This window comes from Thalassospira sp. UBA848 (assembly GCF_002295455.1).
GTDB lineage: Bacteria > Pseudomonadota > Alphaproteobacteria > Rhodospirillales > Thalassospiraceae > Thalassospira.
The window spans coordinates 1-57,671 of record NZ_DBGS01000089.1 but is presented as its reverse complement, the minus strand read 5'-3'; the positions used below and the strand labels follow the sequence as shown (position 1 = coordinate 57,671).

49 protein-coding genes (1 of these 49 running past the window's edge) are annotated in these 57,671 nt (G+C 55.6%); 27 read left to right on the top strand and 22 right to left on the bottom strand.

Going from position 1 to position 57,671, the window contains the following annotated elements:
- The 3 genes from B2R48_RS12560 to B2R48_RS12550 all read right to left on the bottom strand — a co-directional run.
- Positions 1-313, bottom strand: partial view of an ABC transporter substrate-binding protein gene (locus tag B2R48_RS12560; protein ID WP_297000884.1) — the 5' portion only. The gene continues 1,055 nt to the left of window position 1, outside the view; only the first 313 of its 1,368 coding nucleotides appear in the window; its start codon is at positions 311-313; the stop codon falls past the left edge of the window.
- A gap of 214 nt (positions 314-527) precedes the next feature.
- On the bottom strand, positions 528-1,898 hold the full coding sequence (locus B2R48_RS12555) for a sigma-54-dependent transcriptional regulator (RefSeq protein WP_062955838.1): 1,371 nt from the start codon (positions 1,896-1,898) through the stop codon (positions 528-530).
- Complete coding sequence (locus tag B2R48_RS12550; RefSeq protein WP_297000880.1) at positions 1,864-3,621, bottom strand: sensor histidine kinase; 1,758 nt, start codon at positions 3,619-3,621, stop codon at positions 1,864-1,866. The genes B2R48_RS12555 and B2R48_RS12550 overlap by 35 nt, the downstream gene beginning before the upstream one ends.
- 727 nt (positions 3,622-4,348) lie before the next feature.
- Between B2R48_RS12550 and B2R48_RS12545 the strand changes: the two genes are divergently transcribed.
- The 9 genes from B2R48_RS12545 to B2R48_RS12505 all read left to right on the top strand — a co-directional run bounded on the left by B2R48_RS12545 (position 4,349) and on the right by B2R48_RS12505 (position 15,937).
- Positions 4,349-5,386 (top strand): substrate-binding domain-containing protein, encoded by a 1,038-nt coding sequence (locus B2R48_RS12545; RefSeq protein WP_062955863.1) that lies wholly within the window; start codon positions 4,349-4,351, stop codon positions 5,384-5,386.
- 120 nt (positions 5,387-5,506) lie between these two features.
- Entirely contained in the window at positions 5,507-7,039 is a 1,533-nt protein-coding gene (locus tag B2R48_RS12540; protein WP_297000872.1) for a sugar ABC transporter ATP-binding protein, read from the top strand.
- Positions 7,036-8,091 (top strand): ABC transporter permease, encoded by a 1,056-nt coding sequence (locus tag B2R48_RS12535; protein WP_232310636.1) that lies wholly within the window; start codon positions 7,036-7,038, stop codon positions 8,089-8,091. Before B2R48_RS12540 ends, B2R48_RS12535 begins: the two co-directional genes overlap by 4 nt.
- Positions 8,092-8,110: 19 nt before the next feature.
- The gene (locus B2R48_RS12530; protein WP_062955861.1) at positions 8,111-9,073 is read left to right on the top strand and encodes a sugar-binding transcriptional regulator; all 963 of its coding nucleotides are present in this window, start codon (positions 8,111-8,113) and stop codon (positions 9,071-9,073) included.
- Complete coding sequence (locus tag B2R48_RS12525; RefSeq protein WP_297000866.1) at positions 9,073-10,068, top strand: aldo/keto reductase; 996 nt, start codon at positions 9,073-9,075, stop codon at positions 10,066-10,068. Before B2R48_RS12530 ends, B2R48_RS12525 begins: the two co-directional genes overlap by 1 nt.
- A gap of 11 nt (positions 10,069-10,079) precedes the next feature.
- Positions 10,080-11,774: a glycerol-3-phosphate dehydrogenase/oxidase gene (locus tag B2R48_RS12520; protein ID WP_297000862.1), complete on the top strand. Its 1,695-nt coding sequence runs from the start codon at positions 10,080-10,082 to the stop codon at positions 11,772-11,774.
- 37 nt (positions 11,775-11,811) lie between these two features.
- Positions 11,812-12,660, top strand: coding sequence for a class I fructose-bisphosphate aldolase (locus B2R48_RS12515; RefSeq protein WP_297000858.1), 849 nt, complete (start codon positions 11,812-11,814; stop codon positions 12,658-12,660).
- A 5-nt stretch (positions 12,661-12,665) separates the two neighbouring features.
- Entirely contained in the window at positions 12,666-14,183 is a 1,518-nt protein-coding gene (locus B2R48_RS12510; protein ID WP_297000854.1) for an FGGY-family carbohydrate kinase, read from the top strand.
- A 140-nt stretch (positions 14,184-14,323) separates the two neighbouring features.
- Positions 14,324-15,937: a GMC family oxidoreductase gene (locus tag B2R48_RS12505; protein ID WP_297000851.1), complete on the top strand. Its 1,614-nt coding sequence runs from the start codon at positions 14,324-14,326 to the stop codon at positions 15,935-15,937.
- A gap of 83 nt (positions 15,938-16,020) precedes the next feature.
- Here the strand turns inward: B2R48_RS12505 and B2R48_RS12500 are convergent, their stop codons facing one another.
- The 8 genes from B2R48_RS12500 to B2R48_RS12465 all read right to left on the bottom strand — a co-directional run bounded on the left by B2R48_RS12500 (position 16,021) and on the right by B2R48_RS12465 (position 23,307).
- Positions 16,021-17,652 carry an acyl-CoA dehydrogenase family protein gene (locus tag B2R48_RS12500; RefSeq protein ID WP_297000849.1) on the bottom strand — a complete coding sequence of 544 codons (1,632 nt, stop codon included), beginning with the start codon at positions 17,650-17,652 and terminating at the stop codon, positions 16,021-16,023.
- 11 nt (positions 17,653-17,663) lie between these two features.
- Positions 17,664-18,125 (bottom strand): acyl-CoA thioesterase, encoded by a 462-nt coding sequence (locus B2R48_RS12495; RefSeq protein ID WP_297000847.1) that lies wholly within the window; start codon positions 18,123-18,125, stop codon positions 17,664-17,666.
- Positions 18,126-18,146: 21 nt separating this feature from the next.
- Positions 18,147-18,626 (bottom strand): MarR family winged helix-turn-helix transcriptional regulator, encoded by a 480-nt coding sequence (locus tag B2R48_RS12490; RefSeq protein WP_198157161.1) that lies wholly within the window; start codon positions 18,624-18,626, stop codon positions 18,147-18,149.
- A gap of 24 nt (positions 18,627-18,650) precedes the next feature.
- A complete protein-coding gene (locus tag B2R48_RS12485; RefSeq protein ID WP_213474108.1) occupies positions 18,651-19,973 on the bottom strand; it encodes a TRAP transporter large permease in 1,323 nt (440 codons plus the stop codon).
- Positions 19,970-20,533 (bottom strand): TRAP transporter small permease, encoded by a 564-nt coding sequence (locus B2R48_RS12480; RefSeq protein WP_297000840.1) that lies wholly within the window; start codon positions 20,531-20,533, stop codon positions 19,970-19,972. Before B2R48_RS12480 ends, B2R48_RS12485 begins: the two co-directional genes overlap by 4 nt.
- A 1-nt stretch (position 20,534) precedes the next feature.
- Positions 20,535-21,587, bottom strand: a complete 1,053-nt coding sequence (locus B2R48_RS12475) for a TRAP transporter substrate-binding protein (RefSeq protein WP_213474106.1) — start codon at positions 21,585-21,587, stop codon at positions 20,535-20,537.
- A 141-nt stretch (positions 21,588-21,728) separates the two neighbouring features.
- Complete coding sequence (locus B2R48_RS12470) at positions 21,729-22,508, bottom strand: crotonase/enoyl-CoA hydratase family protein (RefSeq protein ID WP_213474105.1); 780 nt, start codon at positions 22,506-22,508, stop codon at positions 21,729-21,731.
- A 34-nt stretch (positions 22,509-22,542) separates the two neighbouring features.
- On the bottom strand, positions 22,543-23,307 hold the full coding sequence (locus tag B2R48_RS12465) for an SDR family NAD(P)-dependent oxidoreductase (RefSeq protein ID WP_062955849.1): 765 nt from the start codon (positions 23,305-23,307) through the stop codon (positions 22,543-22,545).
- 244 nt (positions 23,308-23,551) lie between these two features.
- Between B2R48_RS12465 and B2R48_RS12460 the strand changes: the two genes are divergently transcribed.
- The 6 genes from B2R48_RS12460 to B2R48_RS12435 all read left to right on the top strand — a co-directional run bounded on the left by B2R48_RS12460 (position 23,552) and on the right by B2R48_RS12435 (position 30,311).
- A complete protein-coding gene (locus B2R48_RS12460) occupies positions 23,552-25,417 on the top strand; it encodes a feruloyl-CoA synthase (RefSeq protein WP_249742093.1) in 1,866 nt (621 codons plus the stop codon).
- 1 nt (position 25,418) lies between these two features.
- Positions 25,419-26,669: a thiolase family protein gene (locus B2R48_RS12455; RefSeq protein WP_297000832.1), complete on the top strand. Its 1,251-nt coding sequence runs from the start codon at positions 25,419-25,421 to the stop codon at positions 26,667-26,669.
- Positions 26,670-26,875: 206 nt separating this feature from the next.
- Entirely contained in the window at positions 26,876-27,904 is a 1,029-nt protein-coding gene (locus B2R48_RS12450; RefSeq protein ID WP_062955847.1) for a TRAP transporter substrate-binding protein, read from the top strand.
- Positions 27,905-27,969: 65 nt separating this feature from the next.
- Positions 27,970-28,557: a TRAP transporter small permease gene (locus tag B2R48_RS12445; protein WP_297000828.1), complete on the top strand. Its 588-nt coding sequence runs from the start codon at positions 27,970-27,972 to the stop codon at positions 28,555-28,557.
- Positions 28,550-29,845 (top strand): TRAP transporter large permease, encoded by a 1,296-nt coding sequence (locus tag B2R48_RS12440; RefSeq protein ID WP_297000825.1) that lies wholly within the window; start codon positions 28,550-28,552, stop codon positions 29,843-29,845. Before B2R48_RS12445 ends, B2R48_RS12440 begins: the two co-directional genes overlap by 8 nt.
- Before the next feature lie 10 nt (positions 29,846-29,855).
- Positions 29,856-30,311 carry a DUF3237 domain-containing protein gene (locus B2R48_RS12435; RefSeq protein ID WP_063089091.1) on the top strand — a complete coding sequence of 152 codons (456 nt, stop codon included), beginning with the start codon at positions 29,856-29,858 and terminating at the stop codon, positions 30,309-30,311.
- Between the two features lie 74 nt (positions 30,312-30,385).
- Here the strand turns inward: B2R48_RS12435 and B2R48_RS12430 are convergent, their stop codons facing one another.
- From B2R48_RS12430 to hutI, 7 genes are all read right to left on the bottom strand, one after another.
- Positions 30,386-31,933: a TRAP transporter large permease gene (locus B2R48_RS12430; RefSeq protein ID WP_213474100.1), complete on the bottom strand. Its 1,548-nt coding sequence runs from the start codon at positions 31,931-31,933 to the stop codon at positions 30,386-30,388.
- The gene (locus B2R48_RS12425) at positions 31,933-32,454 is read right to left on the bottom strand and encodes a TRAP transporter small permease subunit (protein WP_213474099.1); all 522 of its coding nucleotides are present in this window, start codon (positions 32,452-32,454) and stop codon (positions 31,933-31,935) included. The genes B2R48_RS12430 and B2R48_RS12425 overlap by 1 nt, the downstream gene beginning before the upstream one ends.
- Before the next feature lie 75 nt (positions 32,455-32,529).
- On the bottom strand, positions 32,530-33,624 hold the full coding sequence (locus B2R48_RS12420; RefSeq protein WP_213474098.1) for a TRAP transporter substrate-binding protein: 1,095 nt from the start codon (positions 33,622-33,624) through the stop codon (positions 32,530-32,532).
- Between the two features lie 77 nt (positions 33,625-33,701).
- Positions 33,702-35,378, bottom strand: coding sequence for a urocanate hydratase (gene hutU, locus B2R48_RS12415; protein WP_213474097.1), 1,677 nt, complete (start codon positions 35,376-35,378; stop codon positions 33,702-33,704).
- Positions 35,375-36,178, bottom strand: coding sequence for an N-formylglutamate deformylase (gene hutG / locus B2R48_RS12410; RefSeq protein WP_297000818.1), 804 nt, complete (start codon positions 36,176-36,178; stop codon positions 35,375-35,377). The genes hutU and hutG overlap by 4 nt, the downstream gene beginning before the upstream one ends.
- Positions 36,179-36,180: 2 nt before the next feature.
- On the bottom strand, positions 36,181-37,722 hold the full coding sequence (gene hutH / locus B2R48_RS12405; protein ID WP_297000815.1) for a histidine ammonia-lyase: 1,542 nt from the start codon (positions 37,720-37,722) through the stop codon (positions 36,181-36,183).
- A 50-nt stretch (positions 37,723-37,772) separates the two neighbouring features.
- Positions 37,773-38,975 (bottom strand): imidazolonepropionase, encoded by a 1,203-nt coding sequence (gene hutI, locus B2R48_RS12400; RefSeq protein ID WP_297000812.1) that lies wholly within the window; start codon positions 38,973-38,975, stop codon positions 37,773-37,775.
- 82 nt (positions 38,976-39,057) lie between these two features.
- Between hutI and B2R48_RS12395 the strand changes: the two genes are divergently transcribed.
- Positions 39,058-40,431, top strand: a complete 1,374-nt coding sequence (locus tag B2R48_RS12395; RefSeq protein ID WP_297000809.1) for a formimidoylglutamate deiminase — start codon at positions 39,058-39,060, stop codon at positions 40,429-40,431.
- The gene (locus B2R48_RS12390) at positions 40,428-41,129 is read left to right on the top strand and encodes a GntR family transcriptional regulator (protein WP_008889957.1); all 702 of its coding nucleotides are present in this window, start codon (positions 40,428-40,430) and stop codon (positions 41,127-41,129) included. Before B2R48_RS12395 ends, B2R48_RS12390 begins: the two co-directional genes overlap by 4 nt.
- A 78-nt stretch (positions 41,130-41,207) precedes the next feature.
- Here the strand turns inward: B2R48_RS12390 and B2R48_RS12385 are convergent, their stop codons facing one another.
- On the bottom strand, positions 41,208-42,230 hold the full coding sequence (locus tag B2R48_RS12385) for a LacI family DNA-binding transcriptional regulator (protein ID WP_297000806.1): 1,023 nt from the start codon (positions 42,228-42,230) through the stop codon (positions 41,208-41,210).
- A 187-nt stretch (positions 42,231-42,417) separates the two neighbouring features.
- On the opposite strand from B2R48_RS12385, the gene B2R48_RS12380 reads away from it, so the two are divergent.
- The 7 genes from B2R48_RS12380 (at position 42,418) to B2R48_RS12350 (ending at position 49,655) form a co-directional block, all read left to right on the top strand.
- The gene (locus B2R48_RS12380; RefSeq protein WP_213474091.1) at positions 42,418-43,740 is read left to right on the top strand and encodes an ABC transporter substrate-binding protein; all 1,323 of its coding nucleotides are present in this window, start codon (positions 42,418-42,420) and stop codon (positions 43,738-43,740) included.
- A gap of 121 nt (positions 43,741-43,861) precedes the next feature.
- Complete coding sequence (locus B2R48_RS12375; RefSeq protein WP_213474090.1) at positions 43,862-44,809, top strand: carbohydrate ABC transporter permease; 948 nt, start codon at positions 43,862-43,864, stop codon at positions 44,807-44,809.
- Complete coding sequence (locus B2R48_RS12370; protein ID WP_062955824.1) at positions 44,806-45,744, top strand: carbohydrate ABC transporter permease; 939 nt, start codon at positions 44,806-44,808, stop codon at positions 45,742-45,744. The genes B2R48_RS12375 and B2R48_RS12370 overlap by 4 nt, the downstream gene beginning before the upstream one ends.
- Positions 45,741-45,929: a hypothetical protein gene (locus B2R48_RS12365; RefSeq protein ID WP_062955823.1), complete on the top strand. Its 189-nt coding sequence runs from the start codon at positions 45,741-45,743 to the stop codon at positions 45,927-45,929. Before B2R48_RS12370 ends, B2R48_RS12365 begins: the two co-directional genes overlap by 4 nt.
- Before the next feature lie 3 nt (positions 45,930-45,932).
- Positions 45,933-47,030, top strand: a complete 1,098-nt coding sequence (locus B2R48_RS12360; RefSeq protein WP_062955822.1) for an ABC transporter ATP-binding protein — start codon at positions 45,933-45,935, stop codon at positions 47,028-47,030.
- On the top strand, positions 47,023-48,018 hold the full coding sequence (locus B2R48_RS12355; protein ID WP_213474087.1) for an ABC transporter ATP-binding protein: 996 nt from the start codon (positions 47,023-47,025) through the stop codon (positions 48,016-48,018). The genes B2R48_RS12360 and B2R48_RS12355 overlap by 8 nt, the downstream gene beginning before the upstream one ends.
- Before the next feature lie 11 nt (positions 48,019-48,029).
- Positions 48,030-49,655, top strand: a complete 1,626-nt coding sequence (locus B2R48_RS12350; RefSeq protein WP_297000792.1) for a dihydroxyacetone kinase subunit DhaK — start codon at positions 48,030-48,032, stop codon at positions 49,653-49,655.
- Between the two features lie 161 nt (positions 49,656-49,816).
- On the opposite strand, the gene B2R48_RS12345 is transcribed toward B2R48_RS12350, so the two are convergent.
- Positions 49,817-50,473, bottom strand: coding sequence for a dienelactone hydrolase family protein (locus B2R48_RS12345; protein WP_297000790.1), 657 nt, complete (start codon positions 50,471-50,473; stop codon positions 49,817-49,819).
- A gap of 230 nt (positions 50,474-50,703) precedes the next feature.
- On the opposite strand from B2R48_RS12345, the gene B2R48_RS12340 reads away from it, so the two are divergent.
- A complete protein-coding gene (locus tag B2R48_RS12340) occupies positions 50,704-51,546 on the top strand; it encodes a fumarylacetoacetate hydrolase family protein (protein ID WP_297000788.1) in 843 nt (280 codons plus the stop codon).
- 312 nt (positions 51,547-51,858) lie between these two features.
- Positions 51,859-52,302, top strand: a complete 444-nt coding sequence (locus tag B2R48_RS12335) for a DUF2218 domain-containing protein (RefSeq protein ID WP_297000787.1) — start codon at positions 51,859-51,861, stop codon at positions 52,300-52,302.
- A 186-nt stretch (positions 52,303-52,488) separates the two neighbouring features.
- Here B2R48_RS12335 and B2R48_RS12330 read toward each other — a convergent pair whose 3' ends face one another.
- Positions 52,489-53,376 carry a LysR family transcriptional regulator gene (locus B2R48_RS12330; protein ID WP_062955817.1) on the bottom strand — a complete coding sequence of 296 codons (888 nt, stop codon included), beginning with the start codon at positions 53,374-53,376 and terminating at the stop codon, positions 52,489-52,491.
- Positions 53,377-53,552: 176 nt separating this feature from the next.
- Here B2R48_RS12330 and B2R48_RS12325 point away from each other — a divergent pair, with 176 nt between their 5' ends.
- A complete protein-coding gene (locus tag B2R48_RS12325; RefSeq protein WP_213474081.1) occupies positions 53,553-55,052 on the top strand; it encodes a CoA-acylating methylmalonate-semialdehyde dehydrogenase in 1,500 nt (499 codons plus the stop codon).
- Between the two features lie 96 nt (positions 55,053-55,148).
- Here the strand turns inward: B2R48_RS12325 and B2R48_RS12320 are convergent.
- The coding region (locus tag B2R48_RS12320) for an ATP-binding protein (RefSeq protein ID WP_297000781.1) at positions 55,149-57,671 on the bottom strand (2,523 nt) is incomplete at its 5' end.

Genomic DNA, 57,671 nt, shown 5'->3' with positions numbered 1-57,671 from the left:
ATCGCGGGTCATCGGCGATGACGCGCAGATTGGGCACATCCAGGCCGGACTTTGCTTCGGCTTCGAGGTCCTGAAGGGCGATCTTGATGCCGGAAATACTGTCGCGGCCATAGGTGGCCGACCGTCCGGTCATCGGGTACAAACAGCCGATGACAGCATCTGCGTTCTGTGCAGATGCGCCCAACTCAAAACGTTCTGCCTGTGCGGTATTGGCCGCAAACAGTGCGAACGTGGCTACAATAATGGTGATGCACCCGGAAACCGGGTGTTTGAGCATCTCCATGACTTTCCTCCCTGCGAATGGTTGTTCCATCCGCGTTTGTACCTTTGTCTCGCTATTCCGCAAAGGCTGTGCCAGTTGCGAAATTTCGGCGCAAAGTCAGGAAAGCCGCGCGATTGACTGTTTTGGGCCAAAATCATGGAGCGGTCTTGAGCGCGAATTTGAGCGTTAGGCGCTCAAACAGCAAAACACCCTTGAGCGGAAACCGCTCAAGGGTGCATCGGAAATGCTTCGGGCTGGGGATAAGTTATTGCAGGCCCAGCCTTTGTAGTCGGCGTTTCAGGGCATGACGTGAAATACCAAGTATTTCTGCCGCACGGCCTTTGTGACCGTCGGCCTGATCAAGCGCATCTTGCACCAGATGACGCTCGGTGTTGTCCATACGGTCCTGCAATTGCGCATTACCATCCGAAACTCCGCCATGCAGATCATCCGGGTTATCATCCGTGACGTGGAATTCAGCCGGCAGCAGGTCCGGCGAAATCTGTTTGGACGGATAAAGAATGGTCAGACGCTCAATCAGGTTTTTAAGTTCGCGCACATTGCCGCGCCAGCGATGGTGGCGCAGCAGATCAAGGGTTGCATCGTCAAAATGGATCGGATGGCATCCTTCGGCCTTGGCCTGATGATCGGCGAAATGGTCGACCAGTTTGATAATATCCTCGCCGCGGTGGCGCAGGGCGGGGATATCAATGGTGATGACGTTCAGGCGGTAAAACAGGTCTTCACGGAAATTGCCCAACCGGACTTCCTCGGCAAGGTCGCGGTTGGTCGCGGCAATCACGCGGACATCGGCTGATGCGGAATGTTCGCTCCCGACCGGGCGATAGTCGCCGTTTTCAAGGAAGTGCAAGAACTTCGCCTGCAGCGCCAGCGGCAATTCGCCGATTTCATCCAGAAACAGACTGCCACCATCGGCAAGACGGACAAGGCCGGTGCGTTTCTGATGCGCGCCGGTGTAGGAGCCCTTTTCGGCGCCAAACAGTTCGCTTTCAATCAGCTGTTCTGGCAGGGCGGCACAGTTGACTTCGATAAAGGCGTTTGAAGCACGCGGGCTTTGGCCGTGAATGGCACGCGCAACCAGCGCCTTGCCGGTCCCGGACTCCCCTTGCAGCAGGATGCGGCTGGCACTGCTTTGTGCGACACGGTCGATTGTTGTGCGCAATTCGCGCATCGGTGCGCATTCGCCAATCAGACCGTTGGTCGGGACATTGCGCTTGCGGTGGTAATCAAGCTCAAGTGCGGTGCGGTTCTGATCAAGGGTGGTGTTGATCGTGTGGATCAGCTCATCAAGTTCGAACGGCTTGCTAAGGTAATCGGCTGCACCGAGTTTGACGGCCTTCACCGCCGCACGGGTATCGCCATGGGCCGAAATCATGATGACGGGCACGTCGATATCAAGTTTGCGGATGCTATCAAGGACCTCCATGCCATCGGCACCGGGCAGGCGCAGATCAAGCAGGATGATATCGAACTTGTTTTCACGGACTTGCAAAAACGCATCTTCACCGGAATGGACGCCGGTGACATCCATGCCTTCGGTACGAAGCGCAAAGCTTAGCGATCGGACGAATGATTCCTCATCATCGACGATCAGAATCCTGATCTGGCGGGGCATTTTTCGATGTTTCCTCCTTTGAAGTTTCCGATTTCGTTGCCGGGAACTTCAATGTGATTGTTGTGCCCTCTTGTGGGGCACTTTCAATATTGATTGAACCGTTATTTGACTCGACCAGTTGTTGGCTGATTGTCAGGCCAAGTCCGGTTCCTTTGCTTTTCATGGTAAAAAATGGCTGCACGACGTCAAGCAAATGCTCTTTGGGGATGCCCGAACCATCATCGGTGACGCGGATCTCGACCTGATCCTGGTGGCGCTCTGCGCGCAGGCTCACTGTGCCGCCGGGCTGACAGGCCTGAATGGCATTGATCCCGATATTCAGCAGGATCTGCAGCACCTGATCCGGGTCGACAAAGATCGTCAGGCGGGAATCGCCGCTGGTGTAAAACCGCACCTGGGCCTCTTCGGCGACCGGGGTCAGGACGCGCGACGACTGTCGGAACAGATCCCGTATTTCGGTTTCCTGCGGGCAGGCTTCACCCGGTCGGCCATAAGCCAGAAGATCATTCACCACGCGTGACAGACGATCAATCTGGTGGCCCATATCATCCAAAAGTGTTTTGCGCTCACCATCGGGTTCCTTGCGCACAAGGGCCTGAACGGTGGTTTTCATCGTCGCCAGCGGATTGCGGACCTCATGCGCGACACCGGTGGCAAACTGGCCCAGAACGGCAAGCTTTTCGGCGCGCACTGTCCGATCAATCAGGTCTTTAAGTTGCCAGGCCATGGTGTTGAAGGCCTTGGCAACCGTGCTGATTTCATCGCGACGGCGACCTTCGGGCAGGCGGTAATACAGATCGCCCGACGCAATACTGTGTGCCCCCTGAACAAGTGTATCGACCCGTCGCCGCAGGCTGCGCGACAGGGCAAAAAAGATCGCCAGAATAACCACAATGATGACGGCGGCTGTCACCGTCAGCCAAAAGCGCGTTTCATCAATCGGTTGCAGGATGGTGCCCGGTCGAACACTCATCACAAGGTTCCATCCCGGAAGGATGCTGGGGCCTTCGATCAGTTCACCAGTGACCTCGGTCGGGCGCCCGGTGGCATCAAGAACAATGCCGCCCGGCGTGCGCAAAAGCGGATCAATCACGCCCGACACCCCGGCACTCGCCAGAAGCTCGGTCAGGGATGCCAGACGCACATGCAGGGCCACAGACGTGTTCTGCCCCAAACCGGTATCGCGGATGTGGGCCCGCATCAAGATCCAGCCGGAATTGCCATTTTCGGGCAATTTGGGGCCGATAAACTCAATGCCTTCGTGCTCTACGCGCGGCAGGCCGGAAATATCCCAGCCGTTTTTCGACCAATAAGGCGGGCCGGATGCGGCTTGGCCTGCGACCAGACGATCAAGATTGTCGTACCAGTCAAAAAACAGCACACCATAAAGGTCGGGCGAATCTGCCTCCACCCGAAGCAGGGTCAGGGCCTCTTCAGCCTGTGGGGAGTTCGGCGCCTCAATAAAGGCCGGCAGGGCCGGGTGGTTTGACAGGGTGACCAGCTGATAGATGCGCGCATCAAGAAAGGCCGAAAGCTTGTTTGACGTTGCCGCGACCTGCGCGCTGAGCCGTTCGCCTGTCAGACGGTCAATCAGTTCATTGGAAAAGCGCTGATAAAAGAAGCTGAGTGCCAGAAGCGCGCACACGACAACACCGACCGATAACAAGGTATATCGGCCCACAAGGCTTAGTCGTTGGTTTCGGGACCAATGAAATCCGGTCACCGGGTGCCTCCCCTAGATGGGAACTTTCAAGACAATTCTAACCGCGGCTTGGCTCTTGTGAAAGCGCCGCTGCTTGTTAAGTTCCAGCTTCTTGTTGTGTAGAATTGCCGCAAAAATAGCAAGCTATCAAATAGGCGTCGCCAAGACGTGCAACATTGAAATACGCTCGGGGCAGCAACACAAACAGACTGAGAAGTTTTCAGTCTGTTTATTGATACTATTGGAATTTTCACGCTCATATCGTGTTTGGCCGCGTGGGTGGGAGTTTTATGTTCAGGCGGGGTATTTGCTTTTCTCACCCCAGCCAGTTCAAGGGTGGGGTCGGTCGTAGCAGACTGATTATCTTTCCGGACCTAAATCAAGTCGCGGCAAAGCGCCTTTTGCCCCTATCGATAATGTCGAGAGTTTTGCTCTGAGGTTTGCAAAGCGCTGTGACTTTAGATGTTGTTACGCGATCGACAGGCAAGGACTCCGCCCGACTCCTTCAGGCGAAAATGCGGCGGAACATAATCAGCAAAATTTTCTTTTCCGGCGATAACCTTTGGTTTTGAACGCTTTGCGCGAAAACCAAATGGTTGAAATATATTTCATGTTGACTCCCAAAATGGGATCAACCCAAATGAATGGTAGATATTTCGATCAATGAAATATCTACCATAAATAACATCGTGCGAACCAAGCCGTGTCGTGGAAAGCCCGGAAATGGTTACGCATTAGGGAGGATAACATGAAAATCAAATCAATGCTGCTGGGAACAGCAGCAGCTGCCTTTCTGACTTTCACGGCGTCTTCGGCTATGGCGCAAGAAGCTAAACAAAGTGCATTCCAGTGTGAACCCGGCGAGCTTTACGCGATGAACGTCATGGTCAGCGGCGTTGAATACTGGTTCCCGGTCTACGAAATGTTCAAGCAGGCCGCACAACAGATGGGCTGTGATACCGTCTATACCGGTACCCCGGAATATGACGTGAACAAGCAAATCGCGACCTTTGAGCAGGTTCTGGCACGTCAGCCAGCCGGCATCATGGTTCACCCGATGAACTCTGATCCGTTTATCGCGCCAATCAACCGTGCGGTTGAACAGGGTATTGCAGTTGTGACCTTTGCTGCAGATTCACCAAACTCCAAGCGTGCGGCCTACATCACCTCAAACAATGATCGCGAAGGTGCCGCTGCTGCGGACGCAATCGCCGAGGCAATGGGCGGAAAAGGCGAATATGCTGTTCTCGAAAACCCGGGTCAGGATAACCATGACCGTCGCGTTGCGGCCTTTATCGACCGGATGGAAGAAAAATACCCGGACATGAAGCTGGTTGCACGTGCAGCATCAAACCAGGATCCGACCAAGGCCTATAACGCGGTTCTGACCATGCATCAGGCCAATCCGAATTTGGGTGCAGTGTTTATGCCAGAGGCCAACAGTGCCCTTGGTGCCGCGCAGGCGGCAATTGAGACCAAAGCCGACATCAAGGTCATGACGGCAGACGTGAATGCCAAAATTCTTGATATGATCAAGGCTGGCGAAGTCTTTGGTTCAATCAACCCGAACCAGGGTATTCAGGGTTACATGGGCTTCATTTCCCTGTTCCTGGCGGCTCATCCAGAACTGATCGACCCGATGAACGACTACAAGCGTACGGGCAGCAACCCGATGCTGGTTCCCTATATCGATAATGGATATGCCGTCGTAACAGCCGAGAATGCTGACGATTTCTATTGGGAAGCATATCTCAAGCGTCGCGGTACCAAAGGTATCGAAGAATAAGGATATCCGCATCCGGTCGTTATCCCATAACGACCGGACGACCCTTCCTTTCGGTCCTCCCATTGTTTTCGGTTCGAAAGGAAGGGATGTCCTTCTTTCCATCGCAAGGCATCTGGTTCCATGCAGCCCATTCTAGAAGTTCACGATATCCATAAGTCATTCGGCCCCGTACAGGCACTGCGCGGTGTGAACCTGTCGTTGATACCTGGCGAAGTACATGCCCTGATGGGGGAAAACGGTGCGGGAAAGTCGACCCTGATGAATATCCTGAGTGGTGTATTCTCGCCTGATCAGGGACGTATTCATTTCAAGGGCCAAGACATCATTCTGCCCAATCCGGCCACAGCACAGGCGCACGGTATCGGCTTGGTGCATCAGGAAATTGCACTGTGTCCCGATATCTCGGTTGCCGAAAACATCCTGATGGCGGCGACCAATGCGCGGAGGTCGTTCTTGATGAATGACCGTGAACTGCGCGAACGTGCGACCAAGATCTTGTCGGATCTGGTGTCGATCCCGGTCGATGAAAAGGTCGGAAACCTGCCCATCGCAAGTCAGCAGATCGTCGAAATCGCCAAGGCATTGACCCTTGATTGCGATGTCTTGATCTTTGATGAACCAACCGCGGCCCTGACCGACAAGGAAGCGGATGCGCTGTTTCGCATCATTGCCGATCTGAAGGCACGCAATATCGGCATCATCTATATCAGCCATCGCATGGCGGAAATCTTTGCCATCTCCGACCGCATTACCGTCTTCCGTGATGGAACATTCATTGAAACACTCATGACCGCCGACACCACGCCAGATGCCGTGGCGACCAAAATGGTCGGGCGCGAAATCCTTAATCAGTTTCCCGCCAAGAACGACAACCGGGGCGACGATATCCAGCCCCTGATGTCGGTGCGTGACCTGTCAGATGACGGTTTCCTGCGCGATATCAGTTTTGATCTGCGCAAAGGCGAGGTTCTCGGCCTTGGTGGTTTGATTGGTGCGGGGCGCAGCGAGCTTGCCCATGCAATTTGTGGCTTTGGCAAAAAAACAGCTGGGCACATCACCATGCATGGTGCCGATTTTGCACCGAAAGATTATTCCGACAGCATCAAGAACGGCCTGGTTTATCTGTCAGAAGATCGCAAGGGATCGGGCGTGTTTCTTGATCTTTCGATATCGGCCAACATTTCCGCCCTCGATCTTGCGCATGTCAGTGCGCGTGGCTTTGTGCGTCAGCGCGTGGAACAAAACCGTGCCGAGGAACTTGGAAAATTGATGTCACTGCGCTGTGCGCATGTATCACAACCTGTGTCGTCACTCAGCGGTGGTAACCAGCAAAAGGTCGCCATTGCCAAGATGCTATCCGTGCAGCCGGACATCATCATTTTTGACGAGCCAACGCGCGGCGTTGATGTCGGTGCAAAAAGCGAAATTTACAGCATTCTTCGAAACCTGGCGGCAGATGGGGTCGGGGTTCTGGTGATCTCATCGGAAATGCCCGAACTGATTGGCCTGTGTGACCGCATCCTCGTGCTGCACGAAGGGTCCATTGCCGGCGAAGTCGAAGGCGAAACCATGACCGAAGAAGAGATCATGAAACTGGCTTCGGGGCTGGGGGGCCAAAATGGAAGTCCGGCAAAGAGGGGGGTGGCGTCATGACGATGGTCAAGGCACTGAAATCAGGAACCAAATCAAAAACTGAAACGACAAAACCGGAGACAACCACATTGGAAAACGGTGTGCACAACCGGATGCTTGGCATCTTCAAGGCCCGCGAAGCAGGGCTTGTGGCCATCATTCTGATCATCTGCATCGCAATGAGCTTTGCCTCGCCCTATTTCCTGACCTGGCAGAACTTCCGCGCGATGTTGCTGTCCTTCTCGATTGAGGGGATTGTCGTTGTCGGCATGACAATCCTGCTGATTGTCGGGGGCATTGATTTGTCGGTCGGGTCGGTTGTGTGCCTTTCAATGGTGATTGGCGGGAAGCTGTTCCTGATGGGGGTGGATCCCTGGTCTGCCAGTGTGATCGCGATCCTTGCGTGCGGTTTTATCGGTTTCCTGATGGGGCAATGTGTCACGCGAATAGGACTCCATTTCTTTATCGTGTCACTTGCCTTCATGGTGATCGCGCGCGGGTTGTCGCTTCTGATCACCAAGGGCACGCCGCAGTCGCTGTTCTCGCTGCCGCCAAGCTTCAAGTTTGTCGGACAGGGAGATATCGCAGGCATGCCGTTTGTGATCATTCTGTTCTTTGGACTGGTTATCTTTTTCGATCTGCTGCTGCGTCATTCGACGATCTTTCGCAAGGTCTATTACACCGGCAGTAACGAAAAGGCCGCGCTGTTCTCGGGCATTAAAACCAAGAACATCAAGATCTTCTGTTCGACCCTTTGCGGTCTGCTGTCGGGTGTCGCCGGTGTCGTCTATATGGCCCGTTTTGGCGCCGCGACACCGCAATTTGGCATCGGTATGGAATTGAGTGTGATTGCCGCGGCCGTCATTGGGGGCGCAAGCCTGAATGGTGGGGTAGGCACCATCTTTGGCGCAGTTTTGGGTGCTGCACTTCTGTCACTTGTGACCAGTTCGCTGATCCTTCTTGATGTGCCGGTTTATTGGCAGGACATCATCCGCGGTCTGATTCTTCTGGTTGCGGTTTCTGCAGATCACTTGCTGAACCGTCGCAAACGCAACACGTCGGCCCAATCGTAATCCAGGCGAGATAATAACAATGACGAACAGTACAGAATTCGAACGTCTGCGCCGTCTGCACAAAGTGCTGGTGATGTTCTATGAACAGAACATCTCCCAGGCCAAAATCGCAGAAATGACGGGCATTTCCCATACCACCGTCAACCGGTTGGTCAAGGAAGGTCAGGAACGTGGACTGGTCGAAATTACGGTCAAATCACCGTTTGGCAACATGACCGACCTTGGTGCAGTGATCGCGGAACTTGGGCGCATCGATAACGCGATTGTCGTGCCCGAAGTGTCGACCGATCCAAATATTACAATCAAATCAACGGCCGATGCTGCGGCAGCGGCCCTGTTTGAAAAGCTTGAAGACGGCATGACAATTGCCATTTCCGGCGGGGTCGGTGTCAGTGCGATTGTCGAGGCGATGAAACCCAAACGCAGCTACGACGTGACCGTCGTGCCGGCAACCGGTGGCGTTCAGGGCAAATATTACACCGACGTCAACCAGGTATCGATGGCGATGGCCGAAAAGCTTGGCGGGCGTGCCCTCCAGCTTCATGCCCCGATCATTGCAGGGTCGCGGGAAGCCCGCGATACGCTGCTCGATGTTCGCTCCATCCGTGACGTTTTTGATGTCGCGCGCAAGGCGGATATCGCGGTGATGGGCATTGGTTCGGTCCGTGCCAGCACATCGACCTATCTGTCACTTGACGAAGATATCGACCGGGAGGAAGTCCTGGCGTCCGGGGCATGCGGCGAATTGTTGGCACATGTGATCAACAAGGACGGTGCGCCTTCTGATTATTCGGGCAACGACCGTGTGGTTGCCCTTTCGCTTGATGAACTGCGTCAGATCCCGCACCGCTTTGCAATTGCCAGTGGACAACACAAGGCAGAACCGATTGCGGCCGTCCTGCGCGGTGATTTCCTGACGACTTTGGCCATGGACGAGCAAACCGCCTATGCGGTCAACGACATACTAAAAGGAGATGCCTGATGGCACAGCTTATTCGTGAAATTGGAAAATCCGGTGTTTCGGCATCTGCAATCGGGCTAGGTACCTGGGCCATGGGGGGCTGGATGTGGGGCGGTCACGACGACGTCAATTCCATCAAGGCCATTCAGGCATCGGTTGATGCCGGTGTGACCCTGATTGATACAGCACCGGCATATGGGCTTGGTCGTGCAGAAGAACTGGTTGGCAAGGCCATTGAGGGTCGTCGTGATCAGGTCGTGATTGCCACCAAATGCGGCATGGTCTGGGACACGGACAAGGGGAACTATTTTGTCGACGAGCATGACAAGAAAATCCACCGCTATCTCGGTGCGGAATCTGTTCGCAGCGAGCTTGAAACAAGCCTGAAGCGTCTGCACACCGATTATGTCGACCTTTACATTACCCACTGGCAGGACCCGACGACGCCGATTTCCGAAACCATGGGGGCCCTTCTTGATCTGAAAAAAGAAGGCAAGATCCGCTCGATCGGGATCAGCAACGTGAACGCCGATGAAATGAAGCAGTATCTGGCGGCCGGTCAACTCGACTGCATTCAGGAATGTTACAACATGCTCGACCGCCAGCTTGAAGATGAGCTGATCCCGCTATGTGTCGAAAATAACGTGGCGATACTGAGCTATTCATCGATGGCGCTTGGTCTGCTTTCGGGCAAAATCGGCCCGGACCGCGTGTTCGAAGGCGACGATCTTCGTCGTGAAAACCCGAAATTCTCGGTCGAGAACCGCAAACGTGTGGCCGACTTCATGAAGGTCCTTGATCCGATTGCGCGGGCTCACAATGTCGAACCGGGCCAGATCGTGATTGCATGGACCATCGCTCAGAAGGGGATCACGTTTTCACTTTGCGGGGCGCGTAATGCGACGCAGGCAATCGAAAATGCCCGCGCGGGTGAGGTGACGCTCAGCACGGATGAACTTGCCATCATTGACCAGGCAATAGCGGCCCATCTTGGCCCAGTTGCACGGGCTGCCTGATTGATTTTGTGATGACACAGAATTCACAGGAGACAGCAATCCCGCAACGGGCCACGGTTGTGGTCGTTGGGGGCGGGATCAACGGGATCAGTGTGTTCCGTGATCTTGCCCTGCAGGGGGTGGATGTAGTGTTGCTTGAACAGAGTGATTTCTGTTCCGGGGCCAGTGCCGCGTTGTCGCGGATGGTGCATGGCGGTTTGCGTTACCTTGAAAACGGCGAGTTTCGTCTGGTGCGCCAGTCCTTGCAGGAACGTGATTTTCTGCTGCGCAATGCCCCGCATTACGTCTTTCCGTTGCCAACGCTTGTGCCGATCTTTGATACGTTTCAAGGGTCGCTTGCATCGCTGAAACGTTTCATTGGCTTGGGCAGCGGTCCGTCACGTCGATCTGCCGTCATGATCAAGATCGGTTTGACGCTTTATGACTGGCTATCACGCAAAAGCCGCACGATGCCAGCCCATGAATTCGTCTCGCGCCGAAAGCTGCGAGATATGGCACCGGCACTTTCACCCAACGCCAAATTTGGGGCGATCTATTACGACGCCTGGGTGAAATATCCCGAGCGCCTTGGTGTCGAGATGATTCTTGATACTCAGCAAAGCTGTCCGAATGCGCGGGCCTATTCATATGTTGCAGTGGAAGACGTCAACGGTGCCGACATCCATTGGCGGGATCGCCTGACAGGCGAAACCGGGACAATCACGCCTGATCTTGTGGTAAATGCCACCGGCGCGTGGGTTGATTTCACCAACCTGGCTTTGGCCGGTGGTCAGGAAAACGACACGCCGCGTTTTGTGCGCGGGACCAAGGGATCGCATTTGATGATCCGCAATGACCAGCTGGCAAAGGCACTGGGCGATCAGATGGTCTATTACGAAAATGCCGATGGCCGGATTTGCATCGCATTTAACTATCTTGGTGTGTCGCTGGTCGGGTCGACCGACATCCTGATTGACGATCCGGAACTGGCACGCTGCGAAGCTACTGAAAAGGACTATATGCTCAGCGCCCTGCGCTTTGTGTTCCCGGACATCAAGGTTGCCGAGAAAGACATTGTTCATGTCTTCACCGGTGTCAGGCCGTTGCCCGTCAGTGATGCAGATGCGACGGGCAGAATAAGTCGGGATCATTCGCATCGGGAACAGGAAGCCAATGAAAAGCGGAACTTCCCGGTCATCAGCCTGATCGGCGGAAAGTGGACAACATTCCGCGTATTCGGCGAAGAAATTGCCGATGTCGTTTTGAAACGTCTGGGACGCAAACGCAATTGCAGCACAGTGAATATCAAGATTGGCGGCGGACGTGATTTCCCGATGTCCGAAAGTGACCTGGATGACTGGATCAGTGCAGAGCTGCTTGATCTGGAAATTGATCGTCCAACATTGGAACGTTTTGCCGAACGCTACGGCAGTCGGGCACGGGATGTTGCGCGCTTTTGCCAGTCGGGGGCGGACAAGCCGCTTGCGGCTGCACAAACCTATAGCCAGCGCGAAATTGAATTTCTTGTTCGCAACGAAAAGGCCCGCAGTCTTTCCGACATTCTGTTGCGCCGGACCGCAATCGGTCTTGAGGGCGGGATCACGCAAAACCTGATCGAAGAAATTGGCAAGTTGATGTCGGACATTCTGGGCTGGTCGGCATCGGAACTTGATCACCACAAACAATTGCTGCGCGACGAGCTCGGCAAAAAACACAGCATTGTCTGAATAACAATCCCGGGCCACCGGGGATAGAGGAGGTATTATGTACGTAACCAAGAAAGTTCGTTTGAACCGTTTGATGAAAAACGGCCGTTGCCTTGATGTCGCGATTGATCACGGCGTGTGTAATGAACCAAGCTTCATGGTCGGTCTTGAAGACGTTGAGGCCGTCGTCAGGTCGCTGGTGGATGCGGGCCCGGATGCCATTCAGATGAACTACGGGCAGTCCGATGTGTTGCAGACCTTGCCGGGCGAAAACCGTCCGGCATTGGTGATGCGTGTTGATATGGGGAACCCCTATAACAAGGAACGCCATCGTGCGATGTGGGCTGTCATGCAAAATGAAACAGATCCGATCCTGCCGGCCCTGCGGATGGATGCGGCTTGTGTCGTGGTCAATCTGTTCATGCTGCCCGATGAGCCGGACCTGTTCCGTCAATGCGTCCAGAACATCTCAAAGCTTGGCAATGACTGCGAAAAATACGGTATGCCGCTTATGATTGAGCCACTGGTCATGCAACCCAACAGCGCACGTGGCGGGTATCTTGTTGATGGTGATACCGAAAAGGTCACCACACTTGTCCGTCTTGCCCGTGAACTGGGTGCCGACATCATCAAGGCGGATCCGACCGACGATCCCAACGATTTCCATCATGTGGTTCAGGCGGCCCGCTGTCCTGTTCTCGTGCGTGGCGGTGGCAAGGCCGAATTGCGCACCGTGTTTGATAACTCGGCAGCCCTGATGGCGCAGGGCGCACACGGGATGGTCTATGGGCGCAATATCTATCAACATGACAATCCCAAGGCCGTTGTTGCGGCCTTGATGGCAATGATTCACGAAGGGGCAGATGGTGCTGCTGCGTGGGACATTTACAGCGGGTTTGAAGGTTAACGCAGATGGGACGTTATTTTCTTGGAATTGATGCGGGCAACACGGTCGTAAAGTCCGTGTTGTTTGACGCCGCGGGATCCGAAATTGCCCATGCCTGCCGCGAGGCGGTTTCACATTGTCCGCATCCGGGGTTTGTCGAGCGCGATATTGACCAGCTTCGTCATGACTTGATGGCCGTGGTGACAGAAGTCGTCCAGAAAGCCGGTGTCGAGACCAGCGACATTGCCGCAATTGGCAGTGCCGGGCATGGCAATGGCCTGTACCTTTTGGGTGCAGGTGGCAAGGCGCTTTTGGGAATTCAGTCGCTTGATACGCGGGCCAACGCACTGGTCGATACCCTGACATCGGAGGGCGTCGGGGACGTTAGCTATCCAATTTCCGGTCAACGGCCCTGGGTGTCACAAACGCCGACCTTGTTGGCATGGATCAAGCGCGAACGCCCTGAAATCTATGCCAAAACGCAGACTGTCTTGCTGTGCAAGGATATCGTGACCCATGCCCTGACCGGCGAGCTTGTCAGCGACATTTCGGATATGGGGGGATGCGGCATGTTGCGTATGCCCGAAAATGTCTATGACGATGGCTTGCTTGATGCGTTTGGCATTGGTGATGCGCGTAGCAAGCTTCCGCGCCTTGCAAAGCCAAGCGAAATCGTTGGTCACGTAACCGAAGCAGTCGCGCGTGAAACCGGCCTGTGTGCCGGGACGCCTGTGGTTGCGGGCTTCTTTGATGTGATTGCAAGTGCGCTCGGCTCAGGTGTTGCACGACCGGGCCAGGCTTCCATGATCATTGGCACCTGGAGCATCAATCAGATTATTGTCGAGAACATTGATTTCACCAACGAGAACGAGATTTTTATGTCATCGGGCTATGCCGATGACCGGTTCATGTCGATCGAAAGCTCGGCGACATCGGCCGTCAATCTTGAATGGCTGGTGCGAGAATACCTTGAACATGACGCCGAGGTTGCCGCCGGGAAATCGCCCTTTGAACTGGCCAATGAACTGGTCAGCCAAAGTGCATTTCGTGAAGACGGGCCGTATTATCATCCGTATCTGTACGGGGCGCCGGGCAATGGTACTGCGCGCGCCGGGTTCTTCGGGGTTGGTGGTTGGCATGGGCGTGGCGACATGTTGCGCGCAATCTATGAAGGCGTGACCTTTGCCCACCTTAACCACATGGACAAGCTGCGTGCCACGGGGGTCACCTTTGACAAGATCATCTTGTCAGGCGGTGGGGCACGCAGCAACATCTGGCCACAGATCATCTCAGACATTCTTGAACTGCCCCTGACTGTGGCGAAATGTCAGGAAACCGGGGCGTTGGGCGCTGCCATGGCAGCATCCGTTGGCGTCGAGATGTATCATGATTACGCGCAAGCCGCTGACAAGATGGTTCAGGCGGACCGTCATTACAGTCCAAATGCCGATGCCAGTGAAATTTATCGCAAACGGTTTGCCACCTGGCGCGAACTGGAACAGGCCATGCTGCCATTCTGGTCGCGCTTTGCCGCCGCCTGTTAGCGCGTGGCTGACGATTGCGTCGTCCTTGACCCTGTCAGAGCCAGCGGCCTGACAGGGTCCCGTTTCTTGATCTTCTGACGATACCGCCCTGCGGTGTGGGGCTGGGTTTGTGTGCCGTTCGGGCATCGCGGAGAAAACAGATGTCGTTCGACAATGCATCCTTTGACTACATTATTATTGGTGCCGGATCCGCCGGGTGCGTTCTGGCCAATCGGCTAAGTGCGGATCCACGCAACAGTGTTTTGCTTATCGAAGCCGGGGGCAAGGACAGCTATCCGTGGATCCATATTCCGGTCGGCTATCTGTTTTGCATCGGCAATCCCAAAACCGACTGGCTTTATAAAACGGCTGCCGAAAAAGGTTTGGGTGGACGCTCCATTGCCTATCCGCGCGGGAAGGTGCTGGGCGGGTGTTCCTCGATCAATGGCATGATCTATATGCGCGGACAGGCCGCTGATTATGATCGCTGGCAATCACAAGGCGCGACTGGCTGGGGCTGGAATGATGTTTTGCCCTATTTTGTGAAATCCGAAAATTATCACGAACTGGCAAACGGTCATGGCAACCACGGTGAACTGCGTGTCGAAAGACAACGCCTGCGCTGGGATATTCTTGATGCGGTCCGCGATGCGGCCGAAGAAATCGGCATTCCCAAAACCGATGATTTCAACGCCGGGAACAATGAGGGATCGGGCTATTTCGATGTGACGCAAAAACGCGGCGTTCGCTGGAGTGCCGCGCGTGCCTTCCTGAAGCCTGTCTTGTCGCGACCCAATCTGTCGGTGATGACAAAGGCCACAGTGGTGGGCCTCGAAACTGAAGGCGCGATTGCACGGGGCGTGACCTATCAACGCGGTGGCAAGACCAAAACAGTACGGGCCAACCGCGAGGTCATTTTGTCCGCGGGTGCAATCGGAACGCCGCAAATCCTCAAACTGTCTGGAATTGGGCCAGGGGCAGAGCTTTGCGATCACGGCATTACGGTGAAACATGACTTGCCCGGTGTTGGCGAAAACCTTCAGGACCATCTGCAAATTCGAACAGCCTTTCGCGTCCAGGGGGCGAGGACACTGAACGAGATGCAGTCAACCGCACTCGGCAAAGTTAAGATTGCGCTAGACTATGCCTTGCGGCGGCGTGGGCCGATGGCGATGGCACCTAGCCAGTTGGGCATCTTCACAAAGTCTGATCCGGCTTTTGAAACACCCAATATCGAATATCACGTTCAACCGTTGTCACTTGATAAGTTCGGGGATCCCTTGCACGATTTTCCAGCAATCACGGTTTCGGTTTGCAACTTGCGTCCGACCAGCACCGGACGTGTCACACTGACATCGCGGGACCCGAATGCTGCGCCACATATTGCGCCAAATTACCTCAGTACAGACCAAGACCGGCAGGTTTCCGTGCAGTCAATTCGCCATGCCAGAAGGTTGATGGCGACCAATCGTATGGCGCAATTCTGTCCGGTTGAATTTGCACCAGGCGCGGAAATCACATCAGATGAAGCCCTGGCCGAGGCGGCCGGAAAGGTCGCAACGACAATCTTTCATCCGGTCGGAACCGCCAGGATCGCGCACAGGGATGACCCGATGGGTGTCGTTGATCATCGCCTGCTTGTTCGCGGCTTCAGCAACTTGCGGGTCGTCGATGCGTCGGTAATGCCGTCAATTGTTTCGGGCAACACACATGCCCCGGTTGTCATGATTGCAGAAAAGGCAAGTCAGGCAATACTCGAAGACCAAAAAGGCTAGGTCTGCGGTAAGTTGATTTGTGCGGGGGAGCTTCATTCACCCCATCGACATCACCGCTTGCCCCCAACATTCCTGCCAACTTTTCAGTTGGGGCTGGTAAATGCGTTGCGGGCTTTGCTGGTGGCCAGTGCAACTGCACCCCATTCCCTTGCCTGATCAAGGCAAGCCTGATAGCGCGTGCTCTGGGATGCGGAAAGGCGGCCCGCCAGCTCGCTCCAAATCGCAACCCCATAGGTCGCGGCACTGATTTGCATATAGTCGTGGGCGAACTTTTCCGGGGTGTCGCTGGTGGTGATTTCCGAGGTCATCTGACGCCAGTGTTCGAGAAGTTCCGTCGCCAGAGTGATGTCGCTGTCGGACGCGGCAAGCAATTCGCCAATCCATGCGTCAAAGGCCTTGGCACTCGCGCCATCCTTGTGGCGTGTCAGTCGGCCGGCAAGCGTCAGCGCATGGATGCCGTTCGTGCCCTCATAAATCTGGCAGATGCGGGCATCACGCAGTGTTTGTTCGACCCGGTATTCACGTAAATATCCATACCCGCCAAGAACCTGTATGCCGATATGGGCTGCCTCAACCCCGGCATCGGTGCAGAACGATTTGCAAATCGGGGTCAGGAATTCGACAAGGTCGGAATGTGTGTCTGTCTCCATCAGGGCAAAGGTCTTGTAGGCCATCAGGCGACCTGTCATGGCCAGTATGTCCTGACGGGCAAGCTGGCGCGCAATATCGCGATGCTGATCGATTGCAATCGGTTGCCCACTGGCGCGATCCCGGCCCTGTTTGCGCTCTGCGGCGTAGCTTTGGGCAATTTGATGGGCGCGCGCCGCATGGGCCACCCCCTGTAAGGCGACATCAAGGCGCGCATGGTTCATCATGGTGAACATGCACATCAAGCCCTTGCCAATCGGTCCAATCGGCGTTGCGGTTGCCTCGTCAAACGCCAGTTGGCAGGTGGGGGAGGCATGCAAACCCATCTTTTCTTCGATCCGGGTGACCGTAACAGCGTTGCGGTCGGTCTCGCTCGAATGTGACGGACAAAGAAAAAGCGTCAGGCCCCGCACGCCGTCTTCACGGGTGCCGGTCCGGGCCAAAACCAGATGCAGGATTTCATCGCTCAGGTTCTGATCCCCGCCGGAAATAAAGATTTTCTCCCCGCTCAGTACCCAACTTCCGTCCTCTTGTTGGGTTGCAATCGTGCGGATATCCGAAAGATCGGACCCTGCTTGCGGTTCGGTCAGGCACATGGTGGCAAGGTGGCTGCCCGATGCCAGCTTTGGCAACCAGGCATGGCGTTGTTCATCCGTGCCAAATTTGGCAATCAGTCTGGCCGCACCCGGCACAAGTCCGGTGACCATCTGAAAGGAATGGCAGGCCCCTGCCAGTATCTCGCTGATCGCGCCACAGACGGTGGCGGGGGCACCCTGACCATCAAATTCCTCGGCCAGTGATATCGCCTGCCAACCCTGTTCGACATAGGCCTGATAGGCATCGCTGAAACCCGATGGCATCCGGACCCGTCCATTTTCGATCCGGCAACCTTCCTGATCGCCCGGTTCGTCAATCGGGGCGATCACGTCTTCGGCAAAGCGGGCAAAATGATCCAGAATCTCACGGGTGATTTCCGCATCAAACCCGTGTTCTGCGGCTCTGCTTTCATCGCCGGTTACAGACAGGGCAAACAGAATATCTTCAGTTGGGGCTTTGAAGGGGATCACGATGGCGTCTCTCAGACTTGTGTTTCCTGGCGAAGGGTCAGGCGGATAACCTTGTCTTCAGACAAGGCGGCCTTGACCGCGTCCGGCACAGGAACTGCTGCCAGACTTGCCGGGTTGTCCGGGCTTGCGCGCCCCCAAACACGGGTTTGCGATCCTTCAAGCAAGGTTGTTTCGCCCAGCGTGAACCGATGGGAAAGATCAAATGATTTCCCACCCCAGCGTGACACTTCGACATGATGCTCAATCAGGTCCCCGACCCGTGCGGGTGCCATGAAGCTGGCGTCACCGCGCACCAATGGCGTGCCGCGAAAATCGGGATCGTTTGCAATCATGGTCGCAAGATCGAACCCGGCCACCGACAGCAAGGCCAGAAGGCCACCTTCCATCCAGTCATAAAAGTTGGGGTTGTAGACAATCCGGGCCGGATCGCAGTGACCCCATTCAACACGGATTTCTCGGGATAGTCGCAGCATGGGCGTAACCTGATCTGAAAGTTATTTAACCTGTTGAATCCGGATCAGCATCCGGACCAGAAGATCACGTTCTTCTGGGCTGAAATCTTCAAGAAGCTTTTCCTCGTGCCTTTGAACGGCCAGACTTGCCTCGTAAAACAGGCTGACGCCTTTGGTGGTTGTTCTAAGGGCATAGACCCGACGATCCGTCGGGACCTTGTTGCGTACGATCAACCCCCGTGATTGCAATTCATCGACCATCACCACAATGTTGGATCGCTCCATCGAAAGGGCGCGTGCAAGATCGGTTTGGCTGATGTCCGGGTTCTCGTTGATGATAGCAAGCGCACTGAAGGTCGTTGGTTTAAGGTCAAGATGCGTCAGGCTGGCGACGAAATCGCTGTGCAACGACATATAAGCGCGTTTGAGGTTGTATCCGACAAACCCGCGCAACGGGCTGTCTGTTGACAAGTCCGTAAGCTGCGTATCCTGATCTGCAGTCTTTTTCTTGTTTGCGTGCAAGGGTTTCTCCATTTGTTGGCCAGGCTAACCTGTAACAATATCAACAAGCCAGAATGTCAGGGCAGGAAACGCAACAATCACCGCGATGCGCAGGCATTCAACGATCAGGAATGGCACAGCCCCGCGAAAGATCTTGCGTGTCGGAATGTCTGGTGCCATTGCCGATATCATGAACAGGTTCAAGCCTACAGGTGGTGTAATCATACCCAATTCAACAACGATTAGGGAAATGATACCGAACCAGATCGCCTGGTGCGTCGGATCCATGCCAAAGTCCATCGCCATAAAGGCGGGGAAAAATACCGGAACCGTCAACAGGATCATCGACAGGCTGTCCATAATGCAGCCCATAATGATGTAAAACAGAATGACGGCCAGCAACACAGTCATCGGCGCGATACCTGCCGTTCCGACCCACTCGGCGGCCATTGTCGGAACACGCGTCAGGGCAAGCGCCACGTTGAAAAGGTCCGCGCCAAAGATGATCGCAAAAATCATGGCAGTGGACCCGGCTGTTTCAATCACACATTCAAACAAACCCTTGGCCGTCAGACTGCGCATCAGAAAACCGGTTAGGGCAATCAATACAACACCGACTGACGCCCCCTCGGCCGGGGTAAAGACACCGCCATAAATGCCGCCAAGAACGGCAATGAACACCAGTGCAATATGCCAGATTCCGCCAAGCGATTTGATCCGTTCGCGCATGGGAACACCGGGATGGGCGGGGCCTTCTTCGGGGAACAGGCGCACATACACCCCGATCGCCAGAATGAAACCCAGTACTGCAAGAATGCCGGGAACCGTCGCAGCCAGAAACAGTTTTACGATGTTCTGTTCAGTCAGCAGGGCATAAATGATCAAGACAACCGACGGCGGGATCAAGATACCAAGTGTGCCGCCCGCAGCAAGCGTGCCCGCGCCCAACGCGCCGGAATAACCATGCCGGCGCATTTCCGGCAGTGCGACCTTGCCCATGGTGGTCGCGGTGGCAATGGATGATCCACAGATTGATCCGAATGCCGCGCAGCCTGCAACCGATGCCATCGCCAGACCCCCGCGCCAATGACCAAGCCAGGCATTGGATGCGGTAAAGATTGCTCTGCTAATGCCGGTCCGGGTCGCAATTTGCCCCATCAGGATAAACAGCGGGATAACAGCAAGGTCATAGGAGATGTATTTGTCTACAATCGCAGTCTTCAGATAGGCCGACAACGGTAGCCACCCCGACAGAACCACATACCCGCCGGCGCCAACGATGGCCATCGCCAATGCAATAGGCATGCGCAAGAAGATAAGGACCATCAGGACGATGACCATGACGATGCTGATTTCAACCGGACTCATTTCAGGGTTTCCGTTTGGGAATTATTGGGATCGGGTCGCGCAAACTGTTCAAGTGCGTTCGACAACGCAGTCAGGGATGAAAGTCCAAGTCCAAGCAGTGCGAACCCGTAGACGATCCATGTGGGCATTCTCAGAAGCATACTGCGGTCGTTATACTCATACATATCAATCAGGCCGTATGCGACGCGCCACGTGATGATAACCCAGGCAAGACAGAACAGGGCTTCCCACACTTGATCAAGAAGCTTGCGGGTCCGCATGGGGAAAGCCATGCTGAAAATATCGACCATGACATGGTTGCCCTTGCGCTGGCACAACGGCAAAAACAGAAATGCGGCTATTCCGCATCCCATTTCGACGATTTCAAAGTCACCACGAATACCGCCAATGCCGATATATCGCATCACAACCGACAGCGTGACGGTAACCGCCACGCCAACAATCACCGCCCCGGCAATTGCCGCAGCGGCAATGCAGGCGCGATCAACAAACTGGCCAAGGGATTGAATGGGCGCGGCAAGATTGCCGCGCCCATTGTGATCACGGGTGGATCCTGACATGTCAGGCGGTCTCTGCGTCGATCAGTTGATTAAGGCGATCAATCATCGCCTTGCCGTCATGTCCTGCATCGTTCAGCGTCTCGATCCAGTCATCGATTACCGGCTGGGTGGCTGTCTGCCAGCGTTGAACCTCGTCTTTGGGTATCTCGACGAACTGGTTCCCGCGGTCTGCACACATTTTGTATCCAACCGATTCAAAGCTATCGAACTGTTTGCCGATCTGGCGTGAAAGTTCGATGCCGGAGTTGGCATCAATCACAGCTTTCAGGTCATCCGGCATGCGGTCATAGGCATCACCCGCCATCAACAAGCCAAACGAGTTGGCATAAAGGCCGCGACCACCCTCGGCAGGTGCGCAATGTACTGATGTCAGTTCATGAAGCTTGAACGCAGGGACAACCTCATATGGCAGGCAGGTGCCGTCAATCACGCCATTGGCCAGACCTACTGCCATCTCTGTGACCGGGAAAAAGACCGGCTCCGCGCCCAGAATGGACAAGGCTTTGCCGACACTCTGGTTTGGTGCGCGGATCTGCAGGCCATCCAGGTCCGCCTGACTTTGGATTGGCTGGTCGCGCATGTGGAATTTGCCACCTGCATGAACATGGAATGCCAACGGCTTCATGCCGCGATATTCGTCCTGACCGAACTCATCCATGAATTTATGCATCGCCACCGATGTTGCTTCGGCAGTCGTGACCATGAAGGGCAGGCTGAGCGTCTCGGAAACCGGATAGCGGCCCGGCGTATACACCGTCAATGTCCAGGCGATATCAACGACATTGTTTGCCACCTGATCTGCGAGTTGCGGTGGTTTGCCACCAAGCTGCATGGCCGGGAAAATCTGAATATCAATGCGGCCATCTGATTGCTCGCGAATGGTCTTGGCCCATGGTTCAAAGAATGCTTTGTGCATGGGGGCAACGGGTGGCAGCATGTGGTGCAAACGAAGTGTCACTTCGGCTGCCCGTGCTTTGCCGATGATGGCCGGGGCGGCAAGAGCACCACCCATAATTCCGAGCATCTGTCGGCGGTTCACTGAAAATCCTGACATCGAACGTCTCCTCAAAAATTGGATACACCTTTGTTTGCCGGTGTTCCTGTTCCTACCTGACTGTTCTGGCGACCGCTTTGGTGCGGTTTCTTGCCTGATGTTTTAGGTGCAGAAGAACGACACGCCCCCTGAACCCAAGCGTCACTTGAAATTCGGGGCGCGTTTTTCCAGAAAGGCCCGAAGACCTTCCTGTGCGTCTTCACTTGTTTGGGTCAATGCGGCGCAAAGACTTTCGGTAAACAAACCGTCGGCCTTTGCCATGTCTTCAATCCGGGCCAGTGCCTGGATCATGACATAGTTGGAAAGCTGTGCGTTTTCGGCAACCGTTGCTGCCAGTTCTTCAGCTTTGGATTTTGCATCGTCTTCGGTGTCACACACGTAATGAGACAATCCAAGACGCAGACCATTTTCGGCGTCATATTTCCGCCCGGTCAGCATCATCTCGATCATGCGGTCTGCGCCCAGGATACGGCCGATCCGCACAGAGGCACCACCACCGACAAAGATGCCACGGCGGCCTTCCGGAAGTTGATAAAAGGCTGTCTTGTCGGCAATGCGGATGTGGGTGGCGCTGGCCAGTTCAAGCCCCCCGCCAATCACCGCACCCTTGAGAAGCGAAATGACCGGCAATCCGCCAAACTGGATCATGTCCATGATCCGGTGCCAGTTTCGCGAATGACGCATCGTTTCCGCAGCATTGCGTGCCACATGCTCGGCAAGATCAAGACCTGCAGAAAAGTGCCCCCCTTCCCCGGACAGAATGATGACCCTGACATCCTTGGGCGGGTTGGAGAAAAATGCATCCAGTGCTTCCATGAGCGTATCACTGACGGCGTTTCGCTTGTCAGGTCGCGTGATGGTCAAACGTGCAATCGAACCATCGATCGCAACGTCCAATACGTCATTCGCGCCATTCGTCATGTTCTTGTTCCTTAATTTAACTATCAGTCTGTCTTTATCGGGCCTGGAGGCGAACTGCGCCGTCAAGGCGAACAACAGTGCCGTTGAGCATGGTGTTTTCAACAATGTGCCGCGCCAGATCGGCAAATTCCTGTGCTTTGCCAAGGCGCTTGGGAAACGGGATATTTGCCGCAATTGCTTCGCGGGCTGCATCGGGCAGGGTGTCGGTCATGGCGGTGGCAAACAATCCGGGCGCAATTGCCATCACCCGTACACCGATCCGCGCAAGCTCACGCGCAGCGGGCAGGGTCATTGACGCAATCCCGCCTTTGGACGCCGCATAGGCACACTGACCAATTTGCCCGTCCTCATACCCGACTGACGATGTATTGATGATGACGCCGCGCTCCCCGTCGTCATTAAGAGGGGTCGCTTCAGACATCAGTTGTGCAGCATGACTCATGCTGATGTAGCTGCCCGTCAGGTTGACATTGAGTGTCTTGATGAAATCGTTGATCGGCAGTGTCCCGTCGCGGGGCAAGATGCGGCTTGCTGTGCCGATACCAGCGCAATTAACCAACACGCGCGGGATGCCCAAACTCTGCTTAACCTTCTTGAAGGCCTCTGCAACCGAGTCAGGATCTGAAACATCGACTTCAAAGCCGATGCCGCCCGTTTCGCTTGCAATGCGTTTCGCTGCATCCGGGTCGCGGTCAAATATCGCAACCCGTGCCCCGGCAACCGCAAATGTACGTGCCGTTGCCGCGCCAAGACCGCTTCCGCCGCCTGTTACGATTGCGGGAATCTGATTAAGCAGCATTTCCTCACCTGAGTTTGTTATGTTTTATAACAATTATATTTACACGTCAAAAATGCTGCGTCAATCGCGTTTAATGCGATGAAAATACGGGAAGATTCTCCTGTATTCGCGCGCGATCTATATAATGCAATGCGCGATCATGTTCTTGTCATAGGCACGCTGCAAGATATTCCACTTGATGTAATGATTCATGATTGTTATGAATTATAACAAATAAGAAAAGATAAATTGGAGGTTTCGTCTCATGGCGATGGTTGCTGAACCCGGACTCCGTCCGGTTCGCATGGGTGATACGCGTGTCGCTGTATCAAAGGGAGAAAACGGCACGATCTATATGCGATCGTGTGAAGAGCCGGATGAATACCCGCGTGCCATTACGGACCGCCTAGATCACTGGGCGGAGCAGGCACCGGACAGATTGTTCATTGCTGACCGGGATGCCAAAGGTGAATGGCAATCGCGCACCTATCGGGAAACCCGTGATCAGGTGCGCAGCATTGCGCAGTATCTTTTGGCACAGAACCTGTCAGAAGATCGTCCGGTTCTGGTTTTGTCAGGCAACAGCCTTGAACATGGCCTGTTGGCGCTGGCATCGATGTATGTCGGCATCCCTTATGCGCCAGTCTCACCGGCCTATTCTTTGATTTCCACAGACTATGCCAAGTTGCGTCATATCGTTGATTTGCTGCAACCTGGTCTGATCTTTGTTGATAATGGTGCCAAATACGTCAAGGCACTGGCAGCAGTGATGCCAGCAGATGCGCGCCTCGTCGTGATTGAAAACCCGCTAAGTGCACATCCCTGTGACCTTTTCAGTGATGTCGCGAACACCAAGGCGACCGGCGCTGTTGACAGTGCGAACGCAAACATCACCGAAGACACAATTGCCAAGTTCCTGTTTACATCCGGATCAACGGGTATGCCAAAGGCGGTGATTAATACCCAGCGCATGCTGTGTTTCAATCAGATGATGCTGCGTCATACCCTTGCATTTTTGCAGGACGAGCCCCCCGTTCTTGTTGACTGGTTGCCATGGAATCATACCGCGGGCGGGAACCACAATTTCGGGATCGCCCTCTACAATGGCGGCAGCTTCTATATTGATCAGGGCAAGCCGACACCCGATGGCATTATCGAAACTGTCCGAAATCTCTGCGACGTTTCCCCGACATTGTATTTCAACGTCCCAAAGGGATACGAGGCCCTCGTCCACCACCTTCGGGACAACAAGCGGCTGTGCGAAAGCTTCTTTGCCAGATTGAAACTGATGCAATATGCCGGGGCGGGACTGTCACAGTATGTTTGGGACAGTCTTGAAGAGGTGGCTGTTGATACCGTTGGCGAAAAGGTCATGATCGTCACCGGTTATGGCTCGACGGAAACTGCGCCATTTGCCTTCACAACCACTTGGCCTGTTGATCAGGCCGGAAGTGTTGGTCTGCCTGCCGTCGGTCTCGAAGTCAAACTTGTCCCCAATGCTGAAAAGCAGGAACTGCGCCTGCGTGGGCCAAGCATCACGCCGGGCTACTGGCGTCAGCCGGACAAGACCCGCGAGTCCTTCGATGAAGAAGGCTATTACATGATCGGCGACGCGCTCAAATTTGTAGACCCCGATGATATTGAGCGCGGCTTCCTCTTTGACGGCCGCGTCAGCGAAGATTTCAAGCTTTCGACAGGTACGTGGGTTCATGTCGGCTCCATCCGTACAGCGATTGCCGAGACCTTTGCGCCTTATGTGCGTGATGCGGTTTTGACCGGTCTGAATGAAAATCATATCGGTGCTCTTTTGTTTGCCGATTTCACCGCGTGTCGAAAGCTGTGCGACGACCTGCCCGCAGATGCATCTGAACGTGACATCGCAACCCACCCGGTTGTGCGATCTGTGTTTCAGGAACGTCTTAACGCGCTTGGTGCCAAGGCAACGGGAAGTGCCCAGTTTGTGGCGCGCGCCATTCTGCTGGAAAGCTCGCCCGACCTTGATGCGCATGAAGTGACCGATAAGGGCTCCATTAATCAACGTGCCGTTCAGGCCAAGCGCGCTGACAAGGTTGCGGATCTGTATCGTGATCCGATTCCGGCTGGCGTCATGGTTGCGAAAAAAGGGAACTGACATGGCTGCGAATTCCAAAGGTCTGCGGACCGAGTTTGAAGACGTTTGGCTGCTTGGCGGCAAACGCACACCTTTTATTGACTACACGGGCGCTTTCGGCCTGATTTCGCCGATTGATCTGGGGATCAAGGCCGCACGTGCCGCCATTGCGGATGCCGGGGTGAACGCCGCTGATATCGATTTCACGGTTGCCGGTTCGATGGCCCAGGCGTCTTATGACGCCTATATGACGCCGCGCCATATCGGGTTATACGCGGGCGTTCCCTATGATCGACCAGCGCATCTTGTGCAGCGTATCTGCGGGACAGGCATCGAAGTCATCTTGCAGGCGGCGGACCATATTTCGCTTGGTCGTGGTGATCTGGCGCTATGCGTTGGCACAGAATCCATGAGCCGCAACCCGATTGCGGCCTATACCCATCGCAGTGGTTTTCGCATGGGGCAGGTCGAATTCAAGGATTTCCTGTGGGAAGCCCTTCTGGATCCGGCCGTTAGTTGCACCATGGGCGATACGGCCGAAAACCTTGCCAAGAAATACAACATCACCCGTGAAGAAGTGGATCGTTTTGCCGAACGCAGTTTTGCGCGCGCGGTCAGTGCGCAGCAAAATGGGTTCCTCGGTGGCGAGATTGTCGCCGTCACCAATGAAACCTTTGAAATGGAAAACGGTAATCCGCGCACCATCAAACTCCCGCGCAAGGTCGAAGCCGTTGACGCCGACAGTCACATTCGCCCGTCTCCCTATGAAATCCTGTCCAAGCTTCGCCCGGCATTCGGGGGTGTCCAGACCGGCGGTAATTCATCTGCCGTGGTTGACGGTGCCGCCGGTGTGGTTCTGGGAAGTTCCGAATATGCCAAGCGCAACGGTCTGACACCGCATGCGCGCATTATTGCGGGCGCGGCTGTGGGTGTGCCGCCGGAAATCATGGGTATCGGCCCGGTGCCAGCCATTCAGGCGGTTCTTGATCAAACCGGTTTGACCGTTGATCAGATTGACCGGATCGAAATCAACGAGGCCTTTGGGGCACAGATCCTGGCCTGTATTCGCGAACTTGGCTTGGACGAGGACAAGGTCAACGTTAATGGCGGCGCAATTGCGATTGGTCATCCGCTTGGCGCGACCGGCGTGCGCATTACCAACACGCTTGCGCGCGAACTGACCAAATCCGGCGGTCGCTATGGCATCGCATCCGCCTGCATCGGCGGTGGTCAGGGCATTGCAGTTTTGATCGAAAATTCAGAATTGGCATAGGCACGATCCAAGGCGCCATCCGCTGCGCCGGTTCGCGACAACCGGAGACGTTATTTTTAGCCGGGACATTGGTTTTGGGCCCGGTTTGGCGATCAGCCCAACCCTTGGAGCAAAAATTTCCAAGGGTGGTCTGATCAAATCGAGAAACCGACAGACAAGGCAACAAAAACAAAATTGCCGGTGCCGGTTTGCTCAGGGAGGAAACAATGAAACGACTTAAACTTGGTTCAGTGATTGCCTTGGCTTCAGTTGCTGCTATGTCGGCCATTTCCGGTGCGTCTGCGCAGGAAGTGAATTTCCGTCTGGCCCATTGGTTGCCGCCAACCCACCCGGTCCAAACCATGGGTCTTGAGGATTGGACTAACTCTATTCGTGATGCATCGGGCGGCAAAATCGACTTCACGATTTTCCCGGCCCAGCAACTGGGCTCAGCACCTGATCACTATGACATGACCCGCGATGGCATTGCCGATATCGGCTATATCAATCCGGGTTATCAGGCCGGGCGTTTCCCGATCTATGGCCTGACCGAGGTGCCCTTCAATGTGAAGGATGCGGTCAATGGGTCGGTCGCCCTTCACAAGTGGTATGCCAACTACGCCGAACAGGAAATGCCGGAAGTCAAACTGTGTCTGGTGAACCCGCATGACCCCGGCACCATCCATTCAAAAATGCCCGTCCGTGTGCCAGAAGACATCAACGGCCATGCGGTGCGCCCGGCCCATGCCACCATGGCACGGTTTGTAAACCTGCTGGGTGGGGCAAGTGTTCAGGTCCCCGCCCCCGAGGCCCGCGAAGCCATTGCCAAGGGCACGGCAGATGCGATCACCTTCCCGTGGAACTCGATCTATATCTTCGGGATTGATCAGGAAACCAAATATCACCTTGATATGCCGTTCTATGTCTCCTCGCAGATCCTTGTGATCAATCGCGGTGTCTATGACGGATTGTCGGCCGAAAACCGCAAGGTCATGGATGATCACTGCACGCCGGAATGGTCCGGTCGTTTTTCCAAGGGCTGGGCTGAAAACGAGGCATCTGGTCGCGACAAGATGATGGCATCGGGCGATCACGAACTGTATCAGCCGACCGCCGATGAACTGCAACAATGGCGCGATGCCGCCGAACCGCTTGTTGCCCAATGGCGCGAAAGTGTTACGGCCAAAGGCGGTGATGCCGATGCCATTTACAAGGCTTTCATCGACGCGCTCCAAGCCGAGAACGCCAAGTATTGATGACACTCCCTGTATCGGCAGCATCAAAGGTCGGTGCTGCCGGTACCTCTGAAAGTGTATAGATCATGCGGGTTCTTCATCGCTCCCTGACATATCTCGAAGCCTTTTCGCGCAAGGTCGAAATGGTCTCTGCCATTTTGCTTGCGCTGATCACGCTGCTGGTTCTGGCATCCGCAATTGGTCGTTACCTGTTTGCATGGCCGATCCCGGATGCATTTGATTTTTCGCGCCTGTTTCTGGGCGTGGTCATCATGTGGGGCTTTGCCTGCGTGGGGTATCGCGGGTCGCACATCAAGGTCGATCTGTTTGCCCTGATGCTGCCCGCACGTGTTCGTCGATGGACGGATTTCTTTGCCTGGCTTGTCTTGCTGGGCTTCACCGGCTTGCTGTGCTGGAAGATGCTGGCGCGTGTCACCAGCGCCTATAACAGTGGCGAGACGACATTTGATCTGCAAGTGCCCGTCTGGCCGGTCATGGGGCTGATCTGGCTTGGCGTTGCGGTCAGCATGCTGACCATTCTGGCGCGTGCCTTGATGATCGCGCTGACCAATGCCGGTCTGGATGATTTTGAACCCGCCGAGTCAGAGCCGCATATTGCCTCTGACCCGCAAAAACAAAAGCAAACTGGTGGTTCAGGGGGAAGTGATGACTGAAGCCGATTTTGTCGCACTGGGCGGGTTTGTTGCGCTGTTTGCCCTGATGCTGCTTCGGGTTCCAATCGGCATTGCGATGGGGATTGTCGGTGTCGGCGGCTTCGCCGCAATTGTTGGCCCGACGCCTGCACTCAACCTACTGGCGCAGTCGCCGATCCGCACCATCACCGACTTTAACCTCAGCCTCATTCCGTTCTTTATCCTGATGGGCGTTCTTGCCACCAATTCCGGCATGTCGCGCGAACTGTTTCGCGCAGGGCAGGCGTGGCTGGGATCATTTCGGGGCGGCATGGCGCTTTCGACCATTGCATCCTGTGCCGGGTTTGCCGCCATATCGGGTTCATCGGTGGCAACAGCGGCAACCATGACCAAGGTCGCTTTGCCGGAAATGCAGCGCAGCGGTTATCGCGATCACGTAGCGACCGGGGTGATTGCCGCGGGCGGAACGCTTGGCATTCTGATCCCGCCATCGGTTGTTCTGGCGGTGTATGGCTTCATCACCGAACAGGATGTCGGCAAGCTTTTCATCGCCGGAATCATTCCCGGCCTTTTGGCGATTGTGATGTATATGCTGGCCTTTCGGGTGACCTATGCCCGAGGGTTGCCGGCGGGCGAACCGTTTGATTTGCGCAATTCCATTCGCTCCTTGCGCGATGTCTGGGCGGTCCTGGCCCTGTTCATCGCCATTATTGGCAGCATCTATCTGGGTGTGGTGACCGCGACCGAGGCCGCCGCAGTTGGGTCTGTCCTGACTGCCCTGATCGGGGTGATCCGCGGTCGGCTTGGCTGGCGCAGCATTCTTGATAGCCTGATTGAGGCCCTGCGCACCTCGGTTGCGATCTATACCATCCTGATCGGGGCGATCCTGTTTGGCTATTTCCTGGCCATCACCCAGACCCCGCAAAAGATCACCGCATGGCTGGTCGGGCTTGATATCGGGGCCTATCCGACACTTGCCCTGATCCTTGTGTTTTTCCTGTTGCTGGGCTGCATCCTTGATGCCATGGCGATGATCATTCTTCTGGTGCCCATCGTGTTTCCGGTGGTCACCCAGTTGGGGTTTGATCCGATCTGGTTTGGCATCATCGTTGTCATGACGGTTGAACTTGGCCTGATCACCCCGCCAGTCGGGATGAATGTGTTTGTCATCAATTCGATTGCCCGCGAAGTGCCCCTGCAAAAGGTGTTTCAGGGTGTCATCCCGTTTGTTGCGGTCGACATCATTCGCCTGATCCTGCTGGTGTTGGTGCCATCCATCGTTCTTTTCCTGCCGACGACCATGAACTAAAGAGGCCGATATGAAGCTTGAGCTTGAACATTTTTGCGATCTGACGGTCGAGCTGGAAGCCCCGATGGAGCTTGGCAACTCGATGCGCGGCACACGCCGGATCATTCCGATCATTGGCGGGCATGTCGAAGGCAAATCGTTGAACGGCCGCGTTCTGGCATTGGGTGCTGACTGGCAAACTGTTTTTGAAAACGGTGTGGCCGAACTCGATACCCGATATTGCATCGAAACCCATGACGGGGCGCTGATTGATATCCGCAATTTCGGTTTCCGGCATGGCCCCAAGGATGTTCTGGACGCGCTTGCACGCGGCGAACATGTCGATCCGTCGAAATATTACATGCGCACGCAGCCCCGGTTTGAAACCGGCGATGAACGCTATAGCTGGCTGAACCATCGCATCTTTGTCGGATCCGGGCAGCGCGAAAAAAGCACGGTTTATGTGTCGGTCTATGAAGTTCTGTGACAACTGCGTTGGCCATGACGCAAACAAAAACGCCCCCAGAAATCGGGGGCGTTTTTTCATTTTCAGTTCTTTGCCTAGAACACCACACTTGGTAGCCAGTTGGCGAGTGACGGCCACAGCCAGATCACGAAAATGCCAAACAGCTGCAGGGCGATGAACGGAATGACGCCCTGATAAATCTGGCCGGTGGTGATTTCCGGCGGGGCGGCACTGCGCAGGTAAAACAGCGAGAAGCCAAATGGCGGGGTCAGGAACGATGTCTGCAGGTTGATCGCAATCAGGATCGCCAGCCACACCGGATCATGGCCCATCATGATCAGGCCCGGCGCAATCAGCGGCAGCAGGATCACCGTGATTTCAACGAAATCAAGGAAGAAGCCCAGCACAAAGATCAACGCCATACAGAAGATCAGCGCCCCTGTCGGACCACCCGGCATGGATTCAAGGATTTCTTCTACATGCTCTTCGCCGCCTAGCCCGATAAACACCAGCGAGAACATGCTGGCCGTCAGGATGGTGGCAAAGATCATTGAGCTGACCGTCATGGTCGACGTCAGGGCCGATTTCAGAATGTCGGTCTTCCATGCCTGACGCAGGCAGGCGAGGATCGCGATAATCCCGACAACAGCCAGCGTCACATAACCAGCTCCCAACACATAATCAAAACCGGTCAGGTCACTGCGCTGGAAACGCACTGGCGCGACACCAGCCATGACGGCAAGAATCAAAAGTGCCACAGTCCCGGTCAGAACCAGATTGCGGTTCGCCCCCTGACGGACGCCCGCCATCAGGATCGCGCCGATTGCACCCACTGATGCCGCCTCGGTCGGGGTGGCGACCCCACCCAGAATGGCCCCAAGAACGGCAATGATCAGAAGCACAGGCGGCAAAACCGCCCCGACCACTTCGCCCACACTGGGGCGACCATCATCACTTTGAACCGGGGGCATATCGGCCGGGCGGAACACCCCGCGCAGCAGGATATAGATGATATAGATTGCCACCAGCGTCAGGCCGGGGATCAGCGCGCCGGCAAAAATCTGCCCGACCGAAATGGTTTCAATCGTGAACTTGCCCTGTTCATATTGCGCCTGCTGATAGGCCGACGACATCACGTCCGACAGAATGATCAAAAGCGTCGAGGGCGGGATAATCTGGCCCAATGTGCCTGCCGTGCAGACAAGACCCGATGCCATTTTCGGGTTATATCCGGTGCGCAACATGGTTGGCAGGGCAATCATGCCCATGGCAATGACAGTGGCCCCGACAATCCCGGTCGAGGCCGCAAGCAACGCCCCCACCAGCACCACCGAAATGCCCAGACCGCCACGCAACTGACCAAACAGTCGGCCCATGGTATGGAGCAAATCTTCGGCAATGCGGGATCGTTCAAGGACGACACCCATGACGACAAACAGCGGGATGGCGATCAGGACATCATTGGTCAGCGTACCAAACACGCGCTGCCCGAACGCCCCCATCAGGCCGATATTCATCGAATCCGTGACCCAGCCGAGATAGCCGAAAATCACCGCCGTTCCGGCAATCGAAAACGACACCGGAAAGCCCAGAAGGATGCAGCCCATCAGGGCGGCAAACATCAAAAGATCAAGATATTCCATTAGCTTTGCACACCCCGGTCTTCAACGCCACTGCGCAAGGCAATGATCTGTCTGAGCAAGCAGGCGACAGACTGAATAATCAAAAGAATGCAAAAGGCCGGTATCAGTGATTTCAAAAGCCAGACGGCGGGAATGCCACCCACCGAAATGGCCCCTTCCATCATCGCGACCGAATTGACCACCGACGGCCAGGTCCAATACAGCAGGGCTGCCATCGACGGGATTGCCAGTACCACATAGCCAAACGCATCGATCCGCGCCTTGGTCCTGTCGGTGGCTGCGGCATAAAAAATGTCCACGCGGACATGGCCATCAACCAACAGCGTATAGCCCGCCCCCAACATGAACAAAGCGGCATGCAGATACAGAACGCTTTCATTTAGCGCGATTGAACTGAACCCGAAAACATAGCGCAGCAAGACCACGGTAAATTGCAACAGAACCATTAAAAGTGCGAACCAGCGCACAGTCTTTCCGGTCCAAATGTTTACCTGATCAAGTGCATCAGCAAGGCGTTGCATGACATCTCCCCGCGAAAGGCACGCCTGAAAAGAAAAAACCGACGCTGGTTTGTCCAGCGTCGGTTTCAGTGTTTATCAGAAGCCGAGCGCTTTGGCGCGTGCATTCATCTGACCGTTATCGGCATAGGTCATGTAACCGCCGATCAGGTCACGGTAAGAAACAAAGCTTTCCGTAACTTTCCGGGTCAGTGCATCGTCGCTTTCGCGCAGATCTGCAATCACCTCGGCACCGGCTTTGGCCATGGCTTCGACAACTTCGTCCGGAAGCTTGCGAACCTTGACATCCTGTTCTGCAACAAGCTGTTTCAGCGCCATGGCATGCTTGGTCTCGTACTCGGTCCAGACTTCGTTATAAAGGCTGTCTGCCGCGAACTTGACCACTGCTTTCAGGTCATCGGGAAGATCGGCATAGGCCTTGGCGTTCACCGCACATTCCTCGGCTGAGGACGGCTCGCCAACACCCGGCCAGTAGTAGTTCTTGGCAACCTGATAGAAGCCAAGCGCACTGTCACTCCACGGGCCAATGAACTCACCGGCATCAAGCGCACCAGACTGAAGTGCCTGGAACATGTCACGACCGCCCATGGCCTGAACCGCCATGCCAAGCTTCGAGCACATCTCCGATGCCAGACCGGTGGTACGGAACTTGAGACCCTTGAGGTCATCTACCGAGTTGATTTCGTTGCGGAACCAACCTGCCCACTGCGGGCCGGAGTTACCGCAAAGGAACGGTTTCAGACCGAACTGACCATAGACTTCGTCATACAGTTCCTGACCGCCACCATAGTTCAGCCAGCCAACCTGTTCATCGGCACGCAGGCCAAACGGCTGCGAGCCAAACAGAAGGATACCTTTGGATTTCGAACCCCAGTATGCCGGAACCGCGTGATAAATCTCGGCCGTACCTTCGGCGACGGCGTCAAAAACACCATTGCCCGGAACCAGTTCGCCAGCCGCATGAAGTTTGACTTCAAGACGACCGCCCGAAAGTGTGGTGATACGGTCTGCCAGTTTCTGTGCAGCAACACCCGGCCCAGGCAGGTTTTTCGGCCATGCGGTAACCATGTTCCACTGGCGTTTGTCCTGTGCGATGGCAGGGGTTGCGAATGTTGCAGCGGCCGCTGCACCTGCGCCGGCAACACCGGCGGTCAGAAATTCACGTCTTTTCATGTTAAGAAGCCTCCTTGATTGTACCCCAAAAGGGCGGTGCAGGGGCAATCGTCATTGCCCCCACGTGAAAGTTCGACTTACTTGCCGAGAATCCCGGGCAGGTTCAGCCCGTGTTCTCGTGCGCAATCCAGTGCGATGTCATATCCTGCATCCGCATGACGCATCACACCGGTTGCGGGATCGTTCCAAAGGACGCGTTCGACCCTTCGTGCGGCATCTTCTGTACCGTCACAACAAATCACCATGCCGGAATGCTGCGAGAAGCCCATTCCGACACCGCCGCCATGATGCAGCGATACCCAGGTTGCCCCGGACGCCGTATTCAGCAGCGCATTAAGCAACGGCCAGTCACTGACCGCATCCGAGCCATCTTTCATGGCTTCGGTCTCGCGGTTCGGGCTTGCGACCGAACCGCTGTCAAGATGGTCACGCCCGATGACGACCGGGGCTTTCAGTTCACCATTCTTGACCATTTCGTTAAACGCCATACCCAGACGATGGCGCTGTCCCAGACCGACCCAGCAAATACGTGCCGGCAGGCCCTGGAACGAAATGCGTTCGCGCGCCATGTCCAGCCAGTTATGCAGGTGCGGATCATCGGGGATCAGTTCCTTGACCTTCTGGTCGGTCTTGTAGATGTCCTCCGGATCACCCGAAAGGGCCGCCCAGCGGAACGGACCGATGCCCTTGCAGAACAGCGGGCGGATATAGGCCGGAACAAACCCCGGGAAAGCAAAGGCGTTTTCAAACCCTTCCTCAAGCGCCATCTGACGGATGTTGTTGCCGTAATCGACCGTCGGGACGCCCGCCTCGTGGAAGGCAACCATGGCCTCGACCTGAACGCGCATTGATGCACGCGCGGCCTTGGAGACAGCCTTGGGATCGGATTCCTGCTTTTCACGCCATTCGGCAACGGTCCAACCCTGCGGCAGGTATCCGTGCACCGGATCATGTGCTGATGTCTGGTCGGTGACGATGTCCGGGCGAACGCCGCGCTTGACCAGTTCCGGGAAGACATCGGCCGCATTGCCGATCAGGGCAACGGACTTGGCTTCGCCTGCCTTGGTCCAGCGTTCGATCATTTCAAGCGCTTCGTCCAGCGAATGGGTTTTCTCGTCGACATAACGGGTGCGCAGGCGGAAGTCTGCACGGGTTTCATCGCACTCGACTGCCAAACAGCACGCCCCGGCCATCACAGCGGCCAACGGCTGTGCGCCACCCATGCCGCCAAGACCACCGGTCAGAATCCATTTGCCCTTAAGGTCACCGTCATAATGCTGACGGCCTGCCTCGACAAAGGTTTCATAGGTGCCCTGAACGATGCCCTGTGACCCGATATAGATCCACGAACCCGCCGTCATCTGGCCATACATCGCCAGACCTTTCTTATCGAGTTCGTTGAAATGGTCCCAGTTGGCCCAATGCGGCACAAGGTTGGAGTTCGCGATCAGAACACGCGGCGCATCCTTGTGGGTGCGGAATACACCAACCGGCTTGCCTGACTGCACCAGAAGGGTCTGGTCATCTTCAAGTTCCTTCAGGCTGGCAACGATCTGGTCATAGTCCTTCCAGGTGCGCGCTGCCCGGCCAATGCCGCCATAAACAACCAGCTCATGCGGGTTTTCGGCAACATCGGGATGCAGGTTGTTCATCAACATGCGCATCGGAGCTTCAGTCAGCCAGCTTTTCGCCGAAATTTCGCTCCCGGTGTCGGGATAGATATCACGCTGGTTGTGACGCGGATTGTTGGTCATGACTTGCCTCTTAGTGCTGGGGCCAAATCGGCCAGTGTCTTAAGGATTTCAGTAAGATGCGTGCGCAATTTTGCTGCACGGCTTTCGTCATAGGACCAAGGGGCTTCCTCGGCCGTCAGATAGGTGGATTGCGCCAGTTCCATCTGGATGGCGTGCTGATTGATCTCCGGGCGACCGTAATGGCGGGTGGTCCAGCCACCCTTGAAACGACCGTTCAGAACCGCACTGTATCCTTGGGCCTGCGAACAGATTTCTGATGTCAGCGTTTCGATCATCGGATCGCATGTCGCGCCCAGATTGGTGCCGATATTGAAGTCCGGCAGGGTCCCGTCAAACAGGAACGGAATGTTTGAGCGGATCGAATGGCAATCATAAAGGATCGCCACACCGTGTTTGGCGCGAACGCGCTTAAGCTCGGCGGCCAGTGCCTGATGATAGGGCGCGTGGAAGGTTGCCGCCCGATAGGCAATGTCGTCTTCGGTCGGGGCAACGTCCCAGATATTTTCGCCGTCAAAATCGGTCAGCGGCACAAGGGTGGTGGTGTTCTGACCGGGATAAAGGCTGACACCTTCGGGGTCACGGTTGGCATCAATCACATAACGATGGAACGTTGCGCGGACCGTGGTCGCGCCATCCAGCAACCCGTCATAAAGGGTGTGAATATGCCAGTCGGTATCAGCCAGTTCACGGCCACGATCATTCAGCTTTGCGGCAATGTCACCCGGCACATAAGTACCCGTGTGGGGAAGACCCAGAACGATCGGGCTATCGCCGCGTTTGATTTCAACCGGGTTGGTCATGATCAGGCATCCTCCCCAACGACAAAGCCCGAAAGCTTGGCCGCGGCGACAAGGGTGCCGTGGCTCACAAGCTCTGCGGCCTTGGCCAGATCCGGCGCCATGTAACGGTCTTCCTTGACGGTCGGGATGTCGGCACGAACCGATTTCAAAACATTGAGCAGCCCCGGGCTGGTTTTAAGCGGGGCACGGAATTCAACACCCTGCGCGGCACAGATCAGCTCGACACCAAGAATGTTGGAAAGATTGGCATTCATGCGGGCCAGGCGGCGTGCGCCGTGGGCCGCCATCGACACGTGGTCTTCCTGATTGGCACTGGTCGGTGTGCTATCGGTCGAGCAAGGGTTGGCCAGATGCTTGTTTTCACTCATCAGGGCTGCGGTCGTGACCTCGGCAATCATCAGACCGGAATTCAGGCCGGGCTCCGGGGTCAGGAACGGTGGCAAATCATGTGACAGGGTCGGATCGACCATCAATGCGACACGGCGCTGGGCAATCGCGCCGATCTCGGCAACGGCAAGGGCGATTTGATCGGCGGCAAAGGCCACGGGCTCGGCATGGAAGTTGCCACCCGAAACAATGCGGCCGTCTTCTTTCAGAACCAGCGGGTTGTCAGTCACGGCATTGGCTTCGATCTCAAGCGTCTGACCGGCAAAGCGCAGCAAATCCATCGCCGCCCCGGTGACTTGCGGCTGGCAGCGGATGCAATAGGGGTCCTGAACGCGAGTATCGCCTTCGCGGTGGCTTTCGCGGATTTCAGACCCGTTCATCAGGTCACGCATCGCACGTGCGACATTGATCTGGCCCGGATGGCCGCGAAGGGTATGGATTTCATCGACCAGCGGCGCGGTCGATCCCATGATCGCATCGGTTGAAAGCGATGCTGTGACAATCGAACTTGCCGCATTGCGCCATGCCGAAAACAGCCCGACCAGCGCGCAGGCTGTGGAAAACTGCGTACCGTTAATCAGCGCCAGGCCCTCTTTCGGGCCCAGCACGACCGGGGTCAGGTCGGCCTTGGCAAGTGCCTCCCCACCCGGAAGGGTTTTACCTTCATATGTGGCTTCGCCCGCGCCGATCATGACGGCTGCCATGTGCGCCAGCGGGGCCAGATCGCCCGATGCGCCAACCGATCCTTGCGACGGGACGACGGGGGTAACACCCTTGGCCAGCATGCCTTCGATCAGTTCGATCAGATCCCAACGCACACCAGATGCGCCGCGCCCAAGCGACAGCAACTTCAACGCCATCATCAAACGGGTGGTCGCGATATCAAGCGGCTCACCCACGCCGCAGCAATGGCTGAGGATCAGGTTGCGTTGCAGGGTTTCGGTATCTTCCGGGGCAATCTTGACCGAGGCCAGTTTGCCAAAGCCGGTATTCACGCCATATACCGCATCGCTGCCATCGGCGGCCTTGCGCACCATTGCGTGCGCCGCTTCAACATCGTCGCGGGCCGATGGGTCGAGTTTGACTGCGACCTGATCACGCCAGATGCGTTCAAGCTCTGCCAGTTTGACCGAGGCGGGGATAAGGGTGACAGTCATAATCTATCCTCAGGGCATATGTTGATGCGGTGGCGCAGTTATCTTTGGGCTCAGGCGGCGGTGCTTTCACCGCCAACAATGCGTTCGAACAGCGGGTTGAACCCGATGCGGTATGCAAGCTCGGCCGGGTGTTTGGCATTCCAGATGGCAAGATCAGCCCGCAGTCCCGGCTTGATCCGACCGGTATCCGACAGGCCAAGGGCGCGCGCCGCATGGGCAGTCGCGCCAACAAGCGCTTCTTCGGGCGTCAGGCGGAACAGCGTGCAGGACATATTCATGGTCAAAAGGATCGATGCCAGCGGCGAAGAGCCGGGATTGCAATCGGTCGCAATTGCCATCGGCACGCCGTGCTTGCGGAATGCGTCAATCGGCGGCAACTGGGTTTCATGCAGGGTATAAAACGCACCGGGCAGAAGTACCGCGACGGAGCCAGCCTTGGCCATGGCGATCGCGTCTTCTTCGGTGGCGTATTCAATATGATCGACCGACATTGCCCCATATTCGGCGGCCAGTTTGGTGCCGCCGATGTTCGATAGCTGTTCGGCATGGAGTTTGACCGGAATGCCAAGGTCGCGGGCAACGTCAAACACGCGTCTGATCTGATCGGTGTTGAAGGCAATGCCTTCGCAGAAACCGTCAACGGCGTCCACCAGCCCTTCAGCGTGGGCGGCTTTCAGGGCCGGAATGCAGACATCATCAATATAGCCGTCCGGGTTGTCTTTATATTCAACCGGCACCGCATGGGCGCCAAGGAAGGTGGTCTTGATCCGCACATTGCGATGATCGGCAATTTTCCGGGCTGCGCGCAGCATATTAAGTTCGGTCTCGCGATCAAGGCCATAGCCCGACTTGACCTCGATCACCGAAACGCCCTCTGCCAGCAGCGCATCCACGCGCGGCAGGGCGGACGTCAAAAGATCCTCAATTGATGCTTCTCGGGTCGCCTTCACGGTCGAAACAATGCCGCCGCCCGCACGGGCGACTTCTTCATAACTTGCACCCTTCAGGCGCATTTCAAACTCAACCGCGCGGTCGCCGCCATGGACAACATGGGTATGGCAATCAATCAAAGCCGGGGTGATCAGGCGACCTTCAAGGTCACGCACTGGACCGTCAAGATATTTGGCCGGGATGGCGTCATCCGCGCCGACCCAATCGATCAGGCCGTCCTTGATGGCAATCGCGCCGCACTCGATCAGGCCATAGCTGTCCTGATCCTCAATCGTGACGATTTTTGCGTTTCGAAGCAGCATCGCGAAGCATCACCCCTTGATAAGTTTGTTATTAAAGATAATATGTACGTACATATTATTTCTGTCAAGACGGGTAGAGGCAATGAAGGTTCTTTGGGCAAATCAGGCACTTACGACATCAGGCTGGCAGCGCAATGTCCGGATCGAGATCGATGAGAATGGCAGGATTGCGGCGATTCAGACCGATTCTGCGGCCCCATCCGATGCCACAAGCAAAACCGATATCCTTCTTCCGGCGATTTCAAACCTGCATAGCCACGCGTTCCAGCGCTCCATGGCGGGCCTGACCGAAAGGCGCGGCCCCGACCCGCGCGATACCTTCTGGACCTGGCGGCAACTGATGTTCCGCTTCCTTGATCAGTTGACCCCGGACCATGTCGAGGCGATCGCAGCCTTCGTCCAGATGGAAATGCTGGAAGCCGGGTATGCCAATAATACAGAGTTCCATTACCTGCATCACCGTCCCGGCGGGCATTTGTATGACAATATCGCCGAGATGGCCGAACGTATTGCCGCCGCGACCGAAATCACCGGCATCGGCCTGACGCTTCTGCCAGTGCATTATCAATATGGCGGCTGTGACAAGCGCCCGCTCGGTCCCGGTCAGATCCGGTTTGGCAACGATCCCGACCAGTTCACCAAATTGTATGAGGAATCCGTTCGCGCGGTTAAAAACCTGCCCGCGGATACGGTGATGGGGGTCGCGCCGCATTCCCTGCGTGCCGTTGGCCGCGAAGATCTGCTTGCGACCAGTCTTCTATCCAAGGACGGACCGATCCACATGCATCTGGCCGAACAACTGGCCGAGGTGGATGAAGTGCGCGACAGCTGGGGCAAGCGCCCGACGGAATGGCTGCTTGAAAATGCCGATGTGAATACGAATTGGTGTTTGATCCACTGTACACAGATGGAAGAACACGAAACGCTTGAGCTGGCTAAAACCGGTGCGGTGGCTGGTCTCTGTCCGATCACCGAAAGCAGTCTGGGTGATGGTATCTTTGATGGCGTGCGCTATCTCAATGCCGGTGGCGTGATTGGTGTGGGGTCGGATTCCAATATCCGCATTTCGCTCTCGGAAGAATTGCGAACTCTGGAATACAGCCAGCGTTTGCGCGACAATTCCCGCGCGGCTTTGGCAACCGAACAAAAATCGACCGCACGTCGTATCTATGACGCAGCGGCCAAGGGCGGCGCACAGGCTGCCGGGCGCGATGCGGGCCGGATCGAGGTCGGCGCACTGGCCGATTTGATGGCGCTTGATGGTTCGGCGGTTGACCTGATCGGCCGGACAGGCGATACGATCCTCGATACATATATCTTTGCCGGAGATGATCGCATGGTGCGTGATGTCTGGTCGGCCGGTCGCCATGTTGTGACCGAGGGCCGCCACATTGCCCATGACGCAATCACCAGCCGGTATCGCAAGGTGATGGAACAACTCAAGGAAGCAGTGTGAACAGCCTGGAACAGCAAAGCTGGCAATCCGTCCATGACGAGGTTTTGCGCCGCATTCATACCCGTGAGTGGAAGCCCGGCGACCTGATCCCCAAGGAAGTCGAACTTGCCGAGCAACTTGGCTGTGCGCGTGCCACCGTGAACCGTGCACTGCGTGAACTGGCATCCGAAGGGTTCCTCGATCGCCGGCGCAAGGCCGGCACGCGGGTCGCTGCCCACCCGGTGCGGCGCGCCAAGCTTGATATTCCGGTCATCCGTCTTGAGATCGAAGGGCGCGGGCAGAAATATGCCTATGGCCTTTTATTTAGCGAACGGCGCACCCCGCCCCCGGAAATCTGCGCCAATCTGGGCGTCACGGCCGAAAGCGACATGCTGCATATCACCTCGCTTCATCTGGCCGATGGCAAACCGTTCATGTTTGAGGATCGCTGGGTGTCGATTGCAGCAACGCCGACGATCCTTGATGCCGATCTTGAAAAAATCAGCGCCAATGAATGGCTGGTGTTGCATGCGCCCTATACCCGCGGCGATATCTATTTTTCCGCGGTCAATGCCAGCGCGGCAGAGGCCAAGGTGCTGCGCACCGACCCCGGCACATCGCTTTTCCTGATGGAACGTACCACTTGGGAAAACAACACCGGCATCACGTCGGCCAGACTTCTGTTTGCACCGGGCTATCGCAAGCATTCTGCGATCTGATTGCGGTTCTGGTGGGCGAAGTCGGCCATTGATCGGCTTTGCCACAGGTTTTCTTGAAGGCGACACCAAACCGGTGCGTTACAGATTTTCGGATATCAGAATTTCAATGCGAATGCGTTCCTGCGAGGCCAGTGTCTCGCGGTTTTCGCATTTGGCTCTGAGGGTGCGTATGGCGCTTCGCACGATGTGCCCGGGATCTTGATTGATCAGCGCATCAAGCGTGTTGTCACGTAATGCCTGTTCAGTGGATGGGGTGCGCTCGTGGGCAATGGTGATCAGTTTCTTGTCAGGGTTTAGTTTGCGCGCGCATTCAATTGCCAAGCGGGCTTCCGAACCCATGATGTACAATCCGACAATGTCGGGGTGGGCGGCAAAGGCGTTTTCCAGAACAAGTTTGGTTCGTTCCGGATAACCATGTGTTTCAAGGGTCGGCAGCGCATGGAATTGCGGATAGCCGGGGCTCATGACGCGGTCAAAGCCAAGCCGGCGTTCAAGGCTGTCACGAGATTGCATGGTCTCGGCAAGGATAATAATGTCTCCCGATTGGGTGCCAAGAAACCGGGCCATAAGGCGCCCGGCTGTGGCACCTGCAGCCACGTTATCAATGCCGACAAACGATTGGCCGTCTTCTTCCTGCTGGTTGGAAACGATAGCAACCGTCTGAATGCCGCGTTCACGCATCCGATAAAGCGCATCGCGGATCTGCGGTGTTTCCGGGGCCATGATTGCGATGCCGTCATATTCACTTGCTGACAGGCGTGACAGTGTCCTTGCCGCGCGATGCGGGTCGTGTTCATCAATGCGCACGATTTTGGTCTGGATCATTTCGGCGCGGCTGGCCTGATCAAACTCCGAGATATGTTTGATGATGACGCTCAGGAACTCGTCGCCAGAACGCGGCACGACAAATCCAAATCGATAGCCGCGCTGGCGGGCCAGTGTGGCGGCGACCTGATTGCGCTCAAAGCCGATGCGCGTGATTGCGTCGTTAACGGCATCGACGGTTTTCTGGCGCACACCGGATCGTCCATTCAGTACCCGGTCAACCGTCGCAAGGCTGACACCGGCGGCCTTCGCAAGGTCTTTTGTGGTCGGTCTCATTGATTCTTAAGGCCCAGATTCAGTCTGTTTTTTCTATCTTACCCTCAACCATCGGAGACGTCTCTGCAAGAAAATTGAGGTACGTACCGCAAAAATTACTTATTTTGAGGTGCGTACCTCAAAAACTTGTGGTAGAAGTGTCGCAGTCGCTAAAAAGCTGCGACTTTCCAACGGGAGGAAAAACAAAATGAAATCAACAGTTTTAAAGACCGCGGTTGCGTCCGCAATCGTGGCAGGCGCGCTTCCTACAGCAGCCGCTGCAGAAGATCTTACCTTGTGCTGGGCGGCATGGGACCCGGCAAATGCCCTTGTAGAGCTTTCCAAAGACTTCGAGGCCAAAAGCGGCCACAACATGAGCTTCGAGTTCGTGCCGTGGACCTCGTTTGCAGATCGCATGCTTAATGAGCTGAACTCAGGTGGTCAGCTTTGCGATTTGATGATCGGGGACAGTCAATGGATTGGCGGCGGTGCCGAAAACGGGCACTACGTCAAATTGAACGATTTCTTTGACGCCAATAATATCGACATGGGTGATTTCATTCCGGCAACTGTGACCGGATATGCAGAATGGCCCAAAAATACGCCGAACTACTATGCGCTGCCGGCTTTCGGGGATGTGGTCGGCTGGACGTATCGCAAGGACTGGTTCGAGCGTCCGGAAATTCGTGCCGAGTATAAAGAAAAGTACGGACGTGAACTGGGCGTGCCGGAAACCCTCGAGGAACTGAAGGATATTGCCCAGTTCTTCCAGGGGCGCGAGATTGATGGCAACACGGTCTATGGTGCGGCGATCTATACCGAGCGCGGATCCGAAGGCATCACCATGGGTGTTACCAATGCGCTCTACAACTATGGTTTCCAGTATGAAAACCCGGATCAGCCCTATGATATCGATGGGTTTGTCAATTCCGACGGTGCGGTTGCCGGGCTGGAATACTACAAGGAACTGTATGATACCGCCACGCCCCCGGGTTCTTCGAACTGGTATATGGGCGAAAACATTGATGCCTATAAATCCGGCCAGGTCGCGCTTCAGATGAACTTTGCCTTTATCTGGCCCGGTGTTGAAGCCGACCCCAATGTTGGTGGTGGAAAATCCGGATACTTTCCGAACCCGGCAGGTCCGGAAGGGCAATATGCCCAGCTTGGCGGTCAGGGGATTTCGGTTGTTGCCTATTCCGAAAAACAGGATGCCGCACTTGAATATATCCAGTGGTTCGCCCAGCCTGAAATTCAGGCCCGCTGGTGGGAGCTTGGTGGCTATTCTGCGTTGCGTGCCGTGGTCGAAGATCCCGGTTTCGCCAGCAGTCAGCCATATGCACAGACCTTCCTTGATAGCATGGCAATCGTGAAGGACTTCTGGGCGGAACCTGCTTATGCCGATCTGCTTTTGTCGATGCAGGAGCGCGTCCACAACTATGTTGTTGCCGGTGACGGTACAGCAAAGGAAGCGCTTGATGATCTGGTCAAGGATTGGATCGAAGTCTTCGAAGATGAAGGCAAGCTGTAAGTCATCTTGCTGACGATGACTGGCTCTGGACCGGTCCTGGTGTGATGGGTAATTGCGCCGGGACCATTCCCGACAAAAGCAGAAACCGTGTGGCCTTGCCGCATGGTCAAGGGCATCCATAATGAAGAATATTCCGATCGAAAAGATCGCCAGCGCGACGCCGGACGGTGTGGCGCGGCACATTCGGGGCCTGTCGGACCGAAGCATCGCATGGATTTTTGTTGCACCAACGATCTTCCTGCTGCTGGCGATCAACATATTTCCACTGATCTGGACGGTGTGGCTGAGTTTTACCAACAGCCGTGTAAACCGCCCCAACCGTGATGTTGATTGGGTGGGGTTGCGCAATTACGAGCGCATCCTGACCGATTCCGATATCTGGAACACGATGCAGGCAACCGCGCATTTTCTGATCTGGACCATCGTCTTGCAGGTCCTGATCGGCTTTATGCTGGCGTTCCTGATTAACAAGAAGTTCCGGGGCAATGACCTGTGGACGACGATAATTGTCTTTCCAATGATGCTGTCGCCAGCGGTGGTCGGCAACTTCTGGACCTTTTTGTATCAGCCGCAAATTGGCCTTTTCAATTATGTCATCGCCTTCTTTACCGGTGCTGATCCGGCAAGCTTTTCGATGATTGGTGATGTGCATCTGGCTCCCTGGGCAATCGTGATTGCCGATACCTGGATGTGGACGCCGTTTGTGATGCTGATCTGTCTGGCAGGTCTGCGATCAATTCCCGAAAGTATCTATGAGGCGGCCGAGTGTGATCGGGCGTCGAAATGGCGGCAATTCTGGACGATCACTGTTCCGATGGTGCTGCCGTTCTTGATGCTGGCCGTGCTGTTCCGCGGAATTGAGAACTTCAAGATGTTTGACCTTGTGGTCCAGCTTACCGGCGGTGGCCCGGGAAATACGACGACATTGACGTCAATCGACCTGAAACGCGAAGCCTTTGAAAAATGGCGAACCGGATACTCGTCGGCTTATGCCGTCATTCTGTTTGTGACGGTGTTCGGGCTTGCGTCGATTTATGTCAAAGCTCTCAACAAGGTAAAAGAAAGATGAGTTTTTCTGTTACAGAACCAAATAAGGGGACCAAATGGGTCGCCGGGGTCCTTGTTGTTGGCTATGCGCTGGTAACGATTGCACCCTTGTTATGGATCATTGCGACCGGGTTCAAGTCACCTGCTGATTCCATCGCCTATCCGCCCAAGGTGGTTTTTGAACCATCGATGGAAGGATATGTGAACCTGTTTACCGAACGTACCCGGGCGACCGACGATATGCTTGAAGAAGCCGGCGAGCCCGAAACCTGGTACGAGGAAATCGCGCGCAATCAGGGTACCGTGATCAGCGGTCCGTCGCGCTATGGCGAACGTTTCCTCAACTCGGTTATTATCGGGTTTGGCTCAACCGCACTGTGCATGATTCTTGGGACAGCTGCGGCCTATGCGTTCAGCCGTTTTCGGGTGCCGCTCAAGGATGACCTGCTGTTCTTCATTCTTTCAACGCGCATGATGCCGCCAATTGCGGTCGCCATTCCGATTTTTCTGATGTTCAGAAATCTTGGGCTGAATGACACGCATCTGGGAATGATCCTGCTTTATACGGCCGTAAACCTGTCATTGTCGGTCTGGTTGCTGAAGGGATTCATTGATGAAATCCCGATCGAGTATGAAGAAGCCGCCCTCATTGATGGCTATACCCGTTTTCAGGCCTTCTACAAGGTGGTGTTGCCACAGGCGGCTACGGGCATCGCATCCACAGCAATCTTTTGTTTGATCTTTGCGTGGAACGAATATGCGTTTGCTGTGCTGCTGACATCTGGCACTGCCCAGACAGCGCCACCCTTCATCCCGACAATCATTGGTGTGGGTGGCAAGGACTGGCCGGCGGTTGCCGCCGGGGCAACCATCTTCCTTGTGCCCGTCATGGTCTTCACCATCCTGTTGCGCAAACATCTGTTGCGCGGGATCACGTTTGGAGCCGTACGCAAATGAGCAATTTCATCAATAAACTTCTGATGCTGCGCCGTGGTCCATGGGAAATGGTGGCATCGGTCCTCATTGCGCTGGGTGTTGTCATGCTGATGCAACCATTTGCGATCACGCTTTACACCTATTCCTTTATCACCACGCTGATCGGAACAGTCATGTTCATCATCGTCAGCCATTTCCCGGAGTAACCCATGGCACAGATCAGAATTGAAAACGTGCGCAAGGATTTCGGGGCGTTTACGGCGGTTCAGTCGTCAAGCTTCACGATTGAAGACGGTGAGTTCTTCATGCTTCTGGGGCCGTCTGGCTGTGGCAAGACAACCACGCTGCGCATGATGGCCGGGCTTGAGTTGCCCACGCGGGGCGAAATCTTTATCGATGGCGAGGAAGTGGGCCAAAAGCCTGCGAGCCAGCGCGATATTGCCTTTGTTTTTCAGATGTTTGCCCTTTATCCGCATATGAATGTGCGCGCCAATATCAGCTATCCTCTGAAAAGTCAGGGGATGAAATCAGGCGATATCAAGAAGAAGGTCGGTGAAGTTGCCGAGATTCTTGGCATCACGAACATCCTTGACCGCCCGGTTGGCGGGTTGTCCGGCGGTGATCGCCAGCGCGTCGCGTTGGGTCGGGCAATTGTCCGTGACCCCAAGGCATTTTTCATGGATGAGCCGCTTGGTGCGCTGGATGCCGAGTTCCGCGAACATATGTCCGAGGAACTGCGCGCTCTGCATGACCGTATGGGGGCAACCACGGTTTACGTCACCCATGATCAGCTCGAAGCAATGCAGATGGGCGACAAGATCGTGGTTATGAACCATGGCGTTGTCGAACAGTTTGGCGTTCCCCAGGACATCTATGACTGGCCTGCGACCCGCTTTGTGGCCGAATTTATCGGGTCGCCACCAATGAACTTTCTTGAGTTCGACGGGATGATTGGCACTGGCGGAACAGAGGTACGGTTAAACGATGTCCCCATGGAGGTGCCGCAAAGCCGCGAAGGGGCAAATGGCAAACTGACATTTGGCATACGTCCCGAACATGTCGATTTTGATGATGACGCGCCCTATCGCGGGCGGGTGATTGCGACCGAGTATCTTGGCACCACCCAGATCGTCACTTTTGATACGCCAAATGGTTTGCTCAAGGCGCGTGTCCCCAGCCATGAAGTAGTAACGAACGGGCAGTTGATTGGTCTGCGGTTTGATCCAAGAACCATCACATTGTTCGATGCCCAACATGGCAAGGCATTGCGTTCACAGGCGAATGAAGGAGTGCTCGGACATGGCTGAGGTAAGCTTGACCGGCGTAACCAAGCGCTTTGGAGCGGATGTGGCGCTTGATGATGTGACTATGACCATTCCGCATGGGTCTTTTGTTGTGCTGCTGGGGCCGACCGGGGCTGGCAAAACCACAACGCTTCGAATGGTTTCGGGGCTTGATAAGCCGGATGCCGGGCAAATCATGATTGGTGGCCGCGACATGACCGGGCTGACCCCGGCGCAACGCGACGTCGCCATGGTGTTTCAGCAATATTCGCTTTATCCGCATATGACGGTGCGCGAAAATCTGGAATTCCCGCTGAAATCACCAATTTTGAAAACGCCCAAAGATGAAATCAAACGCAAAGTCGGTGAAATCGCCGAAATCTTGCAGATCAGTCACAAGCTGGACAACAAGGCGACCGAGTTGTCGGGCGGCGAGATGCAGCGTGTGTCAATCGGGCGGGCGCTGGTGCGTAAACCAACAGTTTATCTGATGGATGAACCGCTAAGTTCCCTTGATGCCAAGCTGCGTGCAGACCTTCGGGTTGAGCTGAAATCCATTCAGGCGGACTCGGGTGCTACCCTTTTGTACGTTACCCACGATCAAATCGAAGCCATGACCATGGCAACCCATGTCGGGGTGCTTGATCAGGGGCGGTTGGTTCAGTTCGGGGCACCGCGCGAGATCTATGAAGATCCGGTCAGTATTTATGCGGCAAGCCGCCTTGGACTGCCACGGATCAATGTTCTGCCTGCCGATGTTTTTGCAGGTGCCCCCAGCGGCGCAACCCAAATCGGATTGCGTCCGGAACAAATCATCCAGGGCGAGGGCGAAGAAAGCTTTGTCCAGCGGGTTGAGCATCTTGGCGATCAGACGCGCCTGCATCTGACGTTCAAGTCCCATGACCTGATCACGGTCACGGATGCCCACACCGAACTGAAAACCGGAGACATCGTCAAGATTAGTCCACGGAACCCGTTCTACTTCGGCGCTGATGGCGCCCGGATGGCCTGAAGGAGATCACAATGGCCCAATTCATAAACAATAAAGACGCGACTGTAACCGAAGCCATTGATGGTGTGATCAAGGCATCCGGCGGTAAGTTGGCCCGGATTGACGGTTATCCGCATATTCGCGTGGTTGTGCGCAACGACTGGGACAAGTCAAAGGTTGCCATCGTGTCCGGTGGTGGTTCCGGCCATGAACCCGCACATGCCGGATTTGTCGGGGCGGGCATGCTTACTGCGGCTGTTTGCGGGGATGTGTTTGCATCTCCGTCGGTTGACGCGGTGCTTGCTGGAATCTTGTCTGTCACCGGCCCATCAGGGTGTTTGCTGATTGTCAAAAACTATACGGGCGACCGGCTGAATTTCGGTTTGGCAGCGGAACGCGCGCGTGCTTTTGGTCTTAAGGTCAACATTGTCATTGTTGATGATGATATTGCCTTGCCGGACTTGCCGCAGCCCCGCGGTGTGGCGGGGACGCTTTTTGTTCACAAGATAGCAGGTGCGATGGCCGAAAGCGGGGCTGCGCTTGAAGATGTCACTGCGGCCGCCGAGCGGGTGATTGCCGGGACCAAATCCATCGGCATGTCACTTGATACCTGTACCGTTCCGGGTTCCCCCAAGGAAAACCGTATTGGTGATGGTAAGGCAGAGCTTGGCCTTGGTATTCACGGTGAAGCGGGTGTTCAGCAGATTGATTACCACAATGCCGAACAGGCCATGGCTGCGGTCACGGCCAAACTTGCTGCGGTGATGGAAAACAAGCCGCATGTGGTGTTGCTCAACAACCTTGGCGGGACGTCTGTGCTTGAGATGGCGATTCTGGCAAACGACCTGATCAATTCGTCGATTGCCAAGAATCTGAAATTCATCGTAGGGCCAGCCGCCATGATGACGTCGCTTGATATGCGGGGCTTTTCTGTTTCCGTGTATCCGATCAGTGCCGAAGACCATGCCTGGTTGTCAGCACCCTGCGCCCCGTCGGCGTGGCCTGGATGCAACCCGATAAAGCCGGTCAATGTTGTTGAACTTCCCGATGGACTGACGCCGATCCAGCCGATCCCCTCTGAACACCGGCAGACAGCGGCGTTCCTGACCCAATGCTGTCACATTCTGATTGATGCCGAGAATGACCTGAATGCGCTTGATGCCAAGTCAGGTGACGGGGATACAGGATCAACGCTTGCCACAGCCGCAAGGGCCTTGATGGGGGCGCTTGATCGACTGCCACTTGCCGATCACACCCAGCTTTTGCGCGCCATCGGGCAGGAGCTTAGCCAGACAATGGGCGGATCATCCGGTGTGTTGCTGGCAATCTTCTTTACCGCTGCGGGTGATGCGGCCTCAAGCGGGCGTTCGATGGTCGCATCGCTCAAGGACGGTCTGGAGCGCATGCAGCAAATCGGGGGGGCCGAGCTTGGTGATCGCACCATGGTTGATGCCCTGAAACCCGCATTGAATGCTCTTGAAGAAAAAGACCTTTCGGCTGCGGCAGATGCTGCGCGCAAGGGTGCTGTTCATACCTCGACCATTGTGAAGGCAAAAGCCGGGCGCGCATCCTACATCAATGCCGAACAGCTCGAAGGTCATATTGACCCCGGGGCCGAGGCCGTAGCCCGTTTGTTCGAACAGCTCAGCGCCCGGTAAAACAACAAGCTTGCATCAAAACACCCCCGTCATTCGTTATGTGACGGGGGTGTTTAGCAACCACTAAATCCCGGTGACGCGGGGTTTGTTGGTGCTGCTTTCGGGCCACGGGTCGTGGGATGCGCAGATATCCTCTACGCGAAATGCGGATGGCAAGCAGATTACTTCAAATGCGTTGCCAGAAATTCTTGCGTGCGGGCATGGGCCACTTCAGCAGCGGCGGGGACATAGGCTGTGCGCGCTTCGTTGGCGAAGGCGTGACCCGCCTCATACATGTGGATTTCCATGTCGGGCATGGCGGCCTTTGCCTCTTCGATCATCTCGACCGGTACGTGACTGTCGGCAAGGCCAAAATGCCCCAGGAACGGTTTGGCCAACGGGCGATCCAGATACAGGTTCAGCCGTGTCCCGTAAAATGCCACAGCTGCCGCGATATCAAGGCTTTGGGCACAGCGCAGGGCCAAGCCGCCGCCCCAGCAAAAACCGATTACCGCAACTTTGCCGCCATTGGCTTTGAGGGCGTTGATGGTGGCATCAATGTCACAAAGATTGTCTGACAGGTCAGACGCCATCATCAAGGCGCGGGCCCGCTCGAAATCGTTGAAGTCGACAGCCGCATTGGGTTCTATCCGGTCAAACAGGGCAGGGACGGCAACCTCATAGCCAAGTTCAGCATACTTTCTTGCAACACCCTTGAGCTGTTCGGTGACGCCAAAGATTTCTTGCAGGATCACGATACCGCCACGGCGCGCGCCAACGGGGTCTTCAAACCAGCAATCCAGTGTATGGCCATCAGCCGCAGTTATGGTTTTCATCATGGTCGTCGTTTCCGTTTCATGCCGAACTGATTTTGGCTGCGATGATATCGAATTGCCGGACGAGAACAATGCTGTTGAATTAATTGGATAATGTTTTGTCCAAGAGGCTTGCCTTGGGGGAACATGATATGACATCAATATTGTATGAGGAATAACCCATCTTTTTGCAGCGTTTGGCGAAGAACAAGACGCGCAAATCATCCCAATGACGAACTCAGGAGAGAGAATTCATGAAGCTTTTGCGCTATGGCCCGTTGGGGGCAGAAAAACCGGGGCTTTGTGATGTTGGTGGTGTCATTCGGGATCTTTCCGGTGTGGTTGATGATTTTGATCCGGCCACGATTTCTGATGAAACCTTTGCGCGTATTGCGGCACTTGATCCTGAAAGTCTGCCTGTTGTGTCCGGCAACCCGCGCATTGGGGCCTGTGTCGGCCAGCCGGGCAAGTTCATCTGTATCGGGTTGAATTATTCGGACCATGCGGCTGAGGCTGGTATGGACGTTCCGCCCGAACCAATCATTTTCTTTAAGGCGACGTCGGCCGTGTGCGGCCCGAATGACACCATCGAAATCCCGCGCGGTTCGACAAAAACCGACTGGGAGGTCGAGCTTGGCATTGTGATTGGCAAGCATGCCAAATATGTCGATGAAGCCGACGCGCTTGATTATGTCGCAGGCTATTGTTTGATCAATGATGTCTCGGAGCGCACTTTCCAGCTTGAGCATTCTGGTCAGTGGGTGAAAGGCAAAAGTGCTGATACCTTTGGCCCGACGGGCCCGTGGCTTGTGACCCGCGACGAGATCAAGGATCCGCAAAACCTTGCCATGTGGCTTGATGTCAATGGTGTGCGCTATCAGGACGGCAGTACGAAAACCATGGTGTATGGCGTGGCCCATGTGGTCAGCTATCTGTCGCGCTTCATGAGCTTGCAACCGGGTGACATCATCTCGACCGGTACCCCGCCCGGTGTTGGCATGGGACAGAACCCGCAAGTTTACCTCAAGCCGGGTGACGTCGTGGAGCTTGGAATCGAGGGCTTGGGTGCGCAACGCCAGGACGTCGTCCAAGGGTAACGACAGGCGGCAATATTCGATAAATTCCTTGTTGCACAAAAGTTTCACACGATTGTGATGGGCGTCTGGCAACTGCCGTGAACGGCGATGCCCAAAGGCTTTAAGGCGCCAAAAGCCTGAATTTGTGCGATGCAGAACTCCGTGGTGACAAAAAATGTTGCCACGGACCTTGCGGTTTGCCCGATTTGGGACATTTTTCTACAGGACAAAGTGCATTGACGTTGGTTCGTTCTGCAGTGTAAGTGACTAATAGTCATCATTGTTTGACGAAAACACGATATGAGATGCGTGTCCAAGGGGTATGGGGATACCGTGCGCGAATGCGCCCTTAAAGGATTGGTGATGCATATGTCTAATCTTGCGATTAATGTGAAGGAGTCCTGGCCGGCTGCAGTCGAATCAATGGATGTTTCGATTGAAGACGCCTCCCCTGTTTCTGAAACTTCCAAGCAACAAGATAATGTTGACAGCTTTGCGTTTGCAGACATCTATCTGCGCAATGCGCCTTGCTTTTTGAAGGGTATGTTGCTGCAAGCCCGCGGCGATAATGTCGAGGTTTCGCTGCGCAAACCAGATGCCGGTTTGCTGGCCTTTGAAAAAGGCGCCTGCGAGCTGAGCGCGACCTACCTGTTTTTGACGGTTGCAATGTCTGCCGCTGACGAGGAAAGTCTTGCTGAAATGCAGGCCTATTTCGAACAAAAGCTGCGGACCCTGTCGCCGCAGGCCAAGTTCGAGATCGATTGGCGAAATAAATGAACAATCGTCATTTGTTGATGCTTCAAAAGCCCGTTCAGTTTTGAACGGGCTTTTGTGTTTGTTGGGGTAGCTAAAGGCTGGTTTCTGTTTGCAGGCCCAGTTGCATGCCTGTTGTCGTCAGGACGGTGTTCGCGCGTATGACGTCGGACGACTTAGCTTTGCATTTCGGCTTTGCACCGGTGTTGGTTATTCGACGATAAATCTGGCGCGTGCTGTGCGCACCACCTTGGTAATATGCTCTGCAATCGCCGCGACGCTCCGGGTATCCTTGGTGTCCGGGTGCTGAAGCATCCAGTAGTTTCGGGTGAAGCGGATTTCAGGCAGCAGGCGGACAAGGTCGGGGATGCCTTCGGTGGCGTAGTCATGCAGGATGCCGATACCATATCCGTTGCGCACCGCCTCCATCTGGGCCACCACACTGCCGCATTCAAAGCGACGCTTCATCAGTTTGCCAAGGCGGGCGGCATAATCCAGCGCGCGGCTGTAAATCAGATCCTCGATATGGGTGACAAACAGGCGGTCCGTCAGATCGGCCTCGGTTTCGACCGCGCCAAAGCGTTCGATATAGGATTTCGTGGCATAGACACTCAGCGTGTAGTCGGTGAGTTTGCGGATCACAAGGCGTCCCTGCTTGGGTCGGTCAAGTGTGATGGCAATGTCGGCTTCGCGTTGGGACAGCGAAAAGGTGCGTGGCAGCGGCACCAGCTGAATGACAAGGTCCGGGTGATTTGAAGCAAAGTGAGCCAACTCACTTGCAAGAAAATAGTTGCCCAATCCATCCGGTACGCCGACGCGGACCGTGCCGCTGATCATTTCGGACTGGTTTGAAACGGCATTGCCCGCGCGCAAGAAAGCCGATTCAGCGGCCTCTGCCGCCTGCATCAACTCCTGTCCCGCCGGGGTCAGGTCCGATCCGGTGGTGCGCCGTTCAATCAGCTTGGTGCCAAGTTCCTGTTCAAGGGCTGTTAGCTGCCGGCCCACCGTTGCGTGGTTCAGGCCAAGCTGCCGGGCAGCGGCAAGGATCTGGCCTTGGCGGGCAACAGCCAGAAAGATGCGGAAACGGTCCCAATCCATAACGGGTGTGGTCCTGTAGTGACTTTAATTTTTGCACATCGATTTTGCGGAAATGATAATTGATGTGCATCCCTGTGCATAGTCATAATGGGTACAGATTATGAGGGGTAAAACCCCCACTTATATCAAGTACCAAGATCGTCCCACTGATCATCAGGTTTATCGGGAGAAACCCAATGGCAACCCAACTTACCCATTACATCAACGGCAAACGTGTTGCCGGTACGTCCGGTCGTTCGGCACCGGTTTTCAATCCGGCGACGGGTGCCGAAAGCGCGACGGTTGATCTGGCGTCCAAGGCCGAAGTCCGAGCAGCTGTTGAGTCCGCATCCGCAGTCGCAGCCGAATGGGCGGCAACCACGCCGCTGCGCCGTGCGCGCATTCTCAACAAGTTCCTTGGCATCCTCGAAGATCGTTCCGAAGAACTCGCTGCTGCCATCACCGCCGAACACGGCAAGGTTCTGTCCGATGCGCTGGGCGAAGTCACCCGCGGGATCGAGGTTGTCGAGTTTGCAACCGGTGCGCCGCAGCTGCTGAAAGGTGAGTTCACCGAGAATGTCGGTACCAAGGTTGACAGCCATTCCATCCGTCAGCCGCTGGGCATCGTTGCCGGTATCACGCCGTTCAACTTCCCGGCCATGGTGCCGATGTGGATGTTCCCGGTCGCCCTTGCGTGCGGCAACTGCTTCATCCTGAAACCGTCCGAGCGCGATCCGTCCGCCTCGCTTCTGCTGGCAGAATGGCTGACCGAAGCCGGTCTTCCGGACGGTGTGTTCAACGTTGTTCAGGGTGACAAGGAAGCCGTTGATGCGCTTTTGTTTGATCCGGATGTTTCGGCCATCAGCTTTGTCGGCTCGACCCCGATTGCCAAATACATCTACGAAACCGCAACCGCACAGGGCAAACGTTGTCAGGCCCTTGGCGGGGCGAAAAACCACATGATCATCATGCCGGATGCCGACATGGATCAGGCGGTTGATGCCCTGATGGGCGCGGCTTACGGTTCAGCTGGCGAGCGTTGCATGGCCATCTCGGTCGCTGTTCCTGTTGGCAAGGAAACGGCAGATACCCTGATCGAAAAGCTGGTTCCGCGCATCAATGAACTGCGTGTGGCGCCGGGCACGGATCCGGCCGCCGAAATGGGCCCGCTGGTCACTGCTGCGCACCGCGACAAGGTTGTTGGCTATATCAACAAGGGTGTCGAAGAAGGTGCCAAGCTGGTCGTTGATGGCCGTGACATCAAGCTTCAGGGCTATGAAGACGGCTACTTCGTTGGTGGCACCCTGTTTGATGACGTCACCCCGGATATGAGCATCTACAAGGAAGAGATCTTTGGCCCGGTTCTGTCGGTGGTGCGCACCGATGATTTTGATACCGCTGCCAACCTTGTTGACGATCATGAATATGGCAACGGCACCGCGATCTTCACCCGCGATGGTGATACCGCACGTGAATTTGCTGCACGGACCCAGACCGGCATGGTTGGCATCAACGTGCCGATCCCGGTTCCGATGGCCTTCCATTCGTTTGGTGGCTGGAAAGCATCGCTGTTTGGTGACCATCACATGCATGGCCCGGAAGGCGTTCGCTTCTATACCAAGCTGAAAACCATCACCTCGCGCTGGCCGACCGGTATCCGCAAGGGTGCTGAATTCGTCATGCCGACGATGAAATAAGCGACGGGTTAAGCATTGCGATCACCGCAATGACCAAGAATGAGCAAGGGCGCGCAAAGTTTGTTTTGCGCGCCCTTGTTGTATCTGGAAGGTGGATTACTTGGCCAGGGTATCGGGTCTTGCCGGGGCAATGGCCTCCATCATCTCGCCGGGGATGAAAACGCGGAACGTCGCGCCCTGTCCTGCCGGGCTTTCAGCCCAGATTTTGCCCTGACAATGTTCGACGACATGTTTGGCGATTGCCAGTCCAAGGCCGGAACCGGATGGTTTGGGTTTGTCGTCAGCGTATTTGCCGCCGCGCGAGAATTTGTCAAAGATGATCTCAAGCTCGTTGGGGGCAACGCCGTTGCCGTTGTCGGTGATCGACACCAGATAACCGCCATCCATGGCCTCGCCCCTGACAGAGACCTCGGGATGATCGGGGTCAGAGAACTTGGCCGCGTTGGAAAGCAGGTTGATAAAGACCTGTGTCAGGCGGTCCCGGTCGACATGCAACAATACCGAATTGCGCGAATATTCCGTGGTCAGCACCACGCCCTTGGAATCAAAAAGGCCTTTGACCGCATCGATGCTTTCATCAAGCACCGTGCGCGGGTCCACCTCGACCGCACGCCAGTCGGAATGACCGGCTTCCAGGCGGGCAAGATCAAGGTGATCATCAATCAGCCGTGTGAGACGTTCGCTTTCACGGACAATAATCTCAAGGAAGTGGTCGGCCTGTTTCGGGTCAAGGTTGGGCGAATCGACCAGAATCTCGGAGAAAGACCGGATCGATGTCAGTGGGGTCCTGAATTCATGACTGACCATTGTCAGGAATTCATCCTTGAGCCGGTCCAGTTCCTTGAGCCGTTCATTGGCCGCGCGCAGCTCGGCGGCGGTTTTTTCAAGCTCCCGGGACTTGGTTTCAAGGCGTTGGGAATACTCGATGACGTGCGATGTTTCTTCAAGAATCTCAAGCACTTCATCAAGGCTGACCATCTCCCCCTTGGCAACAGATGACACCATGACACGCGCCGATGCCGCCCCGATGGACCCGGCCAGCAGGCGTTCGGTAAAGGCGATCATGTCGGCATCGGCTTCGCCCTTGCCCCGCCACGAAGGGTCAATGCTTCGGTCAAACTGGCGGAAGGACTGATAGGCACGATCCCGGCCCAAAAACCGTTCAACCAGTTCATAAAGATCATTGGCCGAGGCCGATGACCGCCAGATCACCGTATCCTGTCCTTTGCGCGAAAAGGCATCGACAAACAGGGTTGCCTGAATACGTTCAAGCGCACTTGGTACGGTAAACAGGCTGATCAGCACATAGGCTGCGGTATTAAGCGAAATCGACCAGATCAGGGCATGGGTCAGCGGCGCAAAATCGGTCAGGCCAAACAGGCTCTCGGGGCGCAACCACGGATGGCCAAACGCGCCGTTCAGAATTAAGGACGGATCCATCCAGCCACTGTCGGCAAGCGATGGCAGCAACAGCGTATAGCCCCAAACGGCAAAACCGATGGTCAGTGCGACCTGCGCACCGGTGCGCGTGCCACCCTTCCAGTACAGGCCACCAATCATGATCGGGATGAACTGGGCAATGGCGGCAAAGGAAATAAGGCCGATTTCGGCCAAGGCATCACTGGCCCCGGCAGACCGGTAATAGGCAAAGCCCATAAACACCACGACAACGATGGAGGCGCGGCGGATAAAGATCAAAAGTCCGGTCAGGTCATCACGCTCGGTCAGGCGCAGTGGGCGAATACGCAGCAGGGCCGGGACAATCAGGTCGTTACATACCATGGTGGAAAGGGCGATGGTCGCAACAATGACCATGCTGGTACTGGCCGAAAGTCCGCCAACATAGGCAAGAAGGGCCAGCAAGGATTGGTCTTCAAAAAGCGGGACGGAAATCACAAAGAAATCCGGGTCCGACCAGACCGGAAGTGCGCCAAGCCCGGCAAGCGCGATCGGCAGAACAAACAGGTTCATCGCCAGAAGATACAGCGGGAACGCCCAGCTTGCGGTGGCGAGATGACGTTCATCGACATTTTCAACGATGATGACCTGAAACTGGCGCGGCAGACACAGGATGGCGGCCATCGACAGCATCATAAGCGTCAGCCAGCGTGAACTGCCATTTTCCGGCAGCATCAAAAGTTTTGCCGTATCGGCGTTTTCGGCTGATTGTGCAAACAGATCGCCAAGCCCGTCATACATCACGAACGAGACAAAGAAACCAACGGCCAGAAGGGCAAACAGCTTAACCAGACTTTCAAAGGCGATGGCAGCGACCATGCCTTCGTGATGTTCGTCGGCATCAATAAAGCGCGTGCCAAACAGAATGCCAAAAAGCGTCAGGCCAACAGCGGCCCAAAAGCCACTGTCGGAAAAGACGCTGACCGTTTCGCGGACCGGCTCAATCATGCCGTGATCCCAGGCCGTCAGCACCGTATAGCTGGTGGCGATTGCCTTGAGCTGAAGCGCGATATAGGGCGTGGTGCCGATCACCGCGATCAGGGTCACAAGGACGGAAAGCTGGGTGCTTTTGCCATAGCGTGACGAGATAAAGTCAGCGATTGACGTGATGCGGTGGGCCTTGGAAATGCGCAGCATCTTGCGCAGCAAAAACCACCAGCC

Coding starts and splice junctions, on each gene's coding strand:
- B2R48_RS12555 (WP_062955838.1), bottom strand. CDS start 1,898: ATGCCCCGCCAGATCAGGATTCTGATCGTCGATGATGAGGAATCATTC.
- B2R48_RS12545 (WP_062955863.1), top strand. CDS start 4,349: ATGAAAATCAAATCAATGCTGCTGGGAACAGCAGCAGCTGCCTTTCTG.
- B2R48_RS12540 (WP_297000872.1), top strand. CDS start 5,507: ATGCAGCCCATTCTAGAAGTTCACGATATCCATAAGTCATTCGGCCCC.
- B2R48_RS12535 (WP_232310636.1), top strand. CDS start 7,036: ATGACGATGGTCAAGGCACTGAAATCAGGAACCAAATCAAAAACTGAA.
- B2R48_RS12530 (WP_062955861.1), top strand. CDS start 8,111: ATGACGAACAGTACAGAATTCGAACGTCTGCGCCGTCTGCACAAAGTG.
- B2R48_RS12525 (WP_297000866.1), top strand. CDS start 9,073: ATGGCACAGCTTATTCGTGAAATTGGAAAATCCGGTGTTTCGGCATCT.
- B2R48_RS12520 (WP_297000862.1), top strand. CDS start 10,080: ATGACACAGAATTCACAGGAGACAGCAATCCCGCAACGGGCCACGGTT.
- B2R48_RS12515 (WP_297000858.1), top strand. CDS start 11,812: ATGTACGTAACCAAGAAAGTTCGTTTGAACCGTTTGATGAAAAACGGC.
- B2R48_RS12510 (WP_297000854.1), top strand. CDS start 12,666: ATGGGACGTTATTTTCTTGGAATTGATGCGGGCAACACGGTCGTAAAG.
- B2R48_RS12505 (WP_297000851.1), top strand. CDS start 14,324: ATGTCGTTCGACAATGCATCCTTTGACTACATTATTATTGGTGCCGGA.
- B2R48_RS12495 (WP_297000847.1), bottom strand. CDS start 18,125: ATGCTGCGACTATCCCGAGAAATCCGTGTTGAATGGGGTCACTGCGAT.
- B2R48_RS12485 (WP_213474108.1), bottom strand. CDS start 19,973: ATGAGTCCGGTTGAAATCAGCATCGTCATGGTCATCGTCCTGATGGTC.
- B2R48_RS12480 (WP_297000840.1), bottom strand. CDS start 20,533: ATGTCAGGATCCACCCGTGATCACAATGGGCGCGGCAATCTTGCCGCG.
- B2R48_RS12475 (WP_213474106.1), bottom strand. CDS start 21,587: ATGTCAGGATTTTCAGTGAACCGCCGACAGATGCTCGGAATTATGGGT.
- B2R48_RS12470 (WP_213474105.1), bottom strand. CDS start 22,508: ATGACGAATGGCGCGAATGACGTATTGGACGTTGCGATCGATGGTTCG.
- B2R48_RS12465 (WP_062955849.1), bottom strand. CDS start 23,307: ATGCTGCTTAATCAGATTCCCGCAATCGTAACAGGCGGCGGAAGCGGT.
- B2R48_RS12460 (WP_249742093.1), top strand. CDS start 23,552: ATGGCGATGGTTGCTGAACCCGGACTCCGTCCGGTTCGCATGGGTGAT.
- B2R48_RS12455 (WP_297000832.1), top strand. CDS start 25,419: ATGGCTGCGAATTCCAAAGGTCTGCGGACCGAGTTTGAAGACGTTTGG.
- B2R48_RS12450 (WP_062955847.1), top strand. CDS start 26,876: ATGAAACGACTTAAACTTGGTTCAGTGATTGCCTTGGCTTCAGTTGCT.
- B2R48_RS12445 (WP_297000828.1), top strand. CDS start 27,970: ATGCGGGTTCTTCATCGCTCCCTGACATATCTCGAAGCCTTTTCGCGC.
- B2R48_RS12440 (WP_297000825.1), top strand. CDS start 28,550: ATGACTGAAGCCGATTTTGTCGCACTGGGCGGGTTTGTTGCGCTGTTT.
- B2R48_RS12435 (WP_063089091.1), top strand. CDS start 29,856: ATGAAGCTTGAGCTTGAACATTTTTGCGATCTGACGGTCGAGCTGGAA.
- B2R48_RS12430 (WP_213474100.1), bottom strand. CDS start 31,933: ATGGAATATCTTGATCTTTTGATGTTTGCCGCCCTGATGGGCTGCATC.
- B2R48_RS12425 (WP_213474099.1), bottom strand. CDS start 32,454: ATGCAACGCCTTGCTGATGCACTTGATCAGGTAAACATTTGGACCGGA.
- B2R48_RS12420 (WP_213474098.1), bottom strand. CDS start 33,624: ATGAAAAGACGTGAATTTCTGACCGCCGGTGTTGCCGGCGCAGGTGCA.
- hutU (WP_213474097.1), bottom strand. CDS start 35,378: ATGACCAACAATCCGCGTCACAACCAGCGTGATATCTATCCCGACACC.
- hutG (WP_297000818.1), bottom strand. CDS start 36,178: ATGACCAACCCGGTTGAAATCAAACGCGGCGATAGCCCGATCGTTCTG.
- hutH (WP_297000815.1), bottom strand. CDS start 37,722: ATGACTGTCACCCTTATCCCCGCCTCGGTCAAACTGGCAGAGCTTGAA.
- hutI (WP_297000812.1), bottom strand. CDS start 38,975: ATGCTGCTTCGAAACGCAAAAATCGTCACGATTGAGGATCAGGACAGC.
- B2R48_RS12395 (WP_297000809.1), top strand. CDS start 39,058: ATGAAGGTTCTTTGGGCAAATCAGGCACTTACGACATCAGGCTGGCAG.
- B2R48_RS12385 (WP_297000806.1), bottom strand. CDS start 42,230: ATGAGACCGACCACAAAAGACCTTGCGAAGGCCGCCGGTGTCAGCCTT.
- B2R48_RS12380 (WP_213474091.1), top strand. CDS start 42,418: ATGAAATCAACAGTTTTAAAGACCGCGGTTGCGTCCGCAATCGTGGCA.
- B2R48_RS12375 (WP_213474090.1), top strand. CDS start 43,862: ATGAAGAATATTCCGATCGAAAAGATCGCCAGCGCGACGCCGGACGGT.
- B2R48_RS12370 (WP_062955824.1), top strand. CDS start 44,806: ATGAGTTTTTCTGTTACAGAACCAAATAAGGGGACCAAATGGGTCGCC.
- B2R48_RS12365 (WP_062955823.1), top strand. CDS start 45,741: ATGAGCAATTTCATCAATAAACTTCTGATGCTGCGCCGTGGTCCATGG.
- B2R48_RS12360 (WP_062955822.1), top strand. CDS start 45,933: ATGGCACAGATCAGAATTGAAAACGTGCGCAAGGATTTCGGGGCGTTT.
- B2R48_RS12355 (WP_213474087.1), top strand. CDS start 47,023: ATGGCTGAGGTAAGCTTGACCGGCGTAACCAAGCGCTTTGGAGCGGAT.
- B2R48_RS12350 (WP_297000792.1), top strand. CDS start 48,030: ATGGCCCAATTCATAAACAATAAAGACGCGACTGTAACCGAAGCCATT.
- B2R48_RS12345 (WP_297000790.1), bottom strand. CDS start 50,473: ATGATGAAAACCATAACTGCGGCTGATGGCCATACACTGGATTGCTGG.
- B2R48_RS12340 (WP_297000788.1), top strand. CDS start 50,704: ATGAAGCTTTTGCGCTATGGCCCGTTGGGGGCAGAAAAACCGGGGCTT.
- B2R48_RS12330 (WP_062955817.1), bottom strand. CDS start 53,376: ATGGATTGGGACCGTTTCCGCATCTTTCTGGCTGTTGCCCGCCAAGGC.
- B2R48_RS12325 (WP_213474081.1), top strand. CDS start 53,553: ATGGCAACCCAACTTACCCATTACATCAACGGCAAACGTGTTGCCGGT.